The sequence below is a fragment of the Blastomonas sp. SL216 genome, assembly GCA_026625625.1.
GTDB lineage: Bacteria > Pseudomonadota > Alphaproteobacteria > Sphingomonadales > Sphingomonadaceae > Blastomonas.
In genome coordinates, this window is record CP113055.1 from 2,456,897 (window position 1) to 2,514,053 (window position 57,157).

A 57,157-nucleotide genomic window follows, 5' to 3' on the forward strand; every position below is an offset into this window, starting at 1 on the left:
CCAGCCGACCAGATAGCCCGACCAGCCGACCGCCACGGTCGAACAGGCGAGCGAATATTCGAGGATCAGGCTCCAGCCGACCACCCAGGCCAGAGTCTCGCCCACCACCGAATAGGTATAGGTGTACGCCGACCCAGCGGTCGGTATCATCGTGGCGAGTTCGGCATAGGCGAGCGCGGCGCAGGCGCAGACAGCACCGGCAATGGCAAAGGCCAGGATCACCGCTGGCCCGGCGCGCTCTGCCCCCACGCCGGTCAGCGTGTAGATGCCGGTGCCGACAATCGCCCCCACGCCCAGCGCAATCAGATGCGGCCAGGACAAGGTCGGCTTCAGGCGGCTGCCCTCAGGGGCGTCGGCCGCCTGCACTATCGGTTTGATCGGCCCCAGAATCCCCATTTATCGCGTCCCTTTGTTATCATTGTGCACGGGCCTTCAGCCCGGCGGTCCCTTTGCGTCCGATTTCAGCTGCAGACGCAGATCGTCAAGCGTCTTGCCGATATGCACCACGGTGAGCGCACAGATCTTGCGTTCGTCGCGCGCCAGCCAGGATGCCAGCAGGTCGCGATGCTCCTCATTGGCACGCTCGTTGCGGCCCAGCGGCTCCAGATGCTTGCGCACATAGCGCTCGGACAGCACATGCAGCCGCTCGAGGATGGTGAAGGTCACCGGTCGGCCCGCCGGGCGGAGCAGCGCCAGATGAAAGGCGCGGTTGAACGCGCCCACCCCCTCGCCATGCGAATCCGTGAGGCTGTCAAGCTTGTCGAGCAGATCGGACGCCGCCAGCTGCTCGGCCTCGCTGGCCTGGCGCGCGGCCTGGGCAATCATCTCCGGTTCAAGCTTCAGCCGCAGCGCATAGACCTCTTCGGCCTCTTCCGCCGTCAGCGGGCGGACGGTGAAGCCGCGATTGGCCTGCGATGCGAGCAGCCCTTCCTGCTCCAGCCGGGCCAGCGCCTCGCGCAGCGGAATCTTGCTGACCCCCATTTCGGCGGCCAGCGCATCCTGTCGGATGGGGCGATCGGGCGCAACGGTGCCATTGAGAATGCGGTCGCGCACCTGATCGACCAGCTGTTCGGAAAGGTTGCGCGCGATGATGCTCATCGGCCCCTCATATCACAGAGAAGCCATCCCAAAAGGGGTCTTTGTCGTCGATCCAGATGGTATTGAAACCGGTGGCGATCGCCGAGCCCTGGATCGAGGGAATGATCGCGGGCTTGCCGTCGAGGTCGAGCGTGTCCTCGACCCGTCCAATGAAGCGGCTGCCGATATAGCTTTCATGCACGAAACGGTCGCCGACCTTGAGCCTGCCCTTGTGCGCCAGATGCGCCAGCCGGGCCGAGGTGCCGGTGCCGCAGGGCGACCGGTCAATGGCGCGCTCGCCATAGAATACCGCATTGCGCCCGTCCGCCCCCTCGGCCATGGGCGCATCGGCCCAGAGCACGTGGCTGACCCCGCGAATGCGGTCATCGAGCGGATGGACCGGTTCCACGACCTCGCGCAGCATCGCGCGGATCGTGCGGGCATGCTCGATCAGCCGGGCCGCGCCCAGATCATCGAGCCCCGCATAGCCGCCCTGCGGTTCGATGATCGCGTAGAAATTGCCGCCATAGGCGATATCGATCGACAGCGGTCCGAGGCCCGGAACATCGATCTCGACCCCTTCGGCTGCCACGAACGAGGGCACGTTGCGGATCCGCACCCAGCTGACCTTGTCGCCATCGCGCTCATATTCGATGGAGATGTCGCCCGCAGGCACCTCGACCTTCAGCAGCCCCGGTGTCTGCGGCTGGATCAGCCCGTGTTCCAGCCCGAAGGTGATCATGCCGATCGTGCCATGGCCGCACATCGGCAGGCAGCCCGAAGTTTCGATGAACAGGATGCCGACATCGTTTTCGGGCCGGGTGGGCGGATACAGGAACCCGCCCGACATCATGTCGTGCCCGCGCGGTTCGAAGCACAGGCCGGTGCGGATCCAGTCGAACCGTTCGATGAAATCCATCCGCCGCTCGGCCATGGACGCACCGCGCACCAGCGGCGCGCCGCCGACCACCAGGCGGACGGGATTGCCCGCCGTATGCCCGTCTATGCAGAAAAAGGTGTGCCGCATCAGGTGGCCGACAATGGCCGGGTTTCGGCGCACTGCTCGACCCAGCGGGTCACGTTGGCGCGGCGCTGGCCCGACAGCGGCATGCGCGGCATGCGCACCCGCTCCGATCCGCGGCCCATGATCTGTTCGGCCAGCTTGATCGACTGGACGAGGTCGTGCTCGGCATCAAGGTGCAGCAGCGGCATGAACCAGCGATAGATGCGCAGCGCCTCGGCATAATCGCCGCGCCGCTGCGCCGCGACCAGCGCCACCGATTCGCGCGGGAAGGCGCTGGTCAGGCCCGAGACCCAGCCCGATGCGCCCAGCATCAGTCCTTCGAGCGCAACATCGTCGAGCCCCGCCATCACCGTGTAGCGATCGCCAAAACGGTTGTACAAATCGGTGAAGCGACGCGGATCGGGCGCGCTTTCCTTGATCGCGACGATATTGGGCACATCCTCCAGCCGGGCGAGCGTGTCGAAATCGACATTGACGCGATAGGCGGGCGGATTGTTGTACAGCATGATCGGCAGGCTGGTCGCCTCCGCCACCGTCCGGAAATGCGTGTAGAGCTCTTCGACCTGGGGGACATAGACCATCGCCGGCAGCAGCATCAGTGCATCGATGCCGATCTCTTCGGCCTTGCGGGCATAATCGACCGCGCGCCTTGTGGTGAATTCGGACACGCCAGCGACCAGCGGCACCCGCCCGCCCACAGCCTCGACCGCACCCTTGAGCACCGCAAGCTTCTCGTCCGGCTCCAGCGAGTTGTTCTCGCCGCACGTGCCCAGGATGATCAGGCCGTCCACGCCATCGTCGACCAACGCGGTCTGCACCCGCTGCGTCGCATCGTGATCGACCTCCAGGCTTTCGGTGAACTGAGTGGTGGCGGCGGGGTAAACACCCTGCCAAAGCGTCTTGTCTGAGGTCATGGTCGCAGTAATCTCCGGTTGCGATCCAAATCGTATACGATATAGGAGTGTGACCGCAAGATGGAAAACGACACACCCTCTTCCCAGATGCTTTCGGGCAACACCGCCCTCGTGGTCGGCGGGGGCCTGATCGGCCTTTGCGCTGCCCTGCGCCTGCAGGAAAAGGGGGCAGCGGTAACGCTGCTGGAACCGCAGCAGACACCGCGCGGCGCATCCTGGGGCAATGCGGGTCATATAGCAACCGAGCAGGTTCAGCCGCTCGCCTCTCCCGATACGATTCGCAGCGCCTGGTCGCGCCTCCACCCGCGCGGCGCGCTGGCCCTGCCCGCAGGCCAGATCCGCACCTGGGGGCCCTTTGCGCTGCGTCTGGTGCGCGCCAGCACCCCGCGCCGCTTTGCAGCTGGCACCGCCGCGCTATCGTCGCTGCTGGCTGAAGCAATGCCCGCCTGGGCCAGATTGACCGCCAGCGCCGGGGCGGGCTCGCTGCTGCGGCAGGACGGGCATTTCGTCGCCTGGGAAAGCGAGGCCAGCGCGAGGCAGGGCCGCGCCTTCTGGCTTGGCACCGATATCGGCAGCGCTCATGTTCGCGACGCCATGCCGAACGAGCTGGAGGCCATTCGCGACCTGGCCCGGGGCGGACAGATTGCGGCTGCCGTGCGCTTTGCGGGGTCAGGCCAGATCGGCGACCTGGGGGCTCTGGCCGATGCGCTGCGCGCACGGCTGGCGGCGCTGGGCGGCGTGATCCGCCATGCCGCCGCAGACGCGATCACGATCGATGGCGACACGGCATCCGTCCGCTGCGACGGGCAGATGCTGCAGGCCGACCAGATCGTGCTGTGCGCCGGGGCCGCTTCTGCCGAATTGCTGCGGCCGACCGGCGTGCGCATCCCGCTGATCGCCGAGCGCGGTTACCACATTCAGTCGCCCGCGAGCCGCTGGCCGCACGATATGCCGCCGGTGGCGTTCGAGGACCGGTCGATGATCGTCACCCGCTTTGCAGGCGGCCTGCGCGCGGCGAGCTTTGTCGAATTCGCCGCGCGCACCGCGCCGCCCGATCCGGCGAAATGGGACAAGCTGCGCCGGCATGTGACGGAACTGGGCCTGCCCTTCGATCTTCCCGGCGAACCCTGGATGGGGGCACGCCCGACTTTGCCCGATTATCTGCCCGCGATCGGCCGCAGCCAGCGTGCGCGCAACCTGCTATACGCATTCGGCCACCAGCATCTGGGCATGACGCTCGCAGCGGTGACCGGCGAGGCTGTCGCCGCGCTCGCCTGCCGGACGCGGCCCGCCATCGATCTTGCGCCCTTTGACGCGGCGCGTTTTGGAGAAACCGTATGAAGGGCATTGGCGGATCGACCGCAGCCGAGCAGCTTGCCGACCTCAGCCGCTGGGCAGAGATCGCTCCGGCGATCGGGCAGGACGAACGGCTGGCGCGGATCGAAAAGGCGCGCAAGCTCACCCGCGATTCGGGCGCCGATGCGCTGATCATCGGCGCGGGTGCCAGCCTGCGCTATTTCGCGGGCGTCTCCTGGGGTGGGACCGAGCGCCTGGTGGCGCTGATGATCCCGGTGACCGGCGATCCGATCATGATCGCACCCTATTTCGAGCTCGGCTCGCTCGAGGCGGAGCTCGCGATTCCGGTCGAGATCCGCCTGTGGCAGGAGGACGAATCGCCAACCGCGCTGGTGGCCGATGCCTGCCGCGCCTGGGGTGCGACCACGCTGGCGATCGACCCGGCGCTGCCGTTCCTGTTCGTCGACCGCATCGCCAAGAGCGCGCCGGGCCTCACGCTGACCAGCGGTGCGGCCGCGGTCGATGGCTGCCGGATGCACAAATCGGCTGCGGAAATCGCGCTGATGCAGCAGGCCAAATCGATGACGCTGGAGGCGCACCGCCGCGCTGCGCTGATCCTGCGCGAAGGCATCAGGGCGAGCGAGGTGATCCGCTTCATCGGCGATTGCCACCGGGCGATGGGCGCTGGCGCCGGAGGGAGCGGATCGAGCACCTTCTGCATGGTGCAGTTCGGGCGCGGCTCCGCCTTTCCGCACGGCCTGCCCGGCGATCCGGAACTGCACGAGGGCGACATGGTGCTGATCGATACCGGCACCACGGTGCACGGCTATCATTCGGACATCACGCGCAGCTATGTCTTTGGAAAACCCGATGACGAGCAGCGCCGGATCTGGGACCTGGAGAAGGCAGCCCAGGCCGCCGCCTTTGATGCCGCGCAGCCGGGCGATCCGTGCGAGGTGGTGGATGCCGCTGCGCGCCGTGTGCTCGAAGCCGCAGGCCTGGGCCCAGATTACGCGCTGCCCGGCCTGCCCCACCGCACCGGCCACGGTATCGGCCTGTCGATCCACGAGCCCGCCTATTTGGTGCGCGGCGACACGACGCCGCTGGCCACCGGCATGTGCTTTTCCAACGAGCCGATGATCGTCATCCCCGACCGCTTCGGCATCCGGCTGGAAGACCATTTCTACATGACCGAAAATGGCCCGCGCTGGTTCACCGAGCCGCAGGTCGCGATCGACGCGCCGTTCGGGTGAGCAACGTCAACCGGGCACGGATTATGATAGCGGCAAATTAACGCTCTTTAATGTTTTGCTGAATTGCCTCGAATCCGCGAACTGAATTAAACTCGGCTTCCCGACGGAATCTTCTCTAACAATGGAGGATTATATGATCAGGAAGCTCGCTCCTCTTGCTGCGTTTGCATGTCTGTTGATGCCCGTGACTCAGGCCAGGGCCGACTATCAGGGCTGCGTCAATCAGTGCTATCAAATCTATGAAACTCGCTTCAACTATTGCTATTCGAGGCATGGCGGCAATACATATGAAGCAGAGCTTTGCATGCTCGGCGAATATGAAGCCTGGATGGATTGCCTGAACAATTGCTCCACAACTTATGGCTATAACGCCAATCCGGATAAGCGGATGCCACGTTTTCTGGCCAAACAGGCATCGTGCCAGAACGCTGGAAGCCTGATGGCGGGGTAAAAGCGTCAGAGCTCTGCAGACAACGGGGCTCGCATCTCCGCGCTGGCCGCGCTTGCGCGCATATTCTCGGCAAAACGCAACAAGGTACTTCCAGGTCAGCCATTGGCGCTACGATGCGGGGGTGATAGGCGGTTGCGATGGTTTCGCTCAGCTCGCCCACCCCCCTTCCCACCCGCGCCCCGCGTCGCTGGTATGCGCAGCTTTACGTGCAGGTGCTGGTCGCCATTGTCGCGGGCGTGGCGCTCGGCCATTTCGCGCCGCAGACAGGCGCGGCGATGAAGCCGCTGGGCGATGTGTTCATCAAGCTGGTCAAGATGGTGATCGCGCCGGTCATCTTCCTCACCATCGTCACCGGCATTGCCGGGATGCGCGATCTGGCCAGCGTGGGCCGCGTCGCGGGCAAGGCCTTTGCCTATTTCCTCACCTTTTCGACGCTGGCGCTGATCGTCGGGCTGATCGTCGCCAATGTCGTGCAGCCGGGCGCGGGGCTGAACATCGATCCGGCGACTCTCGATACCGGCAAGGTCAGCGAATATACCGCCAAGGCCCAGGAAACTAGCATTACCGGCTTTCTGTCGAGCATCGTGCCCGACACCTTCCTCGCCTCGCTCAGCAGCGGCAACCTGTTGCAGGTGCTGTTCGTGTCGATCCTGTTCGGCATTTCGCTCGCGATGATCGGCGACAAGGGCGCGCGGCTGCTCGACCTGCTCGAGGATGCCTCGGCCGCGTTTTTCAAGCTGGTCGGCATCGTGATGAAGGCCGCCCCTATCGGTGCGTTCGGCGCGATGGCCTTTACCATCGGCGAATATGGCATCGGGACGCTGGCCAATCTCGCCGCGCTCGTCGCCACCTTCTACCTCACCTCGCTGCTGTTCGTGCTGGTCGTGCTCGGTGCGGTGGCGCGGTTGTGCGGCTTTTCGATCCTCAAGCTCATCGCCTATCTGCGCGCCGAGCTGCTGCTGGTGCTGGGCACGTCATCATCGGAAAGTGCGCTGCCCTCGCTGATCGAAAAGATGGAGCGTGCCGGCTGCCCCAAGACCGTAGTCGGCCTGGTCGTACCCACCGGCTACAGCTTCAACCTGGATGGCACCAATATCTACATGACGCTCGCCGCCTTGTTCATCGCGCAGGCGTGCAATGTCGACCTGACTTTGGGCGAACAGCTGCTGCTGCTGGGGGTAGCGATGATCTCGTCCAAGGGCGCGGCGGGGGTGACGGGCGCGGGCTTCATCACGCTGGCAGCGACCCTGTCGATCGTGCCATCGGTCCCGGTTGCGGGCATGGCGCTGATCCTGGGCATCGACCGCTTCATGTCCGAATGCCGCAGCCTCACCAATTTCATCGGCAATGCCGTGGCCACCGTGGTGGTGTCGAAATGGGAGGGGCGGCTGGACAAGGAACAGTTCGACCTGGCGCTGGCTGACCGGCTGCCGCGCGTCGAGGATCTGCCGGAAGATGCAGTAGACCCCTGAGGGCCCGGATCAGGCCTTTTCTTCGTCGAGAAGCGCGGCGGGCGACAGGCCGATGCGCCGCATCTGGCGCAGCACCGGCGGCCAGACATGCTTGAGGAAGTCCTCGCGCTCCATCGAGCGGAGCTTGTCGACAGCGCCGGCGGCGACATACATGCCGACCCCGCGCTGCACCTCGACCAGTCCCTGATCCTGGAACATCTGATACGCCTTGGCGACCGTCAGCGGATTGGCCTGTTGTTCGGCAGCGAACGCCCGGACCGAAGGAAGCATGTCGCCCTCTGCGTACACGCCGTCCAGAATCGATGCCGCGATGATGTCGCGGAGCTTGAGGTAAACGGGTTTGCTGTTGTCTGCCATCACTGCTTCACTGCCATAATACAGCGTGGCAGGTCAAGTGGATTCAATCCGGTGCTTTTTTGCGCAGCAACGGCGTTGATCAGCCCTGGTCGCGCGGCATGCCTCCATAAGCGGTGATCGCCTCGAACACCGCTGTCAGCGCGGTGCGCTCGTCCGCCGAAATCTCGGGCCGCCAGATTTCGAACAGCAGGATGATGCGCGTCGCCTGACCCCGGTTCCACGCCTCATGCTCGATGCTGTCGTCGAAGATCAGCAGCCTGCCCTGCTGCCAGCTGCGCGTCTCGTTGCCGACCCGGATCGCGCAATCGGGATTGGTGATCAGCGGCAGGTGGCAGATCAGCCGGGTATTGAGCATGCCGTTATGCGGCTGGATATGCGTTCCGGGGCGCAGCAGCGAATAGAGCGCCATCGGGGAGCGCGCCTGGATGACCGGCATCGGTGCGGTATCGAGCGCAGCCATGGTCACCGGGGCGAGCGCTGCGTGATCGGGCACGATTGCCCCGTCTTCCCACAGATAATGCGCACCCCAGCTGGGATCGTCGCGCAACGGGTTGGCGGCGGCTGGCCGGTCGGGCCGGGTCTGGACATAGGGGCTGAATTCGCGGCTGCGCTCCAGCAGCGCCTCCAGTTCCGCGCGCATTTCGCCTGCCTGCGCCTCGAAAGCCGCTGCCCATTCGAACTCGGCGGCCTCATAGAATTGCCGTTGCGGCAGGCCGGGAAAATAGAAGCTGGTCGGTTCCTGCAGATAGAGCTGCTTGCGCCCCAGCAGCAGGTCGAGCGCCATGTCGATACGCGGCGATACTGCGCCTTGCGCAATGCCCTTGCCCGCCAGCTGCCCGGTCAGGAACTCGGCATAGCCCGCCTGCGCCTGTTGCAGATAGCGTTGCCCCTGCTGCAGCAAGGGGACCAGCGTCTGCGGGACCTGATCGGGTCCGGCATGGTTCGCGGTCGCCAGCGCCGTGGTGTAGAAGGAAGAGGCCGCGCGCGAATCCCCCTGCGCCGCCTTGAACCCCGCCATCAGCAGCAATCCGCCCAGATGCCGCGGCTCCTCTGCCAGCAACCGGCTCAGCGCCTCGCCCTGGCCATCGGCATCGGCCGCCATCTGGCAGGCCTGGGCCAGCAGAAACCATGGCGGTGCCTCGCCCGGCGGCGGGTCCTTGGCGACTGCGCCGAGCAGGTCGCGGGCGCGCGCAGCCTCGCCTGCGCGCAGGGCATTGATCGCCTGTTGGGTGTGGATGCTGGCTTGCTGACGGTCCATCAGCGGTGTCTAGCCAGCGACGAACCGAATGACCAGCGGATGCTGCGTGTCAGACCCCGGAGACCGCATCGCCCACATTGATGCGCTGGCCGTTGGTGATGATCACGATATCGCCCAGCTTCACCTGCTCGAACAGCATCTTGGCAAAGGCGGTCGGCACGCCGATGCAGCCGCGCGTGCCATAGCCCCATTCGACATCGCTGCCGTGAATCGCAACGCCATCGTTGGTCAGCCGCATCATGTACGGCATCGGGGCATCATAAAGGTTGGAGACGTGATCGGCGTCCTTCTGGGTGATCGGAAAGGCACCCAGCGGAGTCGGCTTTTCCGGCGTGCCATACAGGATCACCGCGACGCCGATCTCGTGCCCGTCGCGGAACACCGACAGCGTCTGCGCCTCGATATCGACCGTGATCAGCATCGGCCCGGTGGCCGGGGCATTGCTCTCGTCCCAGTAATAATTGCCGTGCGCCAGCGGACCATCGATGGTCAGCACGCTCTTGATCGCATAGCCGGCCTGTTCGGGCGTGGTGATTGCGGCATCGGCCTTGGCAAGGATCGGCGCGGAGCTGGCCGCCGCTGTCTGGCTTCCGGGCAGTGCCGCCTTGGCGAGCGGCTGGATCGCCGCATCCCCCGGCGCGCTGGACAGCATCGCGCCAACAAGCGCGCCAATCCCGACCAGCATCCCGCCGCCTGCCATTTGCCGTGCCTTGGGCCATTTCATGCTGTGCTGCTCCCGACGATCATTGCGTTAACGCGCGCTCAATGCGGCATTTACGAAACGCTAACCAATAAGCTGCCGAATCACCAGTGCCGCAATCGCTGCGTCCCCCGGCGGGACGGTGGCGGGGCGCGGGGTTAAGGCACAAGATTAACGGCGGCGCGGCGGTCTGTGGCGGCACATATGGCTTGCTTATCAGCGGCCCTTCCCCTATATGGCCAGTCATCCCGACATGGTTGCTGAAACTTGACGGGCCGGAGCCAGACGGCCCCGGCACGAACCAGCTTTTGCCGCCCTGCCGCCAAGACCATTTGCCAGAAAGCGCATCCTTGACCGATCTCGCCGCCGTCGCCGCTCTTGTCGAACCCGAAGCCCAGGCTCTCGGCTTTGACCTGGTGCGCGTGCATCTGTTCGGCGCGGGCGATGACCGGACGCTGCAGATCATGGCCGAACGGCCCGAAACCGGCCAGCTCAACATCGACGATTGCGCCAGCCTGTCGCGCCGCATCTCGGAAGTGTTCGATGCGCTGGAAGAGGCAGGCAAGGACCCGGTGCCCGGATCGTACCGGCTCGAGGTCAGCTCGCCCGGCATTGATCGGCCGCTGACCCGGCTCAAGGATTACGGCAACTGGCTGGGCCATGAGGCGCGGCTGGTGCTGACCGAACCCGCACAGGGCCGCAAGCAGCTGACCGGCGATCTGCTCTCGCTCGAAGGCGAGATGATCACGGTGCAGGACAAGAAGGTGGGCGCGGTCTCCGTGCCGTTTGCCCAGGTGATCAGCGCCAAGCTGATGCTGACCAACAAGCTGATTGCCGCCACCCGTCCGCTGGACACCAGCGGCGTGGACGACATCGAAGAAATCGACGAAACCCCAGAACTTGAAGATCTCGAAGAACAGGAAGACTGATCATGGCCAGCGCCATTTCCGCCAACAAGGCTGAACTTCTCGCCATCGCCAATTCGGTGGCGACGGAAAAGATGATCGACAAGACCATCGTCCTCGAGGCGATGGAAGAAGCGATCCAGCGCGCGGCGCGGGCCCGTTACGGCGCGGAAAACGACATCCGCGCGAAGCTCGATCCGGTCAGCGGCGATCTGCGCCTGTGGCGCGTCGTCGAGGTGGTCGAAACGGTCGAGGACTATTTCAAGCAGGTCGATGTCAAGCAGGCGCAGAAGCTGCAAAAGGGCGCTGTCGTCGGCGATTTCATCGTCGATCCGCTCCCCGCAGTGGACCTGGGCCGCATCGACGCGCAGGCCGCCAAGCAGGTGATCTTCCAGAAGGTCCGCGATGCCGAGCGCGAACGCCAGTTCGACGAGTTCAAGGACCGCGTGGGTGAAATCATCACTGGCGTCGTCAAGTCGGTCGAATTCGGCCATGTCATCGTCAATCTGGGCCGCGCCGAAGGCGTGATCCGCCGCGAACAGCAGATCCCGCGCGAAGTTGCCCGCGTCGGCGACCGCATCCGCGCGATCATCCTCAACGTCCGCCGCGAAAACCGTGGGCCGCAGATCTTCCTGAGCCGCGCGCATCCCGATTTCATGCGCAAGCTGTTCGAGCTGGAAGTGCCCGAAATCTACGACGGCATCATCCAGATCAAGGCCGCTGCGCGCGATCCGGGCAGCCGCGCCAAGATCGGCGTGATCAGCTATGACAGCTCGATCGACCCGGTCGGCGCGTGCGTCGGCATGAAGGGCAGCCGCGTCCAGGCGGTCGTCCAGGAAATGCAGGGCGAGAAGATCGACATCATCCCCTGGTCGGAAGACACCGCGACCTTCGTCGTCAACGCGCTGCAGCCGGCCACCGTCAGCCGCGTGGTGATCGACGAGGAAGAAAGCCGCATCGAAGTCGTCGTTCCCGACGATCAGCTGTCGCTGGCCATTGGCCGTCGCGGCCAGAACGTGCGGCTCGCCAGCCAGCTCACCGGCTCTGCCATCGACATCATGACCGAGGCGGAATCGAGCGAGAAGCGTCAGAAGGAATTCACCGAGCGTTCGGAAATGTTCCAGAACGAGCTGGACGTCGATGAAACCCTGTCGCAGCTGCTGGTGGCCGAAGGGTTCAGCGAGCTCGAGGAAGTCGCCTATGTCTCGCCCGAGGAGCTTTCGACCATCGAAGGCTTTGACGAGGAACTGGCCGAAGAGCTGCAGAGCCGCGCCCAGGAAGCACTGGAACGCCGCGAGGAAGCCTCGCGTGAGGAACGCCGTGGTCTGGGCGTCGAAGATGCGCTGGCCGAGCTGCCGCACCTCACCGAAGCGATGCTGGTGACTTTGGGCAAGGCGGGGATCAAGACGCTCGACGATCTGGCCGATCTCGCCACCGACGAGCTGATCGCCAAGAAGCGTACCGAGCAGCGTCGCCGCGACAATTCGGCCCCTGCCAACAAGCGGCCCGAGGACAAGGGCGGCGTTCTCGCCACCTATGGCCTGACCGAAGAGCAGGGCAACGAGATCATCATGGCCGCGCGCGCGCACTGGTTCGAGGACGAGGATGCGGGCGCCGATGGGGAGGACGCGCATGCGGAAACTTCCCAATGACACGGCCGGCGATCTTCTAACCGACGCTGCCTCCAACACTGCCGCCGACAAGGCGGATGGCCCGATCCGCCGCTGCATATTGAGCGGTGAGCGGGCGGAGCGTGACCAGCTGATCCGGCTTGCCATCAGCCCCGAGGGGCTGGTCGCGCCCGATGTCCGCGCGCGTGCCCCGGGGCGCGGCGCGTGGATCGGCGTGAACAGACCCGTGCTGGAAGAGGCCATTGCCAAGGGCCGGTTGAAGGCCGCGCTGGCGCGTGCGTTCAAGACCGGGCCGATCACGGTGCCCGACGACCTGCCCGGCATGATCGAGGAGGCGCTGACCCGCGCGCTGCTCGACCGGCTGGGTCTGGAAGCGCGATCGGGCACGCTGCTGACCGGATCGGACCGCATTGCCGAGGCAGCGCGGCGCGGCAAGGTGGAGATGCTGCTGCATGCCAGCGACGCCTCCGCCGATGGCAATGCCAAGCTGGACCAGGCCTGGCGCGTGGGCAGCGACAGCGAGGGCAGCGGTCAGCGTGGGGCTGTATTGCCTGTAGACCGCACCCGCCTGTCTGTGGCATTGGGGCGCGACAACGCGGTTCACGTGGCGCTGACCGATCATCGCGCCGCCGTGCGCATTGACCAGTTTCTTGGCCGATTGCTGCATTTCCAAGGGGAGGGGGCCGTACCCGGCCCCGGCATGGCAACCTAGCGCGCCCCGGCGTGCGCGGAAGTGCCCCGCGCGGACCGGCGATGCCCCAGGTATCGCCAGACGTGAGAGTTTATTGAGGATTGAGTCTGTTCGATGAGTGAAGATACCGAAAACAAGCCGACACTGGGTCGCAAGCCTCTGGGGCTGAAGCGTTCTGTCGAGGCTGGCGAAGTCAAGCAGACGTTCAGCCATGGCCGCACCAACAAGGTCGTGGTCGAGGTGAAGCGCCGCAAGCTGGTCGGCAAGCCGGGCGAAGCGCCCGTCGCTGCCGCTCCTGCCCCTGCGCCCGCTCCGGCCCCCGCGCCCGCCCCGGCTGCAGCCCCTCCTCCGCCGCCGCGTCCGCAGCAGCCGGCCTCTCCGCTGAGCCGCCTGGAACTTCAGGAAAAGCTGCTGCGTGAGGCCGAGGAAGCCCGTCTGGCATCGCTGGAAGAAGCGCGTCGCCGCGAGACCGAGGAAAAGCAGCGCGCCGCCGAAGAAGCCCGCCGCAAGGCCGAGGAAGCCCGCAAGGCCGCTGCCGAACCCGCGCCCGCTCCGGCTGAGACCCCGGCCCCTGCCGCGCAGGATGCCGCTGCCGCCTCTACCGCCGAGCCGGCCACGACCGAAGCCAAGGCCGAAGCTGCACCTGCCCCGGCCGAAGCCGCCAAGCCCGCTGCCGAAGAAACCCGTGCTGCGCCGCCGCCGCGCCGTTTCACGCCGGTGGCCCCTGCCCCGCGTCCCGAGGTCAAGCCCAAGAAGACCGCCGGCGCCAAGGTGGTCGACAACCGCCGCCAGGCCGGCAAGCTCACCGTCAGCAAGGCGCTGAACGAAGGCGATGGCGGTGCGCGTGCGCGCAGCCTTGCTGCGCTCAAGCGTGCGCGTGAAAAGGAACGCCGTCTGCACATGGGCGGCCAGAGCCGCGATGCGCAGCCCAAGCAGGTGCGCGACGTTGTCGTGCCCGAGGCGATCACCGTTCAGGAACTGGCCAACCGCATGGCGGAAAAGGGCGCAGACCTGGTCAAGTCGCTGTTCAAGATGGGCATGATGGTCACCGTCAACCAGACGATCGATCAGGACACCGCCGAACTGCTGGTCGAGGAATTCGGCCACAAGATCACCCGTGTGTCCGATTCCGACGTGGAAATTGATCACGAGGCCGATGTCGATGCCGTCGAAACGCTGAAGCCGCGTGCGCCGGTGGTCACCATCATGGGCCATGTCGACCACGGCAAGACCAGCCTGCTCGATGCGCTGCGCGGCACCGATGTGGTGTCGGGCGAAGCAGGCGGCATCACCCAGCATATCGGCGCCTATCAGGTGCAGGTGAAGTCGGGCGACAAGGTCACCTTCCTCGATACGCCGGGCCACTCGGCCTTTACCGAGATGCGCGCGCGCGGTGCCAATGTCACCGATATCGTCATCCTGGTGGTGGCGGCCGATGACGGCCTGATGCCGCAGACGATCGAGGCGATCAACCACACCAAGGCCGCTGGCGTGCCGATGATCGTGGCGATCAACAAGGTCGACAAGGACGGTGCCAACCCGCAGAAGATCCGCGAACGCCTTCTCGAGCACGAGGTCATCGTGGAAGCGATGTCGGGCGATGTGCAGGACGTCGAGGTTTCCGCGCTCAAGAAGATCAATCTGGACGAGCTGGTCGACAAGATCCTGCTCCAGGCGGAACTGATGGAGCTCAAGGCCAATCCCAACCGCTCTGCCGAAGCCGTGGTGGTCGAGGCCAAGCTCGACAAGGGCCGCGGCCCGGTCGCGACCGTGCTGGTGCAGCGCGGAACGCTGAAGCGTGGCGACGTGTTCGTCGTCGGCGAACAGTCGGGCAAGGTCCGTGCGCTGATCAACGACAAGGGCAAGCAGGTGGGCGAAGCCGGCCCGTCGATCCCGGTGGAAGTGCTGGGCCTGACCGGCGTCCCGTCGGCAGGCGACAAGCTGACCGTGGTGGAGAACGAACAGCGTGCCCGCGAAGTCGCCGACTATCGCCGCCAGAAGGCGCTCGAAAAGCGCACGACGATGGCGCCTGCGAGCATCGACACGATGTTCTCGGCGCTCGCCGCCAACCGCGCCAAGGAATATCCGGTGCTGGTCAAGGGCGACGTGCAGGGTTCGGTCGAAGCCATTGTCGGATCGCTCAACAAGATCTCGACCGATGACATCAAGGCCCGCGTGCTGCATTCGGGCGTGGGTGCCATCACCGAGTCCGACGTGACGCTGGCCAAGGCCTCGAACGCGCCGATCATCGGCTTCAACGTGCGCGCCAATGCCCAGGCGCGGGCATTGGCCGAACGCGATGGCGTGCGGTTCAAATATTTCGACATCATCTATGACCTGCTGGACGACATCAAGGGCGAGATGGCAGGCGTGCTGGGTCCGGAGCGGATCGAAACCGTGGTTGGCCGTGCAGAGATCAAGGAGATCTTCCCTGCGGGCAAGAAGGACAAGGCAGCCGGTCTGCTCGTCACCGACGGCGTCATGCGCAAGGGTCTGTATGCGCGCATCACCCGCGACGACGTTATCGTCAGCAAGACCAGCATCGCCTCGCTGCGCCGCTTCAAGGACGATGTGGCAGAGGTCCGTGCGGGTCTGGAATGCGGCGTCGTGCTGCAGGATACGAACGACATCAAGCCGGGCGATATCTTGGAGACGTTCGACGTCGAGATGCGCGACCGCACGCTGTAAGGGCATGATCCCCGCCGTCCGGCATCGGTCGGCGGGGCATCGTGAAAGGGACGATCATGGCCAGGCATAACGATACCGGCCCGGAAGGGCGTTCGGTCCGCGTGCTGCGCGTGGGCGAGCAGGTGCGGCACGTGCTGTCGGAACTGCTCGCGCGCGGCGAGGTACACGATGACGTGCTGACCTCCACCACCGTCTCGGTGACCGAGGTGCGCATGTCGCCCGATCTGCGCCATGCCACCGTGTTCGTCAAACCGCTGCTGGGCAAGGACGAGGACGTGGTGCTCAAGGCGCTGCGCACCAACACGGCCTTCTTCCAGAAGGAAGTCGCCTCGCGCGTGCGCACCAAATACGCAGCCAAGCTCAAGTTCCTCGCCGATGACAGCTTCGACACCGGCAGCCATATCGACAAGCTGCTGAGCGCGCCCAAGGTCGCGCAGGACCTGGGCAAGGACGACGCTGCAGATTGACGTCTTACCGGGTAAGACGTATGTTGGTCGCGTGAATGACATTACCCGCCTCTCCGCCAAAGGTCAGATCGTCATCCCCAAGGACGTTCGTGATCGTCTCGGCTGGGCGCAGGGCCATGATCTGGAAGTCATCCAGATGGGCGACGGCGTCATGCTTCGGCCGGTCACCCGGACGCAGAGACTCTCGATCGAAGAAGCCACGCGAGAGCTGCGGCAGATATACCGACACGAAGGCCCGCCGATCCCGATCGAGAAGCTGAGCTGGTCCCCGGATGTTGACGATCCCGACATGGACTTGGCTGTTCCGCGTTAAGCCCGTGCGAGCCGTCGATACCAACATTCTGGCGCGCTGGCTGCTTGGCGATGATCCGCTCCAGTCGGCGCAGGCGGTGCAGCTGCTCAGCGAACCTGCCTATGTTTCATTGACAGTATTGACCGAGCTCGGTTGGGTGCTGGAAAAGGCTTTGCGCCTGCCCCGATCCGTTGTGGGCCGGATGCTGGAAAAGGTCGTCAGCCTGGAGCAGCTGCAGGTGGATAAGCAGCCATCCGTGCTCTGGGCCATCGACCGTTATCATCAAGGTGCGGACTGGGCGGACATGATGCATATCGTGGCCGCGTCCGGGGCTGCACCGGTTTTTGCAACCTTCGACCGACGCATCGCGCGCGATGCCGGAAATGCCAGCCCTGTCTCCGTCGAGACGCTTCGAAAAGTGCCCTGATGGCCAAGCTCTATTTCTACTACGCCTCGATGAACGCCGGCAAATCCTCCACCCTGTTGCAGGCGGCCTTCAACTATGCCGAACGGGGCATGCGCGCCATGCTGTGGACGGCGGCGCACGATGATCGCTACGGCACCGGGCAGATCACCTCGCGTATCGGCCTCAAGGCCCCGGCTCACCTGTTCGAGCTGCAGACGGACATCTTCGCCGCAGTGGCGCTCGACCTTGCCTCTGCCCCGCTCGACTGCGTGCTGGTCGACGAGGCGCAGTTCCTCACCAAGGCGCAGGTGTTCCAGTGCGCGCGCATTTGCGACGAGCTCAAGATTCCCGTGCTCTGCTATGGCCTGCGCACCGATTTCCAGGCGGAGCTCTTCCCCGGCAGCGCGCAGCTGCTGGCCATGGCAGACCATCTGGTCGAGCTGAAGGCCGTGTGCGAATGCGGCGCCAAGGCGACGATGAACCTGCGGGTCGATGCGGCGGGCCATGCCGTCAAGCAGGGCGCGCAGACTGAGATCGGCGGCAACGACCGCTATATTGCCTTGTGCCGCAAGCATTTCATGGGCCGCTTGGCATGAACGCGTTGCGCACCGTGCTGACCGATGGCGACTTGCGGCTGGAGCCGTTGGCCGACCATCATGTCGAGCCGCTGCGCGCAGCATGCGCGCGCGATACCGAAATCTGGGACATCTACCCCATTTCGATGCTGGGCGAGCATTTCGACAAGGCGATGGAGGAATTCCACGCCACCACCAACTGGGTGCGCCTGGCCGTGCTGTGGCAGGGCGAGGTGATCGGCATGTCGAGCTATATCAACCCCGATGCGCGCAACCATGTCGTCGAGATCGGCGGTACCTATATCGAGCCGTCGGCGCGCGGCGCAGCGGGCATCAACACCCGCATGAAGCGGCTGATGATCGATCATGCCTTCGGGCAAGGCTTCACCCGGATCGAATTTCGCGTCGATGCCCGCAATCTGCGTAGCCAGGCCGCCGTGCGCAAGCTGGGCGCGGTGCATGAAGGCACGCTGCGCCGCAACCGCATCACCTGGACCGGCTATGTCCGCGATACCTGCGTGTTCGGCCTGCTGAACAGCGACTGGTCAGGCAGCAGCGCTTAGGCTGAGCAGCCCCGCAAGCGACCGCCCGCGCCGCTCGCCGGGCGCTTCGGCAAGCTGCATCAGGTCGAGCATGGTCGGATAGATATCGAGGATCGATACCGGCTCGGCGTGGCGGACATGCTGGCCGCTGGCGATCCACAGCGAACCGGACGGGTGATGGCAGCCGCTCTTCACCCCTTCCATCGCATAGAGCAGCGACCCGATGCTCTGCGTCTCACCGGTCGCCCGATCGGTCATCGGGGTGTCGGCATCGATCTTCCAGCTGATCTGGCAGCCGAAATAGAGCGCATCGGCGTCGCCATCGTCACGTGCAGCAAAAACCTGATGCCCATCGGCCAGGCAGAACGCCTCGAGCCGGGCCTTGGCGGCTGCGCGCTGCTCCTGGTTGTCGAAGCGCAGCATATACTGGTGCGTCATGGTCGGATCGGCCGAGCGGCTCACGATACTGCAGCGCGCCAGGAACGCCTTGTGATCGCGCAGCCGCAGGAAATGCTGGCCGCCCTGGTTTTCATAGCGCGCAAAGGGCTGCTGGCTGAGCGCGGTCTGGAACACGATCAGCGCATCATGCTTTGCGGCCAGATCGATGAACCGCCCGACCATCGCATCCATCGCGACATAGCCGTCGCGGATCGCGCTGGCATAACGGCTGATCTCGGCGGAATCGGGCTTCACCGTGAAGGCATCCGGATCCATGTGCCGCCAGTAGCTGTGCTGCAGATGCGCGACCGAATTGGCGAAGAAACTCGCGAAACGCGGACGGATGCGGCGGTAATAATGCGCAAACACGTCATATTGCAGCGCATCCAGGATCGCGACCCGGGCATGGCTGCCGGTGCTGCCCAGCCGCTCGCCGGCCAGCTGCGACGTGATGCGCAAAACCGTGGCGGGCGACAGCCCATGGGTCAGCGCAAAGCGCAGGAATGCGGCATAATCGCTGGCCGACAGCCGGTTTTCCGCATTGGAATATTCGCGGACATTGTGCCCGACAAAGCGGTTATAGATGTTGAGCTCGGGCGGGAAGGCATCTCCCTGCTCGCTCCACGGATCGCCGACATAGAGCGAACCCGGCCTGGAGAACGGCCGCGCATTCATGCTGGCAAAGTTCATCACCGCGCTGCCGGCATCGGACACCGCCTGCCATATGTCGCGATGGCCGGCACCGCGCCCATCGGTCAGGCGGAAGACGCGGTGCTGATCATAAGCCAGGCCCGTATGGATCGAATACCACTGGATCCAGGGCTCGAGCTCTTCAGGGCTGGTGGTGTCCGCGTGCGTTTCGAACACATGGCTGCTGGCGCGCAGCTTGCGGAAATTCGGCAGCGAGCCATCCGCCATCCAGCGTTCCAGCAACGGCGCGCACAGTTCGTTGAGTTCGAGCGAGATAATCGGGCGGGTCATGGCACCGGTAGCTAGCAAAGCCGTGTTGGCATTTGGTTAAGCGGCGCAAGGCTGCTAACGGGCGCGACGATGCACGGATGGATCATCTTGGACAAGCCTTATGGCATGGGATCGACCGACGCGGTGACCGCAGTCAAGCGCGCCTTTCGCCAGGGCGGCTTTGGCAAGGTCAAGGTCGGGCATGGCGGCACGCTCGACCCCCTGGCCACCGGCGTGCTGCCGATCGCGCTGGGCGAGGCGACCAAGCTGACCGGCCAGATGCTCAATGGCGACAAGACATATGACTTCACCATTGCGTTCGGGGTGGAGACCGACACGCTGGATGTCGAGGGCAAGGCCGTGGCGGCAAGCGATGTGCGGCCCACGCTGGAACAGATCGAGGCAGTGCTGGCGCGCTTCACTGGGCCGATCGAACAGGTGCCGCCTGTGTTTTCGGCGCTCAAGGTCGATGGCCAGCGCGCCTATGACCTGGCGCGCGCGGGCGAAGCGGTCGAACTGGCGAGCCGCAGCGTGACGGTGCATGCGCTGACTATCCAATCCTCCCCGGTACGGGGAGGGGAAGCGGGTGCGCACACTGGCGGCGAAAGCATGACCACGCTGCCCCTCCCCCATCCTGCAGATGGTACCCCTCCCCGTGCCGGGTTGGATTTACAATCCATCACCCTTTCGGCCCATGTCTCGAAGGGCACCTATATCCGCAGCCTCGCGCGCGACATCGCGCAGGCACTCGGCACGGTGGGGCACGTGACGATGCTGCGCCGCACCCAGGCCGGGCCGTTCGCCCTGGCTCAGGCGATTTCGCTGGACAAACTGGACGAAATCCGCCAAGGCGCGGCCGCAGAAGACGTAATCTTGCCATTCGAGGCAGGGCTGGCCGACATCCCGGCTCTTGACCTCACTCCCGATCAGGCAAGGCGGCTCCGCATGGGGCAGGTCGTGACCGGGATTGCCGCACACGATGGGCGTTATTGGGCGCGGGGGAGCGATGATGCTCCGCTCGCACTGGTAATGCTTTCGGACCAGGAGGTCCGCGTGGTGCGCGGTTTCAACTTTGGATAGATGTTCGAGGAACGAAGACACATGACGATTACCGCAGAGCGCAAGGAAGAAGTGATCAAGGAATATGCGCGCGAAGCCAATGACACTGGCTCGCCCGAGGTGCAGGTTGCCATCCTGACCGAGCGCATCAACAACCTGACCGACCACTTCAAGTCGCACCACAAGGACAACCACTCGCGTCGTGGCCTGCTGATGATGGTCAACAAGCGCCGCTCGCTGCTAGACTATCTGAAGAAGAAGGACCAGGCCCGCTATACCGACCTGATCGGCAAGCTGGGTCTCCGCAAGTAAGCATTCTCGAACGGCCCCCCAGCGGGGCCGTTCGTTTATCCGCGCCACGAAATTAAAGTGCGCGGCATCCAACGGACCTTTCCGCAATGAGGCGGATAAAGGCCAGCCGGGGCAACATATAGCCCCGAACCGCGCCAGGCCGGTCAGCCTGGCACCAGAAGAGGCCCCGGTCCGCAATAGGGCGCATCGGGTTCGATAAGGAAAATCCATGTTTGATGTTAAGACTGTAGAAATCGAGTGGGGCGGAAAGACCCTCAAGCTCGAAACGGGCCGCATTGCCCGTCAGGCGGACGGCGCTGTGCTGGCCACCTATGGCGAAACCGTGGTGCTGTGCGCCGTGACCGCCGCCAAGTCGGTGAAGGAAGGCCAGGACTTCTTCCCGCTGACCGTCCACTACCAGGAAAAATTCTCCGCAGCAGGCCGCATCCCCGGCGGCTTCTTCAAGCGTGAGCGCGGCGCGACCGAAAAGGAAACGCTGACCAGCCGCCTGATCGACCGCCCCGTCCGCCCGCTGTTCCCCGAAGGTTTCTACAACGAAATCAACGTGATCGCGCAGGTCCTGTCGTTCGACGGCGAATCCGAGCCCGATATCGTTGCGATGGTCGCCGCCTCGGCTGCGCTCACCCTGTCGGGCGTGCCCTTCATGGGCCCGATCGGCGCTGCGCGCATCGGCTACAAGGACGGCGAATATCAGCTGAACCCGTCGATGGACGAGGTGAAGGAAGGCGAACTCGATCTGGTCGTTGCCGCCACGCATGACGCGGTGATGATGGTCGAATCGGAAGCCAAGGAACTGTCCGAGGAAGTGATGCTGGGCGCGGTGGAATTCGCGCACGACGCCTGCCGCCAGGTCACCGACGCGATCATCAAGCTGGCTGAACAGGCCGCCAAGGATCCGTGGGAAATGGCAGCTCAGGCCGATCTCAGCGCTGCCAAGCAGAAGCTGCGCGACCTGATCGGTGCAGACATTGCCGCAGCCTACAAGCTGACCGACAAGTCGGCCCGCTCGAACGCGCTGAATGAGGCTCGCGCCAAGGCCAAGGCAGCATTTGCCGACGCCACGCCGCAGGACCAGATGGCTGCCAACAAGCTGATGAAGAAGCTGGAAGCGGAAATCGTCCGCGGCGCCATCCTCAAGGACGGCAGCCGCATCGATGGCCGCACCACCACGCAGATCCGTCCGATCGAGGCGATGGTCGGCTTCCTGCCGCGCACGCACGGTTCGGCGCTGTTCACGCGCGGTGAAACCCAGTCGATCTGCACCACCACCTTGGGCACCAAGGACAGCGAGCAGATGATCGATGGCCTCACCGGCCTCAGCTATGAAAGCTTCATGCTGCACTATAACTTCCCGCCCTATTCGGTCGGTGAAGTCGGCCGCTTCGGCGCGCCGGGTCGTCGTGAAGTCGGCCATGGCAAGCTGGCATGGCGTGCGCTGCACCCCGTGCTGCCCAGCAAGGACGAGTTCCCCTATACCATCCGCGTGCTGTCCGACATTACCGAGTCCAACGGCTCTTCGTCGATGGCCACGGTGTGCGGCGGTTCGCTCTCGATGATGGACGCAGGCGTTCCGCTCAAGCGTCCGGTGTCGGGCATCGCCATGGGCCTGATCCTCGAAGGCAGCGAGTTCGCTGTTCTGTCCGACATCCTAGGTGACGAAGATCACCTGGGCGACATGGACTTCAAGGTTGCCGGCACGTCCGAAGGCATCACCACGATGCAGATGGACATCAAGATCGCCGGCATCACCCGCGAGATCATGGCGCAGGCTCTGGCGCAGGCCAAGGAAGGCCGTGCGCACATCCTGGGCGAAATGGCCAAGGCGCTGGGCGAAGTCCGCACCGAGCTTTCGGCACATGCTCCGCGCATCGAGACGATCCAGATCGACAAGTCGAAGATCCGGGAAGTCATCGGCACCGGCGGCAAGGTGATCCGCGAGATCGTCGCCGAGACCGGCGCGAAGGTGGATATCGACGACGAAGGCCTGATCAAGATCAGCTCGTCCGACCTCAGCCAGATCGAAGCTGCCAAGAAGTGGATTCTGGGCATCGTCGAAGAAGCCGAAGTCGGCAAGATCTACAACGGCAAGGTCGTCAACCTGGTCGATTTCGGCGCGTTCGTGAACTTCATGGGCGGCAAGGACGGTCTGGTCCACGTTTCCGAAATCCGCAACGAGCGGGTCGAGAAGGTGGCCGATGTCCTGTCCGAAGGCCAGGAAGTGAAGGTCAAGGTTCTCGAGATCGATCCGCGCGGCAAGGTTCGCCTGTCGATGCGCGTCGTCGACCAGGAAACCGGTGAAGAGCTGGAAGACACCCGCCCTGCCCGCGAACCGCGCGAGCGCGGTGAACGTGGAGATCGCGGCGACCGTCGCCCCCGTCGCGACGGCGATGGCGGTCGTGGTCGCGGTGGTGACCGTGGCGGCGAACGTTCGGGCGGAGGCGGCCGTGGCCGTGGCCGCGGCGAGCGCTCGGAAGGCGGCGAAACCGGCGGCGACGCTGGTCTGCCCGACTTCATCACCGGCGACAACTGAGAATAGCAGTTTGCTGCTAGCGTCGCGGGCTTGCCCGTAGCGCGACAAAGACCGGCTGGAAGCTCCGCGCTTCCGGCCGGTTTTTTGTTGCAGGCTGGGCGATTGGCCCCGTTACCAAAATCTGGTACCGTCACCAGATGAGCAAGAACACCTCCATCGCGCTTGGCGCGCCGTTTCAGGAATTTGCCCGCCGCAAGGTGGAGTCGGGCGAGTATGGCTCGACCAGCGAGGTCGTGCGCGAGGCGATGCGACGACTGATGGTTGAGGATGAGCGGCGCGAAGCACTGAATGCGGCGCTTCGTGAAGGTCTGGCGAGTGGCCCTGCGGAGCCGTTCGACTGGAGCAGTTTTATGGACCGCCATTTCGGCGATAATGCATAAGATCGAACTGCGCCCCGCTGCGACCCGGGATCTCGATGCCATCGCGGACTATACCAAACAGCAATGGGGCACAGGCCAGGCACGGCTCTATCTGGCTGCCATTCGCACCAACATCGAGTCGCTGAAGGATTTCCCGATGCGGCATCCTGCCTATCAAAGCGACGGGCAGGAATTCCGCAAGCTGTTGAGCGGGCATCATCTGATATTCTATCGGATCATCGGTGACACAGTACAGGTAATCCGCATCCTGCACGAGCGGATGGATGTCGACCGGCATCTCTGACCGAGGCCCCCGCCGCCCATAAACGCTTCAGGGCAGGCACCGCATCCGGCGCCTGCCCTGAAATTTCTCATCGCCAGATGGCCAGCCAACCGATCAATACACCCGCTTCTTGGGCTTGATATACTCGACCTCGTCGCTGAGCGTGTATTCGTGGACCGGGCGGTAGTCGAGCGTCACCTTGCCGCCCTTGCCGCCCCAGCCTTCGAACCAGCTGACGGTGTGCTTCATGAAGTTGGCATCGTCGCGCTCGGGATAATCCTCGTGCATGTGCGCGCCGCGGCTTTCCTTGCGGGAATGCGCGCTTTCGATGGTGCACACGGCCTGGCTGAGCAGGTTGTCGAGCTCCAGCGTCTCGATCAGATCGGTGTTCCAGATCAGCGACCGGTCAGTGACGTGAACGTCCTCCATCCGCTTGTTGACGGTCTGCATCAGCGCGGTGCCTTCCGACAGCAGCTGGGTATCGCGGAACACGGCAGCATGCTTCTGCATCGTCTTCTGCATGTCCATGCGGATCTGCGCGGTAGGCGAGCCGCCCTTGGCATTGCGGAAATGGTCCAGACGCGACAGCGCCAGATCGGCCGAATCCTTCGGCAGCGCCTTGTGCGAGCTGCCCGGCGTGATCGTGTCGCGCAGGTGATGACCGGTGGCACGGCCGAACACGACAAGGTCGATCAGCGAGTTGGAGCCCAGGCGGTTGGCACCGTGCACCGAAACGCATGCTGCCTCACCCACGGCATAGAGGCCGGGGACCACGGTGTCGGGGTTGCCATCCTTGATGGTGACGACCTGGCCATGATAATTGCAGGGAATGCCGCCCATGTTGTAGTGCACCGTCGGCACCACCGGCAGCGGCTGACGGGTCAGGTCGACGCCCGCGAAGATCTTGCCGGTTTCGGTAATGCCGGGCAGACGCTCGGCCAGCACCTTTTCGTCGATATGATCGAGGTGCAGGTAGATATGGTCGTTTTCCTTGCCGACACCGCGGCCTTCGCGGATTTCGGCGGCCATCGAGCGGCTGACGACGTCACGGCTGGCCAGGTCCTTCGCGGACGGAGCATAGCGCTCCATGAAGCGCTCGCCTTCGGAATTGGTGAGGTAACCGCCCTCGCCGCGCGCGCCTTCGGTGATCAGCACGCCCGCACCGTAGATGCCGGTCGGGTGGAACTGGACGAACTCCATGTCCTGCAGCGGCAGGCCAGCGCGCAGCACCATCGCGCCGCCATCACCCGTGCAGGTGTGCGCCGAGGTAGCAGAGAAATAGCAGCGGCCCGATCCGCCGGTCGCCAGCACCACGGCATGGCTGCGGAAGCGGTGGATAGATCCATCTTCCATGCACAATGCGATCACGCCGCGGCACGCGCCGTCTTCCATGATCAGGTCGATGGCGAAATATTCGATGAAAAAGTCCGAATCATACTTCAGCGACTGCTGGTACAGCGCGTGCAGCATGGCATGGCCGGTACGGTCGGCGGCGGCGCAGGTGCGCTGCACCGGCGGGCCTTCGCCCATGTTCTGCATGTGGCCGCCGAACGGGCGCTGATAGATGGTGCCGTTGTCGTTGCGGCTGAACGGCACGCCAGCATGCTCAAGCTCGTACACGGCGGCAGGCGCTTCGCGCACCATATATTCGATCGCATCCTGGTCACCCAGCCAGTCCGATCCCTTGACGGTATCGTACATGTGCCAGGACCAGTGGTCGGGCGAGTTGTTGCCCAGGCTCGCCGCGATGCCGCCCTGCGCCGCCACGGTATGGCTGCGGGTGGGGAACACCTTGGTGATGCACGCGGTCTTCAGGCCCGCTTCGGCGCTGCCCATGGTGGCGCGCAGGCCCGATCCGCCCGCGCCGACGACAACGGTGTCGTATACATGGTCGATGATCTTATAGGCTTCAGACATCAGCTTGCAGCTCCGGCAAAGGCAATGCGCGCAACGGCGAAAATGCCGAGGGCTGCCCCGGCAACGGCATAGAAATTGAGCAGCAGGATCACGCCGAACTTGGTGCCATGATCATGCACATAGTCCTCGACGATGACCTGCAGGCCCAGGCGCAGGTGATAGAAGACGGTGATGATCAGCAGGATCATCGCCGTGGCGGGCAGCGGTGCGGAAAGCCAGGCGGTCACCGTGGCATGATCAAGCGCCGGCAGGCTGACCAGCGAGGCGATGAACCACAGCATCAGGATGAGATTGCTGACCGCGGTGACCCGCGCCATCACCCAGTGATGCGTTCCCGTTTTGGCGGACCCCAGCCCGCGAACCTTGCCAATTCTGGTGCCACTTCCCATGGTCGACTCCTCGCGCAGGCCCGATAGCCCGTTGCGCTGCACAGATAATTCAAAAGATCAGGCGAAAAAGATGATCGCCCACAAAAATGCCGTCAGCACGATCGACAGCACCGGCAGCAGGGCCGACCAGCGGTTGTTGTTGTCAACCTCATAGCCCGCGCCGATGTCGAGCACGAAGTGCCGCAGGCCCGAAAGCATGTGCTGGAAGAATGCCCATGACAGGCCGACCATCAGCAGATAGCCGATGGGGCTGGTCGCCCAACCGACATACCAGGCATAGCTTTCAGGACCGCTGGCCAGTGCCAGCAGCCAGCCGACGAGCAGGATGCCGCCGATGACGGCCATGCCGTCGCCTGTTGCGCGATGGAGGATTGAGACCAGCATGGCCGGGCCCCAACGCCAGATGGAAAGGTGCGGCGACAGCGGCCTGCCCGATGGTTTTGCCATGGTCTCCCCCGTTTAAACGATCGTGTTCATATGCGAATTTGCGTCCCGCGACTGTTTAGCCGATTGCCCAAATGATGCAATTGCTGATTGTGCGCGCGCGCTTGCACCACCGGCACGGTGCTGCGCAGCAAAGCGGCTCGGCCTGGCGCGGCAATAACCCGGCGTTAACCATGAGCGCATATGCCGGGTCCATTACTACCCTTAGGTTCGCAAGAGGACGGCATGGCAGAGCACAGCAAGGATTCGAAAGGCGGCGCCGATTTCAAGGCGCTCTATCAGTCCGTGGCGCACGAGCTTTCGATCAGCCAGCGGCTGGCAGCCTTTGATGCGGCTGGCGATCTGCCCAAGCACGCGCGCCGTGCGCTCGAATTGCTGCGCGACGACGAGGATGCGATCGCCGAAGAATTCTGGAAACATTACAGCTCGACCGCAGACCTGACGAGCACGTCGGTAGACACTGCCACGCTCAGAAAGCGTCATGTCGAAAACAGCCGCCGCTACACGCGGGAGAAAATGGCCAATCTGGGCGAGCAGACCTGGGTGGAACTGGCGTTCATCCACGCGCTCCAGGCGCGCAAGCTGGGCATCCCGATGTGGCAGGCGCTTGCCGCGCAGGCGCACACGCACGATTTTGCCATGCAGAAGATGCGCGAAAAGCTGCGCGATGATCCCGAACAATATCACCAGCTGGCCCGCGCCACGGCGCAGGTCATGGTGATTGAAGCCGAAGTCATGGCCTTTGCAGTCAACACCATCACCCAGCGGGAAGCGCAGTCGGTGCGCATCGCGCAAAGCGCCAGCTTCAAGCAGACCGTCGATGGCGAACTGCAACAGGCATCGCATCTGGGCAGCGGACTGAAGAGCCAGGTCGTCAATGCCTCCGAGGCCGCCCGCCAGATGCTCGGCCGCTCGTCCGAGGTTGCCGCCGCCGCCGAACAGTCCGCCATTGCGATGCGCGAAGCAGCGCAGACCGCAGCCGGCCTGATCCGTGCGATCGAGGATGCGCGCAGCGAAGTCGAAGTCGCCGCCGATGTTGCCGAGCGTGCCTCGCGTGAGGCCGGCCATGCTGTGGCCAGCACGCAGACGCTATCGACCCATGCCGAATCGATCGAATCGATCCTCAGCCTCATCCGGGACATTGCGGGCCAGACCAACCTGCTCGCGCTCAACGCGACGATCGAGGCCGCCCGCGCAGGCGATGCCGGGCGCGGCTTTGCCGTGGTGGCGCAGGAGGTGAAGAGCCTGGCCAACCAGACCGCGCGCGCGACCGACGATATTGCGCACAAGATCACCGCCATCCAGCAAGCCACCCGCGACACCGTCGCCTCGAACGATTCGGTGCGCGCCACCGTCAGCGAGGTGCAGTCGAGCGCAGACCGCATCCGCGAGGCGATGGAAGTCCAGGCGCAGACCGTGACGATCATTACCGCTGCGGTCGACGAGACCGCGCTTGCCGCCGATTCGATGTCGAACACCATCGGCACGATCCGCATCGATACCGAGAGCCTGGCCAGCGAAATGGACAAGGTGGGCGCCGGTTTCAGCCATCTGCAAAACCAGCTGGTCGAATTGCGCAACCGTTCGGACCGGTTCGCTGACGAGATCGGCCTGGCAGGCACTGGCTGATCGCACTGCACCCGGGCGCAGCAAATCCGCCGCCGCCTGACGCCGGGTGATGGACCGGGCCAGCGCGCGGCGATATGCTGGGCGCATGATCAGCGTCGAACAGAATATCCTCGTCACCGGCTCCAGCCGCGGCATCGGCCGCGCGATCGCCGACCATCTCCACGAAGCAGGCCATCGCGTGGTCGGCCATGCCAGCCGCCCATTTCCCGATGACAGCCCGGACAGCCCCGAATGGGAGGTTGTCGGCGCGGATTTCGGCGATTTTCGTGGACCCGATCTGCTGTGGAGCGAGGCGCTCGACCTGCTTGACGGCCGCATCGACGTGCTGATCAACAATGCCGGCATCTTTGCCGCGAATCCGATCGACCGGGGCGATGCCGAATGGCTCGCCGCCTGGGACGAGACGATGACGATCAACCTGACCGCCAGCGCCCAGCTGTGCCGCTTTGCCGTGCAGCATTTTCTCGATCACGGGAACGAGGGCCGCATCGTCAACATCGCCAGCCGCGCCGCCTATCGTGGCGACAGCCCGGCGCACTGGCATTATGCCGCGTCCAAGGGCGGCATGGTGGCGATGACCAAATCGATCGCGCGCGCCTATGCGTCGAACGGCATCTATGCCTTTGCCATCTGTCCCGGCTTCACCATGACCGGCATGGCCGAGGACTATCTCTCCAGCCGCGGCGGCGACAAGCTGCTCGCCGACATTCCGCTGGGCCGCGTCGCCATGCCCGACGAGGTCGCCACCATGGCCGCCTTCTGCGCCATCGACGCCCCGCCCTCGATGACCGGCGCGGTGCTGGACGTGAACGGGGCAAGTTTCGTGCGCTGAGGGGAATGCGTTGAATGGCGGCGGCAGTGGAAGATCGACCTGATTGAGCAATCAAATCCGGATTGGCTGGATCTTTGCAATCTGATCAACGCCTGAGCTTTTGGGGCTTGCTTTCTCGTCACCCCCGCGAAGGCGGGGGTCCCGCTCGTTTGCCGCCGCAATCATGGAAGCGGGATTCCCGCCTTCGCGGGAATGACGGGATTGGCAAAGTTATGGTTCAATCTCTAAGGGTGCCGCCTGTCGGGTTTTAGTCGCCAAGAGGAATGCTGAATTGGACAACTGGAAAGTCACCATCCCCTGCACGCTGGCCGAGGCACAGGCCGTGACCGGGTATGACATGCTGGACGACAGCGTGTTCGGCAGCCCCAGCCTGGTGGCGAGCGAAGTCGATGCCTATGCCGATCCGCAGCAGCCCGGCAGCTGGGCCCTGCATGCCTATTTCACCGACGAGCCCGAAACCGCCTGGATCGAAGGCTTGCGCGGCCTGGTGCCGAGCGCAGCCGGCGTGGCGCTGACCCCGGAAAAGCTGCCCGATGAGGACTGGGTGACCATGAGCCAGGCCGGGCTGGAGCCGATCCGCGCTGGTCGCTTCCATGTCCACACGCCCGAAATGCCCGCATCGGATGATGCCGATATGCGCAGCTTCTGCATTCCGGCCAGCCTGGCCTTCGGCACCGGGCATCACAACACCACGCGCGGCTGCCTGATCGTGCTCGACGCCATGAAGGCGGCGGGCATCGAGGTCACCAACCATATCGATATCGGCACCGGCACCGGGCTGCTCGCCTTTGCCGCGATGCATCTGTGGCCCGATGCCCAGGCCATCGCCAGCGATATCGACCCGGTCTGCGGTCCGGCGGTGGAGCATAATGCCGCGACCAACGGCATCGCGATGGGCGATTCTGTGGGCGCGCTGACGATGGTGATTGCCGAAGGGCTGGAGGACAAGCAGCTGCAGCAGCGCGCGCCCTATGACCTGGTGATCGCCAATATCCTGGCCGGACCGCTCATCGACCTGTCACCGGACGTTGCCGCCGTCACCGCGCCGCAGGGCCATGCCGTGCTGTCCGGCCTGCTGGGAACGCAGGCGGATGCGGTCGCCGGGGCCTATCGCGCCCAGGGCTTCACGCTGGAGGAACGGCTGGATCTGGGCGACTGGACGGTATTGCGGCTGTGCAAGACCGGCGCGGCCTGAGCGCGTCCATCCCGGCGGCGGATGGGAGTGGTGCCTGCCGCGCCATCCTTTCTTCCTTCCGTCACCCTGCTTCGTCTCCCCCGCGCAGGCGGGGGTCTCGCTCGCTTTGCCCTATCCGCCAGAAGCGGGATTTCCGTGTTCGCGGGAACGACTATTGATGAAGAAGCTCGCCCGCACCCTGTTCGGCTGGCTGGCCTTGATCGCGGGGCTGGCCTTTGCAGCGGGCGAGATCGGCGGGCTTTGGGGGACCAATGCGGCATGGCGTGCGCCTGAGGATGGCGTGACCATCTATGTCGAGACCAACGGCTTCCACACCGGCTTCATCCTGCCTGCCAGGGCCGAGGGGATCGACTGGCACCGCATCTTCCCGCCGACGGACCTCGCCGATACCCGCTATCACGCGACCGGCGCGACCGATCATGTCGCGATCGGCTGGGGCGAGCGCGAATTCTACCTGGGCACGCCGGACTGGCGGCAGCTGAACCCGCTGACCCTGGCCCGCGCCGCGATCGGCAGCGATGCAACGCTGGTCCACATCTATCACATGAACCGGCCGCAACAGGGCCGTTACGCCCGCAAGCTGGTGATCAGCCATGATGCCTATCGCCGCCTCGCCGCGCGGCTGATGCAGGACATCGCCTTTCCCGACCAGGGCCCGCTGAAACCGATTCCCGGCTATGGCGGCGACGACATGTTCTACGCCGCCAATGGCCGCTATTCGCTGGTGCACAGCTGCAATGCCTGGACCGGCGACCATCTGCGCGCGATTGGCATCCGCGTCGGTGCCTGGACCCCGGCGGAACATCACGTCATGCGCTGGTTTCCCGAAGTCGCGCCTCCAGATACAGCCGCTCTGCCCGCGCGGGATTGAGCGCGAGCGCATGCGCGAAGGCTGACTCTGCACCGGCCCTGTCGCCGGTCTGCGCCAGCAGATGCGCGCGCGCCGCGTGCCAGGGGCGATAGCGCTCCACCGCTGCGCCTTGCAGCGCATCGAGCGCCGCCAGCCCCGCGTGCGGCCCCTCCACCCGCGCCAGCGCAATCGCACGGTTGATCGCGACCACCGGCCCCGGCCGCAGCACGAGCAGCAGGTCGTAGAGCTTGAGGATCGCGTGACAATCGGTGCGCCCTTCGGTTCTCCGCCGCGCATGGGTGAGGTGGATCGCGGCCATCAGCTGATACGGCCCGCTCCGGCCCAGATCGGCCGAACGCTGCATCAGCCCCGCCGAAGAGGCGATCAGCGCGCCATCCCAGAGCCGCACATCCTGTTCGCTGAGGGGGATCATCCGCCCCTCGCCATCGACCCGCGCGGCGCGGCGCGCCTCGCCCAGCTGCACCAGAGCGGCGAGTCCCAACACCTCCGGATCGTCGGGCAGCAGTTCGGCCAGCATCGCGGCCAGCCGCAGCACATCGGGGCCCAGATCGGCCGTCGGCTCGCTGCCGGCTGCATCCTGAAAGGCCAGCGCATAGGCGATTTCCAGCGTCGCCAGCACCGATTGCAGTCGCTCGCTCCACAGGTGCGGCGGCGGCGTTTCAAACGGTACGCCCGCCTCGCGAATCTTGGCCTTGGCGCGGGTCAGCCGCTGGAACATCGCAGGGCCAGCCATCAGGAACGCCGCCGCGATCCGTTCGGTCGGCACGCCGCACACGGTGCGCAGCGTCAGCGCGGCGCGTGCCTCGGGCGCGATGGCGGGGTGGCAGCAGATGAAGATCAGCCGCAGCCGTTCATCGGGAATCTGCGCGTCGAACAGCGAGATGACGTCCATCTCCGCACCCTCCGGCGCATCGGGTTGCTCGGCGATGATCCGCGCCAGCCGGGCATCGCGCCGCAACCGGTCGATGATACGCCGCCGGCCCGCGACATGCAGCCAGCCGGGCAGGTTGGCAGGCAGCGGCGCGGCGGCGAAATGGCGCATCGCGAGTTCGGCGGCATCGGCAAAGCCGTCCTCGGCCAGGTCAAGGTCGCGGAAGCGTGCCGCGAGCGCTGCGACGATAACGGGCCGGGCCGCGATGATCGCCGCACCCAGCCCGTCCGTGGTCATGCGTCGGGGCCGCCCATCGGCCAGATCGGGCGGATCTCCAGCGCCCCCCTGGGGATCGGGATGCGCTTGGCCCATTCGATCGCCTGGTCCAGATTGTCGACATCGATGATGTAGAAGCCGCCGAGCTCCTCATGGCTTTCGGCAAAGGCGCCATCATGGATCTGGTGCTCGCCCATGTTCCAGCGGATCGTCGTCGCGGTGGAGGCCGGCTTCAGCCGTTCGCCCGAATAGCTCACCCCGGCAGCGACCAAGGCCTCGCCCAGCGCCATGTGCGCAGCCAGCGTCTCGGCCAGCAGCTTTTCGCCCTCGGGCCCGGCATAGACGCTCTCGTCCTCGTGGATCATCAGCATGTACTGCATCATCATGTCTCCTCATCCGAACGGCGGAAACTGCACGTTCTGCCCCATGACGAACGGGCCGATCCAGATTCGACAGCCGATCAGGCCGAGCGCATGATTTCTGCCCATTCCGCCTCGTCGACTACGCGCACGCCCAGTTCCGCCGCCTTTTTGAGCTTCGATCCTGCTCCCGGCCCGGCCACGACCAGATCGGTCTTGGCCGAGACCGATCCCGCCGCCTTGGCCCCCAGCCGCTCCGCCTGCGCCTTGGCCTCGTCGCGGCTCATCGTTTCCAGCTTGCCGGTGAAGACGATGGTCTTGCCGCTCCATTCGGTCTCGCGCGCAGTCGAGACGAACGCGGCGGGGCGGACCTCTTCGATCAGGTCGTCGAAAATTTCGCCATTATGCGGTTCGTGGAAGAAATCGCCCAGGGCTTCGGCGACCGCCGGACCGATGCCGTCGATGCTGGTGACTTCGGCGGTCGCTTCGATGCTGCCCGCCGCCAGTGTGCGACCGATCTCGCCCACTGCCTCGGCGCTTCCGAAGCTCTTGACGAGGTCCTTGGCCGTCACCGCTCCGACATGCCGGATGCCCAGCGCGAACAGGAAACGCCCCGGGTCCGCCCCGCGCCGTGCCTCGATGCTGGCGAGCAGATTGTCGACCGACTTTTCCTGCCAGCCCTCGCGCGCCAGGATTGCACTGCGCTTTGCCTTCAGCCGGAAGATGTCGCCCGGCTTGCGGATGAAGCCGGCGTCGAGAAACTCGGCAATCGTCTTCTCGCCCAGTCCCTCGATGTCGAGCGCGGCGCGGCTGACGAAATGCTTGAGGCGCTCGCGCTGCTGCGCCGGGCAGATCAGCCCGCCCGTGCAGCGGACATCGACCTCGCCCTCTTCCGCGACGGCTTCGCTGCCGCATTCGGGGCAGTGATCGGGGAAGAGATAGGGATCGCGTGCCACATCGCGGGTGCGGTTTTCCACCACCTGCGGGATGACATCGCCCGCGCGCTGCACCAGCACCCGGTCGCCCGGACGCACGCCCAGCCGCGCAATCTCGTCGCGATTGTGCAGCGTCACGTTGGACACGACCACGCCGCCGACCGTGACCGGCACCAGCCTGCCCACCGGGGTCAGCTTGCCCGTGCGCCCGACCTGGATATCGATCGCCTGCAGCGTCGTTTCCGCGCGCTCGGCGGGGAATTTGTGCGCCAGCGCCCAGCGCGGGGCCTTGGCGACAAAACCCAGCCGCGCCTGCCAGTCGAGCCGGTCCACCTTGTAGACCACGCCATCGATGTCATAGGGCAGGTCGGCGCGGAGCCGTTCGATCTCGCGATAATGGGCGAGCAGTTCCTCTAGCGATTCCACTCGTCGGAGCATCGGCGAGACCGGCACGCCCATCGCGGCGATGGCCTGCATCACTTCATGCTGCGTCGCGCCCGGCACTTCGCTTGCAACGCCCCAGCCATGCGCCAGAAAGCGCAAGGGGCGGGCAGCGGTGACCTTCGCGTCCTTCTGCCGCAGCGACCCGGCAGCGGCATTGCGCGGATTGGCGAACAGCTTTTCGCCGCGTTCCGCCTGTGCAGCATTGAGCGCGGCAAAGTCCTGTTTGGACATGTAAACCTCGCCGCGAATCTCGAAGATGTCGGGTATCAGGTCGCCAGCCAGACGCTCCGGGATATCCCCGATCGTGCGCACATTGGCGAGAACGTCCTCACCCACCTCGCCATCGCCGCGCGTCGCGGCGCGCACCAGCACGCCCTGCTCATAACGCAGCGAGAGCGACAGCCCGTCGATCTTGTCCTCGGCAGTCAGCGCCAGCATCTCGCCCTCGGGCAGCGCGAGATAGCGCCGCACCCGGCCTACGAACTCGGCAATGTCTTCTTCCGAAAAGCCGTTGTCGAGGCTCATCATCCGCTGCTCGTGCCGCACCTTGGTGAGCGGCGACGCCTCGACCGCCGCGCCCACCATCCGGCTGGGGCTATCGGCGCGGATCAGATGCGGGAAAGCGGCCTCCAGCTCATTGTTCCGCCGCACCAGCGCGTCATAATCCGCGTCCGAAATCTCGGGCGAATCCTCGGCGTGGTACAACCGATTATGATGCGCGATCTTCTTCGCAAGCCGTTGCAGTTCGATCGCGGCTTCGGCTTCGGAAAGGCTCTCGATCGGCTGGCCGGTCATGATGTCTGTGTCTTTCGTCGATAGAAAGCGGCATGGCATGCCGCATCGCCAAGCCAGCGCTGATGCCATTCGGGGTTCATTGCGGCAAGCATGCTGTCCTGTCGCGCCAGCAGCCGGGGTGCGAACTCGTCAAAATGGCTGATGCCGCGCGCCACCTCCTCGCTCGCCATGTAATAGGTGACCTGATCGGCGACCCAGTACAGCATCTCCTCCAGGTCTTGCGTCTCGCGCTCGCCATAAGCCTGGCCGCGATCATAGGTGGCCATGTGAAAGCCGCGATGATCGACTTCGACATAGGGCGTGTCATGGTCGCGCGCATAAGAGACCGGCAACAGGCGCTCGGTCCACCCATGCTGGCTTGCCAGATCACGGACGCGCTCGTGAAGGTCTTGCGTGGTCATGCCCTGAAATATGGCAGGCGGCCGAGGCGCATCGGGTGCCGGAGTGGCTACCGACATGGGCAGCCCGGCATCAGCGGTCGGCATCGGCTGGGCTACCGGGGCCAGGCGCCGCCGCAGCATCAAGGCAATCGCCATCCCGAGCGACCAGATGATCGCCCAGGGGATGATGCCGAGCCCGATGACAAAACCGACCGTCGCCTGCACATTCTCCGGCCGTATTGCCGCATCGCCGGATTTGCGCGCCATCTCCTCGAGTAGCACTGCCATCAGCACCACGAGCGGAGAAAGGAACCAGAGGAGCGCGAGCCACCAGAGCCTGGCACGAGCGGCGCGCGCGATAAGAAAAATCGGCAGGACGAAAAGCAGAAGGCACCCGCCCAGCAACGGGATGGCCTCGCTCATCCAGCCGCTCCCGCCATCACACCCCCTCCAGCAACCGGTCGGCCTGCGCGCGTGCCTCGGGCGTGATTTCCGCGCCCGACAGCATGCGGGCGATCTCTTCCTTGCGCTCGGCATCGTCGAGCAGGCGCACGCCGGTGCGCGCGACGGTGCCGTCCGAGGTCTTGGCGATCAGCAGGTGTCGGCTGCCGCGCGCAGCGACCTGGGGCGAGTGGGTGACGACCAGCAGCTGCGTTCCTCGCGCCAGCCGCGCCAACCGGTCACCGATCGCCGAGGCGACAGCGCCGCCGACGCCGCGATCGATCTCGTCGAAGATCATCGTCTCCGCCCCGCCCTGTTCGGCCAGCGCGACCTTCAATGCCAGGATGAAGCGCGACAGCTCGCCGCCCGACGCGATCTTCATCAGCGGCGCGAAATCGCTGCCCGGATTGGTCGAGATGAGAAATTCGACATGATCCTTGCCCGATGCGCCCCAGCGCGCCTCGTCGAGCGGTTCGACCAGGGTGCGGAAGCGTGCGGCATCGAGCTTCAGCGGCTTCAATTCCGCCATCACCGCCGCATCGAGCGCCGCGCCCGCCTTGGTCCGCGCTGCGCTCAGCGCCTCGGCGGCCGCCACATAGGCCTCGCGCGCCTTGTGCCGTGCCCTGTCGAGCTCGGCGACATTCGCCCCGCCCGATTCCAGCGCCGCCCAGTCCGCCTGCATCTTCTTCAGCAGATCGGGCAGCAGATCGCCTGCGACATTATGCTTGCGGGCGAGCGCGCGCAGATCGAACAGCCGCCGCTCCAGCTCGTCGAGCCGCACCGCGTCATAGGTCAAAGCTTCGGATGCCGCGCGCAGCTTGGCCTCTGTATCGTCGGCCTCGATCATCGCGCGGTCGAGCGCCTCCATCGCCTGATCGAGCAGCGGATGCTCCTCGGCGATCCGCCCCAGCTTGCGCGCCGCACCGCGCAGCTGCGCCAGCGCGCCTTTCGATCCCTCGAACGTCTCGAACAGCTCGGCAAGATCGCCAGACAGCCGCTCGCCCTTCTGCATCGCGGCGCGCTCGCCCGCCAGTTCCTCTTCCTCGCCCGGCTGGGGCGCGAAACTGGCGAGTTCCTCGAGATTATGCTCCAGCAGGTCGCGGTCGCGCAGCGCGGTTTCGATGGCCTCATTGGCAGCCGTAAAGGCGCGCTCCGCCGCCTGCCATTCGCGCCAGGCCGACGCGACGCGCGCGACATCGCAGCGCCCGAAGCTGTCAAGCAGATCACGATGGCCCCTCGGGTTGATCAGGCCACGATCGTCATGCTGGCCGTGGATTTCGACCAGCATCGCGCCCAGATCACGCAGCAGCGCAGCGGACACCGGCTGATCGTTGACGAAGGCGCGGCTGCCGCCATCGGCGCGCACCTGCCGCCGGATCAGCAGCGGTTCGCCCGGTTCCTGCGCGATGTCATTGTCGTGGAGCAGCGCCGCGACGCCGGCATGATCGCCCGGATCGAACCCGGCGATCACCAGCGCACGCTCGGCACCCTGGCGCACCAGCCCGCTATCGGCGCGCGCGCCCATGGCGAGCCCCAGAGCATCGAGCAGGATCGATTTGCCCGCCCCGGTTTCCCCGGTGAGCACGCCCAGGCCGGAGTGGAACTCCAGATCGAGCGCCTCGATCAGCACCAGGTCACGAATGGCGAGCGAAAGGAGCATGGCTTCATGCCTTAGAACAGACAGGGGACATGTGGGAACAGCTTTTTGGTCGCGCGTGCCTTATGCGCTGGTGCGTTGCCCGCAATTTCACAGGACCGTCATTGACTTGTCTCGGTGCTGGCCATAGCTCGGTCAGGCGGGGCCTGAAATGCGAAGGATGACGACGCTGGTGACCTGTATTCCGTCCAATCGGCTGAGCGAAGGCACCGCATGAGCCTGGCCGCATTGCCCTTTGCGCTGGCCCTCATGACGCTGCAGCCAGGTGGCGGCGATCCGGCAGCGCTTCCCGCGCCGATCGAGCAGCCCGCATCGCCTGCTTCCGCGCTTCCGCCCTGCCCCGCCACCGATCAGCTGGCCGCAGGATCAGCTGCCGCGCCCGCTCAAACGCCCGCCCCCGCGCCAGAGGGCGGCACGATCGTCGTTACCGCGCGGCCCGATTCGCAGCCGGGCGACCCGATGCTGCAATTGAACGCCCAGTCGTTCGAGATGGTGCAGGATGTCGACGAGGCCCTGGTCGGCCCGGTGGCGATGGCGTACAAGGACGCGGTGCCCAAGCCGGTGCGCCATGGCATCCGCAACTTCCTGCGCAACCTGACCGAGCCGATCGTGGCGCTCAATTTCCTGGTGCAGCTGAAGCCCGGCAAGGCCGCCGAGACCGTCGGACGCTTTGCGATCAACAGCACCATCGGCCTGGGCGGCCTGTTCGACATTGCCAAGCGCGACCCGTTCAAGCTGCCCTATCGCCGCAACGGCTTTGCCAATACGCTGGGCTATTATGGCGTGGAGCCGGGCGCGTATCTGTTCCTGCCGCTGATCGGCCCGACCACGGTGCGCGATCTGGTGGGCGGAACGATCGACGGGCTGCTGCTGCCGACCGCCATCGGCGCGCCGTTCAACAACCCCTATTTCACGCTCCCCGCAGCAGGATTGAGCGCGCTTCAGGGGCGCATCCAGATCGACGAACAGCTGAACGCGCTGCGCAACCAGAGCCGCGACCCCTATATCGACGCGCGCGATTTCTACCTGCGCCGCCGCCAGGCCGAGATCGACGCGCTGCGGGGGCGGGTGCAATATCCCGATGCCGACCTGCCGTTCGTCAATCCGGGCACGGGCCGCAGCATCGTGGTGCCGGTGACGCCGATAGTGCCTGCCGCTCCGGGGGTGACGTGCGCGCCGGTGGGGTGAGGCCCAGCTCTATATACCACCCCCGCTCAGCCTGAGCCTGTCGAAGGCCCCGCGATTAGGGTGACGCTATTTGATTACGTCATCCTGAACTTGGTTCAGGACCCATCGTGCCCCAAGAGCCGAAGCCGCATGGGGAGAAATGGGCCCTGAAACAAGTTCAGGGTGACGGACCACTATTACGCTCAGATCAGCGCGGGGCCTTCGACAGGCTCAGGCTGAGCAGGGTGGGCGCAAAGCAACTCACCCCCTCTGACCTCACGCGCCCTGCAACAGCCCTTCCTTGGCAATCTTCTCGCGCCACACCAGCGGGGCGAGCTGGTGGACGTTGTTGCCTTCGCTATCGACCGCGACGGTCACCGGGAAATCGCTGACCTCGAACTCGTAGATCGCTTCCATGCCGAGATCATGGAAGCCGACGACCGTGCTCCCTTTGATGGCGCGCGCGACGAGATAGGCCGCGCCGCCGACCGCCATCAGATAGGCACTCTTGTGGTCGCGGATCGCCTCGACCGCCGCCGGGCCGCGCTCGGCCTTGCCGACCATCGCGAGCAGACCCTGTTCGAGCATCATCCGGGTGAACTTGTCCATGCGCGTCGCGGTAGTGGGACCAGCGGGGCCGACGATTTCCTCGCCCACCGGATCGACTGGACCGACATAATAGATCACGCGGCCGCGGAACTCGACCGGCAGCTGTTCGCCCTTGGCCAGCATGTCCTGAATGCGCTTGTGCGCCGCGTCGCGCCCGGTGAGCATCTTGCCGTTCAAGAGCAGCCGGTCACCCTGCTTCCAGCTCTGCACGACTTCCGGCGTCAGGTTATCCAGATCGACGCGGATCGCGGCCTTGTCCGGCGTCCAGTTGACATCGGGCCATTCGTCGAGCTTGGGCGCTTCGAGATAGGCCGGGCCCGAGCCATCGAGGCTGAAATGCGCGTGGCGGGTTGCTGCGCAATTGGGGATCATCGCGACCGGCTTGCCCGCCGCATGGCAGGGCGCGTCCATGATCTTGACGTCGAGGATGGTAGACAAGCCGCCGAGCCCCTGCGCGCCGATGCCCAAGGCATTGACCTTGTCGAAAATCTCGATCCGCATCGCCTCGACATCGGTCTTGGCCCCGCGTGCCTTCAACGGCCCCATGTCGATCGGGTCCATCAGCGCTTTCTTGGCGAGCAGCACCGCATGTTCCGCCGTGCCGCCGATGCCGATGCCGAGCATGCCCGGCGGGCACCAGCCCGCGCCCATTTGCGGGATCATCTCGAGCACCCAGTCGACGATATTGTCCGACGGGTTCATCATCTTGAACTTGGACTTGTTCTCGCTGCCGCCGCCCTTGGCCGCGACATCGACATGCACGTGATGGCCCGGCACCATTTCGACATGCAAGACACAAGGAGTATTGTCCTTGGTGTTGCGGCGGGTGAAGGCGGGATCGGCGAGCACCGAGGCGCGCAGCTTGTTGTCCGGGTGCAGATAGGCGCGGCGCACGCCTTCGTCGACGATCTCCTGCAGCGAGCGCGAGGTATCGTCGAGGCGGCAATCCATGCCCCATTTGACGAACACGTTGACGATGCCGGTATCCTGGCAGATCGGGCGATGCCCTTCGGCGCACATCCGGCTGTTGGTGAGGATCTGCGCGATCGCATCCTTGGCCGCGGGCGATTGCTCGGCCTCATAGGCCTCGCCCAGCGCGCGGATATAATCCATCGGGTGGTAATAGCTGATGAACTGCAGCGCGTCGGCGACGCTCTCGATCAGGTCGGCGGCTTTGATGGTCACGGTCATGGCATTCCCCCCAAAAACTGGACGCGCTCTCGCATGGCGCGGGCGGATGAACTGCGACCGTCTCTATTGCGGCGCTCACGCTATCGCAAGCGGGGGCGGTTGGAAATGGGGATAGGGAATGCACTGGTTGAATTACGGGCCGGCTGGCCGCATGCTGCGGTGATGAGATTTCGTGTCTGTGTCTTCAGCATGGTGATTGGGCTGGCAGTATTTCATCCTGCCGAGCTGTCTGCCTGTACATTGATGCCAGGCTATGTCGGGCCGTCGAACCTCGATCTGGCACTCGAGGCGGAATCGATCGTGCTGGCAAAAGTGGAGCGTCAGCGAAGGTCTTCTGATGGGGATTCCATGCCCCGGGTGATTCTGCGGCCTGTCGAGGCGCTGAAGGGGGCGCTCCCGCGCGAACTGATCAGCTTGGAGGGCTATGTCGGCAGCACGCAACATGTGCGCGCCAGCTATAGCGATCCCAACGAACTGGTGGAGGCGCACCCGCAATCTTTCGACGGCTTTTGCGTCCGCTATGTCTTCATGCCGGGATCGACTTTGCTTCTGTTCCTGAAGCGCGACGCCAAAGGCTGGCAGGCAATAATGCCGCCATTTTCAAGAACCGCAGAAGATGTGCCGTCGCGACGGTCCCGATGGGTCAAGGCCGTCAGGCTTTATGCGCGCGTCAGCCAACTGCCCGAGGAGCAGCAGGTCGATGCCTTGCTGCAGGAACAGGCGGCGTTGCGTCGGCGGGATAGCAGGGACTCACGCGCGATTGCGGACGATATCGACCGGGTGCTCGCTCAACGCCAAGCCTCATCCATGGCGCCTTCTGAATAGTCATCCACAGCACCAAATTTGCCGTGCACAAGCCTGTGGAGAGGAAATTGTGGGCAAGCCGCATTTGCCCTCTTGCGATTTTTTCGTGCGGCTTTTTTCCGCGCGTCGCGCCCTGCCGGCAGCCCCCGGCCAGCGACGAAACGAATCCCACGCGCGACGAACGGTGGTGTAAATTAACCATTTACCCTCTTGCGCCGGATTCAGGAAACGGCACTATAGGTAGTGGGGTACGCGGCTGGGGCATACCAATAACAGTGGGTAACACGAAGCGCGGGGGCAGACACCTGTCTCCACGTCAAGGGGGTTTTGCCTCTTTTCGGCCTTCTGTTGGGGATAAGTTTTCCCCCGCCGCGACCCACAAGATGCTATACGGGACGCTTGCGCCCCGAGTCGAACAATTGTGGAACAAAGTTTCCCATCAAATGTCATTACGGGGGCGTCATGGATTTCAGAGATACGGGCAAGGGTAGCGCAGAAGATATGGGTGATGCAGATGTACTGGACGCAGCCGCCAAGGCGGACACCGCAGCAGCGGGCAATCGAAAAATCGCGTCGGGTGAGGCCAATGCTGCGGAAATGGCGCTGATCGCCATGGCCGCCACCCAAGCAGCTGCAGCCCAGCCCGCCGAGGCCATGGACAGCAAGGCTGTCGCCGCGCGCCGCTTCACCGTCGTCACCGACAGCAGCCGCGATGCGCTGCTCACCGATTTCGGCAAGGAAACGCTGGAAGACCGCTATCTGCTGCCCGGTGAATCCTATCAGGACCTGTTTGCCCGCGTCGCCGATGCCTATGCCGACGATCAGGAGCACGCCCAGCGGCTCTACGATTACATCTCCAAGCTGTGGTTCATGCCCGCAACCCCGGTGCTGTCGAACGGCGGCACGGGTCGCGGTCTGCCGATCAGCTGCTATCTGAACAGCGTCGACGACAGCCTGGAAGGCATCGTCAACACCTGGAACGAGAATGTCTGGCTCGCCAGCCGCGGCGGCGGCATCGGCACCTATTGGGGCAGCGTGCGCGGCATCGGTGAGCCGGTCGGCCTCAACGGCAAGACCAGCGGCATCATTCCGTTCGTGCGCGTGATGGATTCGCTGACCCTCGCGATTTCGCAAGGCTCGCTGCGCCGTGGCTCGGCCGCCTGCTATCTCGACGTGTCGCACCCGGAGATCGAGGAGTTCCTCGAAATCCGCAAGCCTTCGGGCGACTTCAACCGCAAGGCGCTGAACCTGCACCATGGCGTGTTGCTCACCGACGAGTTCATGGAAGCAGTGCGCGACGGCGCGGACTTCAACCTGAAGAGCCCCAAGGACGGCAGCGTGCGCGGCACCGTCAACGCGCGCGCGCTGTTCCAGAAGCTGGTCGAGACGCGCCTCGCCACCGGCGAGCCCTATATCGTGTTCAACGATACCGTGAACCGCACGATGCCCGCGCATCACCGCGAGCTCGGCCTCAAGGTCTCGACCTCGAACCTGTGCAGCGAGATCACGCTGCCCACGGGCCGCGATCACCTGGGCAACGACCGTACCGCCGTGTGCTGTCTGTCCTCGCTCAACATCGAGACCTGGGACCAGTGGCACGACGACAAGCGCTTCATCGAGGACGTGATGCGCTTCCTCGACAATGTGCTGCAGGACTATATCGACCGCGCCCCGCCCGAAATGGCGCGTGCCCGCTACAGCGCGATGCGCGAACGTTCGGTCGGCATGGGCGTGATGGGCTTCCACTCGTTCCTGCAGGCGCGCGGCCTCGGCTTTGAATCGGCGCTCGCCAAGTCGTGGAACATGAAGATCTTCAAGCACATCGCGGCCAAGGCATCCGAAGCCTCGATGCTGCTCGCCAACGAACGCGGCCCCTGCCCGGATGCCGCCGACCAGGGCGTGATGGAGCGCTTCAGCTGCAAGATGGCGATCGCGCCGACCGCGTCGATCTCGATCATCTGCGGCGGCACCAGCGCGTGCATCGAGCCGATCCCCGCGAACATCTACACCCACAAGACGCTCTCGGGCAGCTTCGTGGTCAAGAACCCCTATCTGGAAAAGCTGCTGCGCGAAAAGTCGAAGGATTCGACCAATGTGTGGAATTCGATCCTGGAGAAGGGCGGCTCGGTCCAGCATCTCGATTTCCTGAGCGCGGAAGAAAAGGACGCGTTCAAGACCAGCTTCGAGATCGATCAAAGGTGGCTGCTCGAACTGGCAGCCGACCGCACGCCCTATATCGACCAGGCGCAGTCGCTGAACCTGTTCATCCCGGCGGACGTCGACAAATGGGACCTGCTGATGCTGCACTTCCGCGCTTGGGAGCTGGGCATCAAGTCGCTCTATTATCTGCGCTCCAAGTCGGTCCAGCGCGCAGGCTTTGCCGGCGGCGTCGAGGCGGACAACACCATCGACGCGCCCAAGTTCGAGCTCGGCGAAACGACGGACTACGACGAGTGCCTGGCTTGCCAGTAAAACTATCGCCGCCCCGTTCCCCGGACTTGATCCGGGGTCCAGGGCGGGATGGCACTGCATCTGCCGTGAACCGCAGCCGTATCTTCACCCACCAGATTTAACCCCGATACCGGCCCGAAGCTCCCCAAGAGCTGGGCCCAAGGAGCAAGCCATGTCCCTTCTCGAAGCCCGCACCCAGTACAAGCCCTTCGAATATCCCTGGGCCTATGATTTCTGGAAGCGCCAGCAGCAGATCCACTGGATGCCGGAAGAAGTGCCGCTGGGCGAGGATTGCCGCGACTGGGCGCAGAAGCTCTCCGACCATGAGCGCAACCTGCTGACGCAGATCTTCCGCTTCTTCACCCAGGCCGATGTCGAGGTGCAGAACTGCTATCACGAAAATTACGGCCGCGTGTTCAAGCCGACCGAGGTCAAGATGATGCTGACCGCGTTCAGCAACATGGAAACGGTCCACATCGCCGCGTACAGCCATCTGCTCGACACCATCGGCATGCCCGAGAGCGAATATGGCATGTTCCTCGAATATGAGGAAATGAAGGCCAAGCACGATTATCTCGCCACGTTCAGCGTGGACACCGATGAGGACATCGCGCGCACGCTCGCCATGTTCGGCGGTTTCACCGAAGGCTTGCAGCTGTTCGCCAGCTTCGCGATGCTGATGAACTTCCCGCGCTTCAACAAGATGAAGGGCATGGGCCAGATCGTCAGCTGGTCGGTGCGCGACGAAAGCCTGCACTGCGAAGGCATCATCCGCCTGTTCCACGCCTTCTGCGCCGAGCGCGGCTGCCTGACCAAGGCGGTGAAGGAGGACATTATCGACTGCTGCCAGAAGACCGTGCGGCTGGAAGATGCGTTCATCGATCTGGCGTTCGAACAGGGCCCGGTCAGCGGCATGACCGCCAAGGAGATCAAGCGCTATATCCGCTATATCGCCGACTGGCGCCTCAGCCAGCTGGGCCTGCCCGCGATCTACATGATCGAGGACCACCCGCTCCCCTGGCTCGCCCCGCTGCTCAACGGCGTCGAGCACGCCAACTTCTTCGAAACCCGCGCGACCGAATATTCGAAGGGCGCCACGCGCGGCAACTGGAACGACGTGTGGAGCGCCTTCGACAAGCGCCAGAAGAAGAGCGCCGCGAACGAAGTCGCGATCATCGACGACAGCGAGGACATGTTCAAGCAGGCGGGAATCGCGGCGGAGTAAACGATTAAATTGTCTGAACCAGAGCCTCATCCTTGTGCGCATATCGACCTGGAACAGCGTCATGAATGGATGCGTCAGGATTGTGCAACCCTTGCCAGCGCACGGCAGTCGCGCGAGGATGGCCTGGTTCAGACAATTACTCAAATTTCTTCAACAGCAGTCCTTGCCATCCCCAGCATCCTAGTCGGATTTGAAGTTCAAATAATTGAAATTCATCAGAAATTTTTACTGGGAGCAGGTGCAATCGGGTTTATACTGGCTTTGAGCCTTTCTATGCTCGAACAATCTTTCTCTGCAAGCGCTTACCGGATTCAAGAAGAGATAACAAAGCGCTTCTATCTTCTAGAAAGCGATATTGACAGCGATACAAGATCGGTTAACCTAGTCAACAATACGAGAAGTTTGGCTTGCATATCATTCGCGTTGGCCGTCTTGTTGAGTTCCGCTGGTGTAGTTTCGCTCTTGGAGAACTTTAATGGCAAACCCGCCACCACCTCCTCCACCACCGCCTCCGCCGCCGCCGCCTCCACCACCTCCCCCGCCGCGCCCCAACTTCGGCGATGGAGGGATTCGGAAGTCTGCTCCGTCTCCAATAATTCCACCGCCGCCACCCAAAAAGTAGCGGATACACGGGGTTGCAAAGACTGAATGCCGGTCGTCTCGACATTCTTCGGCATCATCATCCGCATGTATCACAATGACCATGCGCCACCGCATTTCCATGCCAGCTATCAGGGCTTCGAGGCACTAATCCGAATTGCGGACGGATCGGTTTATGCCGGCTCGCTGCCCAATCGCGCCTTGCGACTGGTGCAGGATTGGACAATGCGCCATCAAAGCGGATTGCTCGACAATTGGCAGCGCGGTGTCGATCTGCTACCCATGCAACTGATCCCCGGAGCCGATTTCGATGATTAAGCTCTCCAGTTGCAAACCTGTCGGCAACCTGTGCCTGAGCCTCAGTTTCTCGGATGGCACAACCGGCGTGTGGGATGCGACTGCCTTGCTCGGCAGCAAGGATACGCCGCTGACCGTCCCGCTGCGCGATGCTGATGCGTTCGCCAAAGCGTTTATCGACAATGGCGCGCTGGCCTGGCCCAATGGGCTGGAGCTCGCACCCTGGACCCTGCATGCCGAGATGAAGGCAGCGGGTCTGCTCAAGGGCCAGGCGGCCTGATAAGCTTCCTTTCGGATCAGGTTTACGCCGGACTTCACCATTTCGGAGCAAGACTGGCTCTCGGGCCCTTGGTCGCCTCGCTAGGCTGACGCCAGCCAAGGAGGCTCGATCATGCCCACTTATATCGTCAACAAGCAGGTCCAAACCAACGGCGACCATGAGGTGCACAACACAACTACCGGTTGCATCTACATGCCGAGCATCGCCAATCAGCTCGATCTTGGTTATCACGACAACTGCCATGGAGCGGTGACCAAGGCCAAGCTGACCTACTCGCAATCCAACGGCTGCTTTTATTGTTGCCCCGCCTGCCACACTGCTTGATGTCCCCGTACCCCCGCAACCCGATGGTGATCAGCCTGATCCCCGCGCGCCGGATCACATGGCTCCGCAGCCAGCAGATGATCACCGCAGGACCGGAGGCAATGCTCGGCCGTCGGGCTGGGTCCTGCCCGGCTGTTGCAAGCTGATCTCCATTCCCGCGCACCCGCTGGTATGAGCCTCCCTGGGTTGGCGCCTCACAGCATCACGTTCGTCTTGCGGGGGCGATCGTTACAGTCAGGCCGGCGCAGTTTCGGGCTCCGGCACGCGCAGCGTCGCTAGCGCGGCGAGCGCCAGCACGGCGGCGGCGAAGGCCATCGTCCAGACCGGCTGGGTCGGGAAGAACGCCTTGAGCAGGCTGCCCATGATCGTGGCCACCAGCAGCTGCGGCAGTACGACGAAGACGTTGAACAGCCCCATGAAGATGCCGAGCTTGGCCTGGGGCAGGCTGGAGGCGAGGATGGCATAGGGCATGGCGAGGATCGAGGCCCAGGCGATGCCGATGCCGATCTCGCTGAGGATCAGTCCTTGCGCATCGCGGATGAAGAAGAAGCTGGCAAAACCGGCGGCTCCGCAGAGCAGGCACAGAGCATGCGCACGCACCTTGCCCAGCTTCGATGCCAGCCAGGGCAGCAGGGTCAGCGCGGCAATGGCAGCGACGCCGTTATAGATGGCGAACAGCACGCCCACCCAGTTGCCCGCCGCATTATAGGCCGCGCTGCTGGCATCGGTCGCGCCGAACACGGTCTGCGCGACCACCGGGGTGGTGTAGATCCACATGATGAACAGCGCCGACCAGCTGAAGAACTGCACCAGCGACAGCCGCTTCATGATCGGCGGCATGCCCGAAAAATCGCCGACAATAGCGCCGAGCAGGCTGGCGTCATGCCCGGCGCGCGCCCGACAGATGGCGATCAGGCTGGCAAGGCCATAGCTGCCGAGCAATGCTCCGAGCAGATACAGCTCCTTTTCGAGGTCGAAGCTCCAGACCAGCGCGACGACCGCTGCACCGGCGGCGATCCAGCCGATGGCGCTGCCAAGCCCCTTGGCGGCGAGCGCGCGGACCGGCTGGGCATCGGCCTGATCGGGCTGCGCCTCGGCAAAGGCGCGCATTTCCTCGGGGCTGTATTCGCGCGTGGTCAGGATCGTCCACAGTACCGCGACGAACAGCGCGACCGCGCCGAACCAGAAGCTGATGCGCACCGTATCGGGCACCTGGCCCGCCGGAGCAGTGTTGGCGACGCCCAGATCGGTCAGCAGATAGGGGAAGAGCGAGCCCGCCACCGCGCCAGCGCCGATGAACGCGGTCTGGATCGCATAGCCCATGGTATGCTGGTCCTTGCGCAGATTGTCGCCGACAAAGGCGCGGAACGGCTCCATCGAGATGTTGAGCGAAGCATCGAGGATCCACAGCATCATCGCGGCGAGCAGCAGCGACTGCGACAGCGGCATGATCACCAGCGACAGCGCCGCGAGCACGGCCCCTGCGAGAAAATAGGGACGGCGGCGGCCGAGCCTTGTCCAGGTGCGGTCCGAATAATGGCCGACGATCGGCTGCACCAGCAGGCCGGTGAGCGGCGCGGCGATCCACAAGGCGGGCAGGTTGTCGAGGCTTTCGCCCAGCGACTGGAAGATGCGGCTCATGTTCGCATTCTGCAGCGCGAACCCGATCTGGATGCCGAAGAATCCGAAGCTCAGGTTGAACAGCTGCCAAAAGCTCTTGCGCGGTTTTTCCGCGATCATGCGCCTCTCCCTGGAAGTCCCGAGGGTCCGCCCGTTATGCTCTCGGCGGTCTCTGGCCGGAACCGTGGCAGAGCCATTGCCCCCACACAACCGCAGCGCATACGTATACGTGGGCGGGCCGGTTTCAGCCGCTCGAACCGCGCACGATCAGCTGGGTGGGCAGCATATAGGGCTCGACCGCCTGCCCACGGATCTTGCGCAGCAGCGTATCGACCAGCGCCTCGCCCGCCGCCTTCACGTCCTGGCTGACGGTGGTGAGCGGCGGGTTGGTGAAGCTCGCCGCCGGAATATCGTCAAAGCCGACCAGCGCGACATCAATCGGCACGTTCAGGCCATGCTCGGCCAGCGCGCGCATCGCGCCGATGGCGATGAGATCGGACGCAGCGAAGATGGCATCGAAGCAGGTGCCCGCCGCAAGCAGCGATCGCACCGCCTCATGCCCCGCCTCTTCGGACGTCACCGCATCGCGTTGCAGCGCCGGATCGGCCTCCAGCCCCGCCTCGCCCAGCGCATCGCAATAGCCGCGCCAGCGGTCCTCGAACTCCGGGGCATGGCTTGATGCGATGCCGATGAACGCGATATGCCTGCGTCCGCGCTCGATCAGGTGGCGGGTCGCGGCATAGCCGCCGCTGCGGTTCTCCGACCCCAAGGTGATCCCCGGCTCGTTCGCCATCGGCGATCCCCAGCGCACGAAATGCGTGCCCTGTTCGACCAGATGGGTCAGCCGCGCGCGATAATCCTCATAGTCGCCGTAGCCCAGCAGGATGATGCCATCGGCCTTGTGGCTGTCCTGGTAATCGACATGCCAGTCGCTGGAGAGCTGCTGGAACGAGATCAGAAGATCGAAGCCCGCGCGCGAGGCGGTGCGCGTGATAGATCCCAGCATCGCCAGAAAGAACGGGTTGATCATCGAATCGTCGGGCGTCGGGTCCTCGAAGAACAACAGCGCCAGCGTGTTCGCCTGCTGACGGCGCAGCGATGAGGCGTTCTTGTCGACCGAATAATTGAGCTGCGCGGCAATGGCCTGGATACGCCTGCGCGTCTGTTCGCTGACCGCCGGATTGCCGCTCAACGCGCGCGAAACCGTGGGTTGCGACACCCCTGCGAGCTGCGCGATATCGAATGAGGTTGGCCTGCGTCCCATCCTGCCCCTCACCTTCCAGTTGCTTGCAAAACCGTGCTTTTCCCGGGCTTTGGCGACCGTTCAGGCTGAATACGTATGCGTATGCCTTTTGCAATCGTGGTGCAAAGGTTATTCAGACTGCCGACCGGTTCACCTGAAAACCGGCGGCTCACGGACTGTTTCCGGATGCCAGAAATCATCCCGCCATCTGCTGTGCGGGGCCCCTGGGGAGAGTGATCATGAAAGCGATTTTTCGCGCCCGTCGTCTGCGCCTTGCGTCCGGCCGCGCCAGCCTTGCCGCCCTGTCCACCGCGCTGATGATCGGTGCCGCCTGCCCCGCGCTGGCGCAAACGGCCGATGCCGAACAGCCGCAGGGCAGCGCCGAGATCGACGAAGAGGCCGGCGTCATCATCGTCACCGGCTTCCGCGCCAGTGTCGAAAACTCGATTGCCGCCAAGCGCGAGAGCAATTTCATCGTCGATGTGGTGACCGCAGACGATATCGCCGGACTTCCCGACGTATCGATCGCGGAATCGCTGGCGCGACTGCCCGGCGTGACCTCGCAGCGCACCGGCGGCCAGGCGAGCGCGATCAACATTCGCGGCCTGTCGCAGGACCTCGTCTCGGCAACGCTCAACGGCCGCGAACAGGTTGCCACCAGCGGCAACCGCGTGATCGAATTCGATCAGTATCCCTCCGAACTGATCAACCAGGCCGCCGTCTACAAGACGCCGCTCGCCAGCCATATCGAAGGCGGCATTGCCGGCAAGGTCGAGCTGAAGACCGTCCGCCCGCTCGACAACAGGGATGCGTTCAAGGCCACCGTCAACCTGCGCGGCCTGTACAACGACCGCGCCAGCGAAAGCCCGGACGTGTCGTCCTACGGCTATCGCGTTTCCGGATCGGTGCAGGCCAAGCTGCTCGACGACACTTTGGGCATCGCGGTCGGCTATGCGCGGCTCTATCAGCCCAACGTTGCCACCCGCTTCGTCCAGTTCGACTTCCCGATCCCCGGCACCAACGGATCGCCCAGCCGCGACCTCAATGGCGACGGCACGGTGGACTCGCTGAACTTCGGCTTCGAGGGCATCCAGTTCGGCGGACGCGAGACCCGCGATGCGGCCATCGGCGTGATCCAGTGGGAGCCGACCAGCAACCTTCGCGTGCTGATCGACGGCTATTATTCGCGCTTCAAGTCCGACGTGAAGCGCCGCGGCTTCCGCATCGTCTCACCGCAATCGGGGGACAACCAGTTCATCAACCCGGTGATCTCGAACAACGCGCTGATCGGCGGGCGCATCGTCAACCAGGTCGGCAGCAACGGCTTCGGCTTCGGCCTGGGCACCGAGCTGGTCAACCAGGACGAAAGCCGCCGCGACGAGCTGTACACCATCGGCGGCAATGTCGCCTATGACTTCAGCGACCGTGTGACGCTGGCAGTCGATGTCGGCTATTCGAAGGGTACCAGCTTCTTCAACAATGCCGGCATCAACCTGCGCCCCTATGTCAACACGCCCACGGGCCTGCGCCGCGCGGACTCGATCCCCGGCCTGATCTCGGTCGATTATCAGCTTAACGGCACCCGCCTGCCGACCATCCGCTCGATCAGCTCGAACTTCACCGATGTCGATCCGGCCGGTGGCGGCTTCTTCCTCGACGGTCAGTTCCTGGTGCCGCAATCGGACAGTGACGAGCTGTTTGCTACCGCCGCCGACCTCACCATCCGCTTCGACGAGGCCAATTTCCTCGACACGCTGCGCTTCGGCTTCCGCTATGCCGACCGGCGCGGCGACCGCCGGGTGACATCGTTCAACACCTTCGGCATTCCCGGCAGCCCGCTGGCGGTACCCGGCAACCTGGTCACGCAGGCCGGTTTCTCGGGTGGTTATGCAGCGGCCGGCCTACCCGGCTTTGCGGTGGTGGATATCGACGGCGCGTTCAACCTGGCCTTTGGCAACCGGCTGGGCGTGCGCCAGCCGACCGACCAGATCGCGTTCGACTTCACCATCGACCAGAGCTTCCGCATCGATGAGGAAACCTATGCCGGATATGCGCAGCTCGATTTCGATACCGAGCTGGGGGGCTTGCGCTTCCACGGCAATATCGGCGGGCGCTATGTCCATACCGATCAGGGATCGACCGTGAACTTTGCCGACCCGAACCTGGTCGACAACCCTGCCACCCCGCCGCCAGCACGCGAGAACCGCCGTCCGGTGACGCGCGGCCGCACGTTCAACGATTTCCTGCCTGCGGTGAACCTGATCCTCGACCTGTCGGACCGCGACATCCTGCGCGCCAGCTACAGCCGCCAGATCTCGCGCCCGCGCTTCTTCGAGCTGCGCGGATCGATCAGCGTCAATACCGGATCGGACGGCAATACCAGCGGCAGCGGCGGCAATCCCGGCCTCTCGCCCTACAGAGCCAACCAGTTCGACCTGGCCTATGAGCATTATTTCGGCAATTCGGGCGTGCTGGCAATCGGTGCGTTCTACAAGGACCTGGAATCGTACATCATCAACGGCACGATCCCGCAGTTCAACTATGTCGAAAACGGCATCACCCCGCCGCCGATCCCGGGCACCAACGTTCCGGGCAATGCGGTCGGCAGCTTCTCCTCGCCGATCAATGGCGATGGTGGCTATGTCTATGGCTTCGAGTTCCAGTTCTCCAAGACCTTTGTCGAACTGCCCGCGCCGTTCGATGGCCTGGGGGTCCAGATCAACTATGCCTATAGCAAGAGCGATCTGGAATTCCCCAGCGCGACCAGCGGCGCGACGATCAACCTGCCACTGCCCGGCCTGTCCGAGCATGTCTTCAACCCGACGGTGTTCTACGAAAAGGCAGGCTTCGGCGCGCGTCTCAGCACCCGTCACCGCTCCAGCTTCGTCAGCCCGCAGATCGGCATCAGCGAGCTCATCCTGACCAGCGCCAAGGAAACGGTGATGGATGCGCAGCTTTCCTACCAGTTCCAGGAAGGCAGCGCGCTGCGCGAGCTCAAGCTGCTTGCGCAGGTCAACAACCTGACCGATGAACCGACCCGGACCTATTGGAGCAATGTCGCTCAGACCGGCACGATCCAGAATTTCGGCCGCACCTTCTTCCTGGGTGCAACCTACGAATTCTGACGGGTCACCAGTCGGGGGGCGGGTTTCCCCACCCGTCCCCCGTTATTGCGAGCGAGGTTGAGCGCATGGCGCGAGTTTGGAAAACGCTGGCCCTGGCAACGGCGCTCGCCGCTTCTGCGCCCATCGCGGCACAGGCCCCCGATTATGGCGCCGCGACGGTGCGCCAGCGTCCGCCGCAGGACGAGATCATCTATTTCGTGCTGCCCGACCGCTTCGCCAATGGCGATGCCAGCAACGATCGCGGCGGGCTGAAGGGCGATCGGCTGAAGACCGGGTTCGACCCCGCGCACAAGGGATTCTTCCACGGCGGCGATCTGAAGGGCCTTACGGACAAGCTCGACTATATCCAGCGCCTGGGCGTCACCGCGATCTGGTTTGCGCCGATCTTCCAGAACAAGCCCGTGCAGGGCGAGCCTGGCCAGGAAAGCGCGGGCTATCACGGCTATTGGGTGACCGATTTCACCAAGGTCGACAGCCATTTCGGCACCAATGACGAATTCCGGGCCTTTGTCGATGCTGCGCACGCGCGCGGCATCAAGGTCTATATGGACATCATCACCAACCACACTGCCGATGTGATCTATTTCCAGGAATGCGTCGGCCAGCCGGTTTGCGCCTATCGCTCCAAGGCGGATTATCCGTACTGGACCAGGGGCGGCCTCGATGGCGCGCGGATCAACGGCGGATTCGAGGGCGATAGCGTGCGCACCGCAGAGAATTTCGCGCAGCTGACCGATCCGACCTACGCCTATACGCCGCAGCTGCCCAAGGGCGAGGAGCAGATCAAGGTCCCCGCCTGGCTGAATGATCCGATCCATTACCACAATCGCGGCAATACCAGCTTCTACGGCGAGGATTCGCGCTATGGCGATTTCGTCGGGCTCGACGACCTGATGACCGAAAGCCCGCGCGTGGTCGAAGGTTTCATCGACATCTACGGCAGCTGGATCGACCGGTTCGGCGTGGATGGGTTCCGCATCGATACCGCGCGGCACGTGAATCCCGAATTCTGGGCCAGCTTCGCCCCGGCCATGCTCGAACGCGCAAAGGCGAAGGGCATAGAGCATTTCCACATCTTCGGAGAGGTCGCCAACGATGCAATGGACCCCGGCTTCCTGGCGCAGCACACAAGGCGCGACAAGCTGCCCGCGGTGCTCGACTTCGCCTTCCAGGCCGCAGTGCGCGACATGCTCACTGGCAAGGCGGGGACCGACCTGTTCGCCAGCCTGATCGCGGGCGATGTGCTGTACGAGGGCGGCGAGGCCACCGCGCTTACGCTGCCCACGTTCCTCGGCAATCACGACATGGGCAGGCTCGGGCATATGCTCGACAAGGCGCATCCGGGCGCCAGCGAGGCCGAACGGCTCGACCGGATGAGGCTGGCGCATGTGCTGCTGATGACCGCGCGCGGCGTGCCGACGATCTATTATGGCGACGAGCAGGGCTTTACCGGTGACGGCAACGACCAGGACGCGCGCGAGGACATGTTCGCAAGCCGCGTCGCCAGCTATAACGACAACCGGCTGGTGGGATCATCGGCCACCACCGCAGCCGAGAATTTCGACCCCGCGCACCCGCTCTACGCGCTGATCGCCGAACTGGCAGCGATCCGCAAGGCGCACCCCCGGCTCCGCGATGGCCGCACGGTGCTGCGCCATTACGGCCCCAGACCCGGCCTGCTCGCCTTCACGCGCGGCGAGGATGACGGCGAGGAAATCCTGGTCGCGGTCAACACGTCCGACCAGCCGGTCAGCCTGAACGTAGAGGTCGGCTATCGTTCGCGCGCGTTCATCGGCCTTGCGGGCAGCTGCCCGACCACCGCCAGCGCGCCGGGATCGGTGGCGATCAGCCTCCCGCCGCTCGGCTATGCCATCTGCCGCGCCACCCCGATCGACTGAAAGCCGAGTCATGACCAAGCCGATCTGCGATAACCGGCCCAGCCCCGATTTCGACTCCGACACCGGTGCCACCCGCCCCTGGTGGAAGGGTGCCAGCATCTATCAGATCTATCCGCGCAGCTTTGCCGATTCCAACGGCGACGGCATCGGCGATCTGGCGGGCATCACCTCAAGGCTGGAGCATATCGCGGACCTTGGCGTCGATGCGATCTGGCTCTCGCCCTTCTTCCCGTCGCCGATGAAGGATTTTGGTTATGATGTGGCGGATTATTGCGGCGTCGACCCAATCTTCGGTTCGCTGAAGGATTTCGACGCATTGGTCGCGCGCGCGCATGACCTGGGCCTCAAGGTGCTGATCGATCAGGTGTTCTCGCACAGCTCGGACCAGCACCCCTGGTTCGTCGACAGCCGGTCGAGCGCCACCGCTGCCAAGGCCGACTGGTATGTCTGGGCCGATGCCAAGGCCGATGGCAGCCCGCCGAGCAACTGGCAGTCGGTGTTCGGCGGCCCGGCCTGGACCTGGGACGCGCGGCGCGGCCAGTATTACATGCACAATTTCCTGAAGGAGCAGCCGCAGCTCAACGTCCACAACCCTGAGGTGCAGGCAGCGTTGCTCGACGTGCTGCGCTTCTGGCTCGATCGCGGCGTCGACGGCTTCCGCATGGATGCGGTCAATTTCGCGATGCACGATCCGCAATTGCGCGACAATCCGCCCGCGCCCGACAATGGCAAGCCGCGCACCCGGCCGTTCGATTTCCAGCTGAAGATCCACAACCAGTCGCATGCCGACATTCCCGGCTTTGTCGAGCGGATGCGCGCGCTGATCGATGGCTATGGCGGCAAGTTCACCGTCGCCGAAGTCGGCGGCGACGATGCCGAGCGCGAGATGAAGCTGTTCACTGCCGGCGGCACCCGGTTCGACAGCGCCTATGGCTTCGATTTCCTCTATGCCGAAAAGCTGACGCCGCAGATCGTGGCGCAGGCGGTGACCGGCTGGCCCGACACGCCCGGCACCGGCTGGCCGAGCTGGGCCTTCGAGAACCATGACGCACCGCGCGCGCTGTCGCGCTGGGCCGCGCCCGAGCATCGCGATGCGTTTGCAAGGCTCAAGATCCTGCTGCTCGTCGCGCTGCGCGGCAACATCTTCCTCTATCAGGGCGAGGAACTGGGCCTGCCGCAGGTGGAGATTCCGTTCGAGCGGCTGCAGGACCCCGAGGCGATCGCCAACTGGCCGCTGACGCTCAGCCGCGACGGCGCGCGCACGCCGATGCCGTGGCGGCGCAACGCCAACGACATGGGCTTTGGCAGCGGCGATCCCTGGCTTCCCTTTGGCGAGGATCACGCGCCGCTCGCGGTCGATGCCCAAAGTGCAGACCCGGCCTCGCTGCTCAACCTCACCCGCGCCGCGCTTGGCTTGCGCAAGGCGCATCCGGCGCTGGCGATCGGCAGCATCGCGATCCTGCATTGCGACGCGGACGTCCTGGCCTTCGAGCGTATCGAGGGAAGCGAACGCATCATCGCCGCGTTCAACCTCGCGCCCGAGCCTGCCGCCTGGCCCTCCGCCCTGCCCGCATCGGGCACGGTGGTGATGGCGGTGAACGATGCCGGGCCCGGCACCCTGCCCGGCCATGGCGCGCTGCTGTTCACCCCCGACTGACCCTTTCCCCCGGAGATTTGCCATGCGCCCGCTGATGATAGCTCTGATCACCTGGCTGGCGATGGTCGCTCTGCCCGCTTTTGCGCAAGGTTCGCCCGCCGCCAGCGTCGCCTCGCCCGATGGCCGGGTGCGGATCGACATCACCGTGGATGGCGAAGGCTGGGCGCACTATGCGGTCAGCCGCGACGGCAAGCCGCTGATTGCGCCTTCACGACTGGGATTCCAGTTCACCGATCAGGATGGCTTCGGCCGCAACAGCCGCGTGACAGGCACCGAAACCGCGACCGTCGATACGCGCTGGGACCTGCCCTGGGGCGAGCGCAGGACGGTGACCGACCGGCATAACGAGCTGTTGGTGCGGCTGGTATCACCCGGCGCGAGCGATGCGCTGAGCGACAACCCCGCCGACCGCCCGATCGCGATCCGCTTTCGCGCTTTCGACAACGGCATCGGCTTTCGCTACGAATTTGCCGCCCGTGCCGATCGAAAGCCCTGGCGCATCGCCGACGAGCTGACCGAATTCGTCATCGCCGCGCCCGGCCAGGCCTGGTGGATCCAGGCGGGCGACTGGAACCGCTACGAATATCTCTATCACGCTACCCAAATCGATCAGGTCTCTGCCGCGCACACGCCGATGACGGTGAAACTGGCCGATGGCACGCATTTGGCGTTCCACGAAGCGGCTCTCGTCGATTATGCCGCGATGTGGCTCAAGCGCGTCGACGGCCAGCGTTTCCGCGCGACGCTCTCTCCCTCGAGCCGGGGCGCGAAAGTCGAGCGCACGGGCGCCTTCACCACCCCCTGGCGCAGCATCCGCATCGCAGACACTGCAGGCGGGCTGTACGACAATGACCTCGAGCTCAACCTCAACACCCCCAACCGGCTTGGCGACACGAGCTGGTTCACCCCGCACAAATATGTCGGCGTGTGGTGGGAAATGCATCTCGAGACCAGGAGCTGGGCGAGCGGCCCGAAGCACGGCGCGACCAACGAGAACGTCCGCCGCCATATCGATTTCGCAGCAAAGCACGGCTTTCGCGGGGTGCTGGTCGAAGGGTGGAACAAGGGCTGGGACGGCAACTGGTTCGGCAATGGCCGCGATTTCGATTTCGTTCAGAGCACGCCCGATTTCGACCTGCCCGACCTTGCCGCCTATGCGCGCCAGCATGGCGTCCGCCTGATCGGCCATCACGAGACCGGCGGCAATATCGCCAAATATGAAAGCCAGTTGAGCGCGGCGCTCGACCTGTATGTCCGGCACGGCGTCGATGCGGTGAAGACCGGCTATGTC

General features: G+C 64.5%; 53 protein-coding genes (2 of these 53 cut by a window edge). 34 read left to right on the top strand and 19 right to left on the bottom strand.

From position 1 onward, the window contains the following. The 4 genes in view from OU999_11540 to OU999_11555 are tightly spaced (at most 36 nt apart) and all read right to left on the bottom strand, a layout consistent with a single transcriptional unit that may run on beyond the window. Positions 1–396, bottom strand: partial view of an amino acid permease gene (locus tag OU999_11540; GenBank protein WAC22389.1) — the 5' end (the start) only. Its footprint begins 1,029 nt before the window's first position; 396 of the gene's 1,425 nt are visible here — the first part of the coding sequence; its start codon is at positions 394–396; its stop codon lies off the left edge, out of view. A gap of 36 nt (positions 397–432) precedes the next feature. Beyond that, positions 433–1,098, bottom strand: a complete 666-nt coding sequence (locus tag OU999_11545; protein ID WAC22390.1) for a GntR family transcriptional regulator — start codon at positions 1,096–1,098, stop codon at positions 433–435. 7 nt (positions 1,099–1,105) lie between these two features. Beyond that, positions 1,106–2,104, bottom strand: coding sequence for a 4-hydroxyproline epimerase (locus tag OU999_11550; GenBank protein WAC22391.1), 999 nt, complete (start codon positions 2,102–2,104; stop codon positions 1,106–1,108). Next, on the bottom strand, positions 2,104–3,015 hold the full coding sequence (locus tag OU999_11555; GenBank protein WAC22392.1) for a dihydrodipicolinate synthase family protein: 912 nt from the start codon (positions 3,013–3,015) through the stop codon (positions 2,104–2,106). Before OU999_11555 ends, OU999_11550 begins: the two co-directional genes overlap by 1 nt. A gap of 60 nt (positions 3,016–3,075) precedes the next feature. Here OU999_11555 and OU999_11560 point away from each other — a divergent pair, with 60 nt between their 5' ends. The 4 genes from OU999_11560 (at position 3,076) to OU999_11575 (ending at position 7,487) form a co-directional block, all read left to right on the top strand. Then, complete coding sequence (locus OU999_11560; GenBank protein ID WAC22393.1) at positions 3,076–4,356, top strand: FAD-binding oxidoreductase; 1,281 nt, start codon at positions 3,076–3,078, stop codon at positions 4,354–4,356. Then, the gene (locus OU999_11565; GenBank protein WAC22394.1) at positions 4,353–5,564 is read left to right on the top strand and encodes a Xaa-Pro peptidase family protein; all 1,212 of its coding nucleotides are present in this window, start codon (positions 4,353–4,355) and stop codon (positions 5,562–5,564) included. The genes OU999_11560 and OU999_11565 overlap by 4 nt, the downstream gene beginning before the upstream one ends. 133 nt (positions 5,565–5,697) lie before the next feature. After that, a complete protein-coding gene (locus OU999_11570; protein ID WAC22395.1) occupies positions 5,698–6,015 on the top strand; it encodes a hypothetical protein in 318 nt (105 codons plus the stop codon). Between the two features lie 137 nt (positions 6,016–6,152). Continuing rightward, a complete protein-coding gene (locus tag OU999_11575) occupies positions 6,153–7,487 on the top strand; it encodes a dicarboxylate/amino acid:cation symporter (GenBank protein WAC22396.1) in 1,335 nt (444 codons plus the stop codon). Between the two features lie 9 nt (positions 7,488–7,496). On the opposite strand, the gene OU999_11580 is transcribed toward OU999_11575, so the two are convergent. The 3 genes from OU999_11580 to OU999_11590 all read right to left on the bottom strand — a co-directional run bounded on the left by OU999_11580 (position 7,497) and on the right by OU999_11590 (position 9,826). Then, positions 7,497–7,844, bottom strand: coding sequence for a GntR family transcriptional regulator (locus OU999_11580; protein WAC22397.1), 348 nt, complete (start codon positions 7,842–7,844; stop codon positions 7,497–7,499). 79 nt (positions 7,845–7,923) lie between these two features. Continuing rightward, positions 7,924–9,102 carry an aspartyl/asparaginyl beta-hydroxylase domain-containing protein gene (locus OU999_11585; GenBank protein ID WAC22398.1) on the bottom strand — a complete coding sequence of 393 codons (1,179 nt, stop codon included), beginning with the start codon at positions 9,100–9,102 and terminating at the stop codon, positions 7,924–7,926. A gap of 49 nt (positions 9,103–9,151) precedes the next feature. After that, complete coding sequence (locus OU999_11590) at positions 9,152–9,826, bottom strand: L,D-transpeptidase family protein (GenBank protein ID WAC22399.1); 675 nt, start codon at positions 9,824–9,826, stop codon at positions 9,152–9,154. Between the two features lie 326 nt (positions 9,827–10,152). On the opposite strand from OU999_11590, the gene rimP reads away from it, so the two are divergent. From rimP to OU999_11635, 9 genes are all read left to right on the top strand, one after another. Then, positions 10,153–10,731: a ribosome maturation protein RimP gene (rimP, locus tag OU999_11595; protein WAC22400.1), complete on the top strand. Its 579-nt coding sequence runs from the start codon at positions 10,153–10,155 to the stop codon at positions 10,729–10,731. A gap of 2 nt (positions 10,732–10,733) precedes the next feature. Next, positions 10,734–12,359 (top strand): transcription termination factor NusA, encoded by a 1,626-nt coding sequence (gene nusA, locus OU999_11600; protein ID WAC22401.1) that lies wholly within the window; start codon positions 10,734–10,736, stop codon positions 12,357–12,359. Then, the gene (locus OU999_11605; protein ID WAC22402.1) at positions 12,340–13,050 is read left to right on the top strand and encodes a DUF448 domain-containing protein; all 711 of its coding nucleotides are present in this window, start codon (positions 12,340–12,342) and stop codon (positions 13,048–13,050) included. Before nusA ends, OU999_11605 begins: the two co-directional genes overlap by 20 nt. A 93-nt stretch (positions 13,051–13,143) precedes the next feature. Beyond that, complete coding sequence (infB, locus tag OU999_11610) at positions 13,144–15,717, top strand: translation initiation factor IF-2 (protein WAC22403.1); 2,574 nt, start codon at positions 13,144–13,146, stop codon at positions 15,715–15,717. 56 nt (positions 15,718–15,773) lie between these two features. Beyond that, positions 15,774–16,184 carry a 30S ribosome-binding factor RbfA gene (rbfA, locus tag OU999_11615; GenBank protein ID WAC22404.1) on the top strand — a complete coding sequence of 137 codons (411 nt, stop codon included), beginning with the start codon at positions 15,774–15,776 and terminating at the stop codon, positions 16,182–16,184. A 31-nt stretch (positions 16,185–16,215) separates the two neighbouring features. Next, complete coding sequence (locus OU999_11620; GenBank protein ID WAC22405.1) at positions 16,216–16,497, top strand: AbrB/MazE/SpoVT family DNA-binding domain-containing protein; 282 nt, start codon at positions 16,216–16,218, stop codon at positions 16,495–16,497. Beyond that, the gene (locus OU999_11625) at positions 16,457–16,903 is read left to right on the top strand and encodes a type II toxin-antitoxin system VapC family toxin (GenBank protein ID WAC22406.1); all 447 of its coding nucleotides are present in this window, start codon (positions 16,457–16,459) and stop codon (positions 16,901–16,903) included. Before OU999_11620 ends, OU999_11625 begins: the two co-directional genes overlap by 41 nt. Beyond that, positions 16,903–17,478 carry a thymidine kinase gene (locus OU999_11630; protein ID WAC22407.1) on the top strand — a complete coding sequence of 192 codons (576 nt, stop codon included), beginning with the start codon at positions 16,903–16,905 and terminating at the stop codon, positions 17,476–17,478. Before OU999_11625 ends, OU999_11630 begins: the two co-directional genes overlap by 1 nt. Beyond that, positions 17,475–18,020, top strand: a complete 546-nt coding sequence (locus OU999_11635; GenBank protein ID WAC22408.1) for a GNAT family protein — start codon at positions 17,475–17,477, stop codon at positions 18,018–18,020. Before OU999_11630 ends, OU999_11635 begins: the two co-directional genes overlap by 4 nt. Here the strand turns inward: OU999_11635 and OU999_11640 are convergent. After that, positions 18,003–19,418, bottom strand: a complete 1,416-nt coding sequence (locus OU999_11640) for a hypothetical protein (GenBank protein ID WAC22409.1) — start codon at positions 19,416–19,418, stop codon at positions 18,003–18,005. The two genes, OU999_11635 and OU999_11640, sit on opposite strands and share 18 nt — an antisense overlap. 69 nt (positions 19,419–19,487) lie before the next feature. Between OU999_11640 and truB the strand changes: the two genes are divergently transcribed. From truB to OU999_11665, 5 genes are all read left to right on the top strand, one after another. Then, complete coding sequence (gene truB / locus OU999_11645) at positions 19,488–20,477, top strand: tRNA pseudouridine(55) synthase TruB (GenBank protein WAC22410.1); 990 nt, start codon at positions 19,488–19,490, stop codon at positions 20,475–20,477. Positions 20,478–20,498: 21 nt separating this feature from the next. After that, entirely contained in the window at positions 20,499–20,768 is a 270-nt protein-coding gene (gene rpsO, locus OU999_11650; GenBank protein WAC22411.1) for a 30S ribosomal protein S15, read from the top strand. A gap of 208 nt (positions 20,769–20,976) precedes the next feature. Then, positions 20,977–23,298: a polyribonucleotide nucleotidyltransferase gene (gene pnp / locus OU999_11655; GenBank protein ID WAC22412.1), complete on the top strand. Its 2,322-nt coding sequence runs from the start codon at positions 20,977–20,979 to the stop codon at positions 23,296–23,298. 137 nt (positions 23,299–23,435) lie between these two features. Beyond that, on the top strand, positions 23,436–23,678 hold the full coding sequence (locus OU999_11660) for a type II toxin-antitoxin system ParD family antitoxin (protein WAC22413.1): 243 nt from the start codon (positions 23,436–23,438) through the stop codon (positions 23,676–23,678). Continuing rightward, positions 23,671–23,961 (top strand): type II toxin-antitoxin system RelE/ParE family toxin, encoded by a 291-nt coding sequence (locus tag OU999_11665; protein WAC22414.1) that lies wholly within the window; start codon positions 23,671–23,673, stop codon positions 23,959–23,961. The genes OU999_11660 and OU999_11665 overlap by 8 nt, the downstream gene beginning before the upstream one ends. Before the next feature lie 93 nt (positions 23,962–24,054). On the opposite strand, the gene sdhA is transcribed toward OU999_11665, so the two are convergent. Genes sdhA through sdhC form a run of 3 tightly spaced genes read right to left on the bottom strand, consistent with a single transcriptional unit; the run spans position 24,055 to position 26,693 of the window. Next, positions 24,055–25,857, bottom strand: a complete 1,803-nt coding sequence (gene sdhA, locus OU999_11670) for a succinate dehydrogenase flavoprotein subunit (GenBank protein ID WAC22415.1) — start codon at positions 25,855–25,857, stop codon at positions 24,055–24,057. After that, entirely contained in the window at positions 25,857–26,246 is a 390-nt protein-coding gene (gene sdhD, locus OU999_11675; GenBank protein WAC22416.1) for a succinate dehydrogenase, hydrophobic membrane anchor protein, read from the bottom strand. Before sdhD ends, sdhA begins: the two co-directional genes overlap by 1 nt. A gap of 57 nt (positions 26,247–26,303) precedes the next feature. Next, the gene (sdhC, locus tag OU999_11680) at positions 26,304–26,693 is read right to left on the bottom strand and encodes a succinate dehydrogenase, cytochrome b556 subunit (GenBank protein WAC22417.1); all 390 of its coding nucleotides are present in this window, start codon (positions 26,691–26,693) and stop codon (positions 26,304–26,306) included. Positions 26,694–26,915: 222 nt separating this feature from the next. On the opposite strand from sdhC, the gene OU999_11685 reads away from it, so the two are divergent. The 4 genes from OU999_11685 to OU999_11700 all read left to right on the top strand — a co-directional run bounded on the left by OU999_11685 (position 26,916) and on the right by OU999_11700 (position 31,217). After that, positions 26,916–28,319: a methyl-accepting chemotaxis protein gene (locus tag OU999_11685; GenBank protein WAC22418.1), complete on the top strand. Its 1,404-nt coding sequence runs from the start codon at positions 26,916–26,918 to the stop codon at positions 28,317–28,319. 85 nt (positions 28,320–28,404) lie between these two features. Then, positions 28,405–29,151, top strand: a complete 747-nt coding sequence (locus OU999_11690) for an SDR family NAD(P)-dependent oxidoreductase (protein WAC22419.1) — start codon at positions 28,405–28,407, stop codon at positions 29,149–29,151. 271 nt (positions 29,152–29,422) lie between these two features. Further along, the gene (locus tag OU999_11695; GenBank protein ID WAC22420.1) at positions 29,423–30,346 is read left to right on the top strand and encodes a 50S ribosomal protein L11 methyltransferase; all 924 of its coding nucleotides are present in this window, start codon (positions 29,423–29,425) and stop codon (positions 30,344–30,346) included. Positions 30,347–30,503: 157 nt separating this feature from the next. Continuing rightward, positions 30,504–31,217: a TIGR02117 family protein gene (locus tag OU999_11700; GenBank protein WAC22421.1), complete on the top strand. Its 714-nt coding sequence runs from the start codon at positions 30,504–30,506 to the stop codon at positions 31,215–31,217. Here OU999_11700 and OU999_11705 read toward each other — a convergent pair. From OU999_11705 to recN, 5 genes are all read right to left on the bottom strand, one after another. Further along, a complete protein-coding gene (locus OU999_11705; protein WAC22422.1) occupies positions 31,156–32,385 on the bottom strand; it encodes an RNA polymerase subunit sigma-24 in 1,230 nt (409 codons plus the stop codon). The two genes, OU999_11700 and OU999_11705, sit on opposite strands and share 62 nt — an antisense overlap. Beyond that, positions 32,382–32,750: a YciI family protein gene (locus OU999_11710; protein ID WAC22423.1), complete on the bottom strand. Its 369-nt coding sequence runs from the start codon at positions 32,748–32,750 to the stop codon at positions 32,382–32,384. The genes OU999_11705 and OU999_11710 overlap by 4 nt, the downstream gene beginning before the upstream one ends. Positions 32,751–32,824: 74 nt before the next feature. Continuing rightward, on the bottom strand, positions 32,825–34,897 hold the full coding sequence (gene ligA, locus OU999_11715; GenBank protein ID WAC22424.1) for an NAD-dependent DNA ligase LigA: 2,073 nt from the start codon (positions 34,895–34,897) through the stop codon (positions 32,825–32,827). Beyond that, positions 34,894–35,700, bottom strand: coding sequence for an Imm63 family immunity protein (locus OU999_11720; protein WAC22425.1), 807 nt, complete (start codon positions 35,698–35,700; stop codon positions 34,894–34,896). Before OU999_11720 ends, ligA begins: the two co-directional genes overlap by 4 nt. A gap of 16 nt (positions 35,701–35,716) precedes the next feature. Continuing rightward, the gene (gene recN, locus OU999_11725; GenBank protein ID WAC22426.1) at positions 35,717–37,378 is read right to left on the bottom strand and encodes a DNA repair protein RecN; all 1,662 of its coding nucleotides are present in this window, start codon (positions 37,376–37,378) and stop codon (positions 35,717–35,719) included. Between the two features lie 210 nt (positions 37,379–37,588). On the opposite strand from recN, the gene OU999_11730 reads away from it, so the two are divergent. Continuing rightward, on the top strand, positions 37,589–38,563 hold the full coding sequence (locus OU999_11730) for a VacJ family lipoprotein (protein ID WAC22427.1): 975 nt from the start codon (positions 37,589–37,591) through the stop codon (positions 38,561–38,563). A gap of 255 nt (positions 38,564–38,818) precedes the next feature. Here OU999_11730 and OU999_11735 read toward each other — a convergent pair whose 3' ends face one another. Then, positions 38,819–40,342 carry a fumarate hydratase gene (locus tag OU999_11735; GenBank protein ID WAC22428.1) on the bottom strand — a complete coding sequence of 508 codons (1,524 nt, stop codon included), beginning with the start codon at positions 40,340–40,342 and terminating at the stop codon, positions 38,819–38,821. Positions 40,343–40,375: 33 nt separating this feature from the next. On the opposite strand from OU999_11735, the gene OU999_11740 reads away from it, so the two are divergent. From OU999_11740 to OU999_11770, 7 genes are all read left to right on the top strand, one after another. Next, on the top strand, positions 40,376–41,167 hold the full coding sequence (locus tag OU999_11740; protein ID WAC22429.1) for a hypothetical protein: 792 nt from the start codon (positions 40,376–40,378) through the stop codon (positions 41,165–41,167). 576 nt (positions 41,168–41,743) lie between these two features. Beyond that, on the top strand, positions 41,744–43,618 hold the full coding sequence (locus tag OU999_11745; GenBank protein WAC25417.1) for a ribonucleoside-diphosphate reductase subunit alpha: 1,875 nt from the start codon (positions 41,744–41,746) through the stop codon (positions 43,616–43,618). A gap of 151 nt (positions 43,619–43,769) precedes the next feature. After that, positions 43,770–44,822 carry a ribonucleotide-diphosphate reductase subunit beta gene (locus OU999_11750; GenBank protein ID WAC22430.1) on the top strand — a complete coding sequence of 351 codons (1,053 nt, stop codon included), beginning with the start codon at positions 43,770–43,772 and terminating at the stop codon, positions 44,820–44,822. A gap of 9 nt (positions 44,823–44,831) precedes the next feature. After that, complete coding sequence (locus OU999_11755; GenBank protein WAC22431.1) at positions 44,832–45,470, top strand: hypothetical protein; 639 nt, start codon at positions 44,832–44,834, stop codon at positions 45,468–45,470. After that, positions 45,471–45,740, top strand: a complete 270-nt coding sequence (locus tag OU999_11760; protein WAC22432.1) for a DUF4160 domain-containing protein — start codon at positions 45,471–45,473, stop codon at positions 45,738–45,740. Next, positions 45,733–45,999 carry a DUF2442 domain-containing protein gene (locus OU999_11765; protein ID WAC22433.1) on the top strand — a complete coding sequence of 89 codons (267 nt, stop codon included), beginning with the start codon at positions 45,733–45,735 and terminating at the stop codon, positions 45,997–45,999. Before OU999_11760 ends, OU999_11765 begins: the two co-directional genes overlap by 8 nt. A 111-nt stretch (positions 46,000–46,110) precedes the next feature. Continuing rightward, positions 46,111–46,323 carry a hypothetical protein gene (locus tag OU999_11770; GenBank protein ID WAC22434.1) on the top strand — a complete coding sequence of 71 codons (213 nt, stop codon included), beginning with the start codon at positions 46,111–46,113 and terminating at the stop codon, positions 46,321–46,323. Positions 46,324–46,557: 234 nt separating this feature from the next. Here the strand turns inward: OU999_11770 and OU999_11775 are convergent, their stop codons facing one another. After that, a complete protein-coding gene (locus OU999_11775; GenBank protein WAC22435.1) occupies positions 46,558–48,063 on the bottom strand; it encodes an MFS transporter in 1,506 nt (501 codons plus the stop codon). Between the two features lie 124 nt (positions 48,064–48,187). Then, on the bottom strand, positions 48,188–49,207 hold the full coding sequence (locus OU999_11780; GenBank protein ID WAC22436.1) for a LacI family DNA-binding transcriptional regulator: 1,020 nt from the start codon (positions 49,205–49,207) through the stop codon (positions 48,188–48,190). Between the two features lie 218 nt (positions 49,208–49,425). On the opposite strand from OU999_11780, the gene OU999_11785 reads away from it, so the two are divergent. The 4 genes from OU999_11785 to OU999_11800 form a co-directional block, all read left to right on the top strand. Continuing rightward, positions 49,426–52,311, top strand: coding sequence for a TonB-dependent receptor (locus tag OU999_11785; GenBank protein WAC22437.1), 2,886 nt, complete (start codon positions 49,426–49,428; stop codon positions 52,309–52,311). 65 nt (positions 52,312–52,376) lie between these two features. After that, positions 52,377–54,209, top strand: coding sequence for an alpha-amylase family glycosyl hydrolase (locus OU999_11790; protein WAC22438.1), 1,833 nt, complete (start codon positions 52,377–52,379; stop codon positions 54,207–54,209). 10 nt (positions 54,210–54,219) lie between these two features. Further along, complete coding sequence (locus OU999_11795; GenBank protein WAC22439.1) at positions 54,220–55,866, top strand: alpha glucosidase; 1,647 nt, start codon at positions 54,220–54,222, stop codon at positions 55,864–55,866. Positions 55,867–55,900: 34 nt separating this feature from the next. Further along, positions 55,901–57,157, top strand: partial view of a glycoside hydrolase family 97 protein gene (locus OU999_11800; protein WAC22440.1) — the 5' portion only. It continues 801 nt past the right edge of the window; 1,257 of the gene's 2,058 nt are visible here — the first part of the coding sequence; the start codon lies at positions 55,901–55,903; the stop codon falls past the right edge of the window.

What these genes read in the sequence shown, in the direction of transcription:
- OU999_11545 (WAC22390.1), bottom strand. Translation starts at nt 1,098, where the DNA reads ATGAGCATCATCGCGCGCAACCTTTCCGAACAGCTGGTCGATCAGGTG.
- OU999_11550 (WAC22391.1), bottom strand. Translation starts at nt 2,104, where the DNA reads ATGCGGCACACCTTTTTCTGCATAGACGGGCATACGGCGGGCAATCCC.
- OU999_11555 (WAC22392.1), bottom strand. Translation starts at nt 3,015, where the DNA reads ATGACCTCAGACAAGACGCTTTGGCAGGGTGTTTACCCCGCCGCCACC.
- OU999_11560 (WAC22393.1), top strand. Translation starts at nt 3,076, where the DNA reads ATGGAAAACGACACACCCTCTTCCCAGATGCTTTCGGGCAACACCGCC.
- OU999_11565 (WAC22394.1), top strand. Translation starts at nt 4,353, where the DNA reads ATGAAGGGCATTGGCGGATCGACCGCAGCCGAGCAGCTTGCCGACCTC.
- OU999_11570 (WAC22395.1), top strand. Translation starts at nt 5,698, where the DNA reads ATGATCAGGAAGCTCGCTCCTCTTGCTGCGTTTGCATGTCTGTTGATG.
- OU999_11575 (WAC22396.1), top strand. Translation starts at nt 6,153, where the DNA reads ATGGTTTCGCTCAGCTCGCCCACCCCCCTTCCCACCCGCGCCCCGCGT.
- OU999_11580 (WAC22397.1), bottom strand. Translation starts at nt 7,844, where the DNA reads ATGGCAGACAACAGCAAACCCGTTTACCTCAAGCTCCGCGACATCATC.
- OU999_11585 (WAC22398.1), bottom strand. Translation starts at nt 9,102, where the DNA reads ATGGACCGTCAGCAAGCCAGCATCCACACCCAACAGGCGATCAATGCC.
- OU999_11590 (WAC22399.1), bottom strand. Translation starts at nt 9,826, where the DNA reads ATGAAATGGCCCAAGGCACGGCAAATGGCAGGCGGCGGGATGCTGGTC.
- nusA (WAC22401.1), top strand. Translation starts at nt 10,734, where the DNA reads ATGGCCAGCGCCATTTCCGCCAACAAGGCTGAACTTCTCGCCATCGCC.
- OU999_11605 (WAC22402.1), top strand. Translation starts at nt 12,340, where the DNA reads ATGCGGAAACTTCCCAATGACACGGCCGGCGATCTTCTAACCGACGCT.
- infB (WAC22403.1), top strand. Translation starts at nt 13,144, where the DNA reads ATGAGTGAAGATACCGAAAACAAGCCGACACTGGGTCGCAAGCCTCTG.
- rbfA (WAC22404.1), top strand. Translation starts at nt 15,774, where the DNA reads ATGGCCAGGCATAACGATACCGGCCCGGAAGGGCGTTCGGTCCGCGTG.
- OU999_11625 (WAC22406.1), top strand. Translation starts at nt 16,457, where the DNA reads ATGTTGACGATCCCGACATGGACTTGGCTGTTCCGCGTTAAGCCCGTG.
- OU999_11630 (WAC22407.1), top strand. Translation starts at nt 16,903, where the DNA reads ATGGCCAAGCTCTATTTCTACTACGCCTCGATGAACGCCGGCAAATCC.
- OU999_11635 (WAC22408.1), top strand. Translation starts at nt 17,475, where the DNA reads ATGAACGCGTTGCGCACCGTGCTGACCGATGGCGACTTGCGGCTGGAG.
- OU999_11640 (WAC22409.1), bottom strand. Translation starts at nt 19,418, where the DNA reads ATGACCCGCCCGATTATCTCGCTCGAACTCAACGAACTGTGCGCGCCG.
- truB (WAC22410.1), top strand. Translation starts at nt 19,488, where the DNA reads ATGCACGGATGGATCATCTTGGACAAGCCTTATGGCATGGGATCGACC.
- rpsO (WAC22411.1), top strand. Translation starts at nt 20,499, where the DNA reads ATGACGATTACCGCAGAGCGCAAGGAAGAAGTGATCAAGGAATATGCG.
- pnp (WAC22412.1), top strand. Translation starts at nt 20,977, where the DNA reads ATGTTTGATGTTAAGACTGTAGAAATCGAGTGGGGCGGAAAGACCCTC.
- OU999_11660 (WAC22413.1), top strand. Translation starts at nt 23,436, where the DNA reads ATGAGCAAGAACACCTCCATCGCGCTTGGCGCGCCGTTTCAGGAATTT.
- OU999_11665 (WAC22414.1), top strand. Translation starts at nt 23,671, where the DNA reads ATGCATAAGATCGAACTGCGCCCCGCTGCGACCCGGGATCTCGATGCC.
- sdhA (WAC22415.1), bottom strand. Translation starts at nt 25,857, where the DNA reads ATGTCTGAAGCCTATAAGATCATCGACCATGTATACGACACCGTTGTC.
- sdhD (WAC22416.1), bottom strand. Translation starts at nt 26,246, where the DNA reads ATGGGAAGTGGCACCAGAATTGGCAAGGTTCGCGGGCTGGGGTCCGCC.
- sdhC (WAC22417.1), bottom strand. Translation starts at nt 26,693, where the DNA reads ATGGCAAAACCATCGGGCAGGCCGCTGTCGCCGCACCTTTCCATCTGG.
- OU999_11685 (WAC22418.1), top strand. Translation starts at nt 26,916, where the DNA reads ATGGCAGAGCACAGCAAGGATTCGAAAGGCGGCGCCGATTTCAAGGCG.
- OU999_11690 (WAC22419.1), top strand. Translation starts at nt 28,405, where the DNA reads ATGATCAGCGTCGAACAGAATATCCTCGTCACCGGCTCCAGCCGCGGC.
- OU999_11700 (WAC22421.1), top strand. Translation starts at nt 30,504, where the DNA reads ATGAAGAAGCTCGCCCGCACCCTGTTCGGCTGGCTGGCCTTGATCGCG.
- OU999_11705 (WAC22422.1), bottom strand. Translation starts at nt 32,385, where the DNA reads ATGACCACGGACGGGCTGGGTGCGGCGATCATCGCGGCCCGGCCCGTT.
- OU999_11710 (WAC22423.1), bottom strand. Translation starts at nt 32,750, where the DNA reads ATGATGATGCAGTACATGCTGATGATCCACGAGGACGAGAGCGTCTAT.
- ligA (WAC22424.1), bottom strand. Translation starts at nt 34,897, where the DNA reads ATGACCGGCCAGCCGATCGAGAGCCTTTCCGAAGCCGAAGCCGCGATC.
- OU999_11720 (WAC22425.1), bottom strand. Translation starts at nt 35,700, where the DNA reads ATGAGCGAGGCCATCCCGTTGCTGGGCGGGTGCCTTCTGCTTTTCGTC.
- recN (WAC22426.1), bottom strand. Translation starts at nt 37,378, where the DNA reads ATGCTCCTTTCGCTCGCCATTCGTGACCTGGTGCTGATCGAGGCGCTC.
- OU999_11730 (WAC22427.1), top strand. Translation starts at nt 37,589, where the DNA reads ATGAGCCTGGCCGCATTGCCCTTTGCGCTGGCCCTCATGACGCTGCAG.
- OU999_11735 (WAC22428.1), bottom strand. Translation starts at nt 40,342, where the DNA reads ATGACCGTGACCATCAAAGCCGCCGACCTGATCGAGAGCGTCGCCGAC.
- OU999_11740 (WAC22429.1), top strand. Translation starts at nt 40,376, where the DNA reads ATGGCGCGGGCGGATGAACTGCGACCGTCTCTATTGCGGCGCTCACGC.
- OU999_11745 (WAC25417.1), top strand. Translation starts at nt 41,744, where the DNA reads ATGGCGCTGATCGCCATGGCCGCCACCCAAGCAGCTGCAGCCCAGCCC.
- OU999_11750 (WAC22430.1), top strand. Translation starts at nt 43,770, where the DNA reads ATGTCCCTTCTCGAAGCCCGCACCCAGTACAAGCCCTTCGAATATCCC.
- OU999_11760 (WAC22432.1), top strand. Translation starts at nt 45,471, where the DNA reads ATGCCGGTCGTCTCGACATTCTTCGGCATCATCATCCGCATGTATCAC.
- OU999_11765 (WAC22433.1), top strand. Translation starts at nt 45,733, where the DNA reads ATGATTAAGCTCTCCAGTTGCAAACCTGTCGGCAACCTGTGCCTGAGC.
- OU999_11770 (WAC22434.1), top strand. Translation starts at nt 46,111, where the DNA reads ATGCCCACTTATATCGTCAACAAGCAGGTCCAAACCAACGGCGACCAT.
- OU999_11775 (WAC22435.1), bottom strand. Translation starts at nt 48,063, where the DNA reads ATGATCGCGGAAAAACCGCGCAAGAGCTTTTGGCAGCTGTTCAACCTG.
- OU999_11780 (WAC22436.1), bottom strand. Translation starts at nt 49,207, where the DNA reads ATGGGACGCAGGCCAACCTCATTCGATATCGCGCAGCTCGCAGGGGTG.
- OU999_11785 (WAC22437.1), top strand. Translation starts at nt 49,426, where the DNA reads ATGAAAGCGATTTTTCGCGCCCGTCGTCTGCGCCTTGCGTCCGGCCGC.
- OU999_11790 (WAC22438.1), top strand. Translation starts at nt 52,377, where the DNA reads ATGGCGCGAGTTTGGAAAACGCTGGCCCTGGCAACGGCGCTCGCCGCT.
- OU999_11795 (WAC22439.1), top strand. Translation starts at nt 54,220, where the DNA reads ATGACCAAGCCGATCTGCGATAACCGGCCCAGCCCCGATTTCGACTCC.